Annotated in this window: 50 protein-coding genes and 1 pseudogene (2 of these 51 only partly in view); 34 read left to right on the top strand and 17 right to left on the bottom strand. The window is 34.0% G+C overall.

What is annotated here, in order from left to right:
• The 9 genes from walR to DPQ31_RS26950 all read left to right on the top strand — a co-directional run.
• On the top strand, positions 1-581 hold the 3' portion of the coding sequence (walR, locus tag DPQ31_RS26990; protein WP_000971864.1) for a cell wall metabolism DNA-binding response regulator WalR. It extends 127 nt beyond the left edge of the window; only the last 581 of its 708 coding nucleotides appear in the window; the start codon falls outside the window, past its left edge; its stop codon occupies positions 579-581.
• A gap of 3 nt (positions 582-584) precedes the next feature.
• Positions 585-2,426: a cell wall metabolism sensor histidine kinase WalK gene (walK, locus tag DPQ31_RS26985; RefSeq protein WP_000755358.1), complete on the top strand. Its 1,842-nt coding sequence runs from the start codon at positions 585-587 to the stop codon at positions 2,424-2,426.
• Complete coding sequence (locus tag DPQ31_RS26980) at positions 2,423-3,769, top strand: YycH family regulatory protein (protein WP_000061574.1); 1,347 nt, start codon at positions 2,423-2,425, stop codon at positions 3,767-3,769. The genes walK and DPQ31_RS26980 overlap by 4 nt, the downstream gene beginning before the upstream one ends.
• Positions 3,750-4,586 (top strand): two-component system regulatory protein YycI, encoded by an 837-nt coding sequence (locus tag DPQ31_RS26975; RefSeq protein WP_000383715.1) that lies wholly within the window; start codon positions 3,750-3,752, stop codon positions 4,584-4,586. Before DPQ31_RS26980 ends, DPQ31_RS26975 begins: the two co-directional genes overlap by 20 nt.
• Entirely contained in the window at positions 4,570-5,364 is a 795-nt protein-coding gene (locus DPQ31_RS26970) for an MBL fold metallo-hydrolase (protein ID WP_097958149.1), read from the top strand. The genes DPQ31_RS26975 and DPQ31_RS26970 overlap by 17 nt, the downstream gene beginning before the upstream one ends.
• A 63-nt stretch (positions 5,365-5,427) precedes the next feature.
• Entirely contained in the window at positions 5,428-6,603 is a 1,176-nt protein-coding gene (locus tag DPQ31_RS26965) for a S1C family serine protease (protein WP_000008023.1), read from the top strand.
• Positions 6,604-6,656: 53 nt separating this feature from the next.
• Positions 6,657-6,842 (top strand): CxxH/CxxC protein, encoded by a 186-nt coding sequence (locus DPQ31_RS26960; protein ID WP_001052827.1) that lies wholly within the window; start codon positions 6,657-6,659, stop codon positions 6,840-6,842.
• 59 nt (positions 6,843-6,901) lie between these two features.
• Positions 6,902-7,381, top strand: a complete 480-nt coding sequence (gene rlmH, locus DPQ31_RS26955; protein WP_001027003.1) for a 23S rRNA (pseudouridine(1915)-N(3))-methyltransferase RlmH — start codon at positions 6,902-6,904, stop codon at positions 7,379-7,381.
• A 181-nt stretch (positions 7,382-7,562) separates the two neighbouring features.
• The gene (locus DPQ31_RS26950; RefSeq protein WP_000713626.1) at positions 7,563-8,441 is read left to right on the top strand and encodes a radical SAM/SPASM domain-containing protein; all 879 of its coding nucleotides are present in this window, start codon (positions 7,563-7,565) and stop codon (positions 8,439-8,441) included.
• Positions 8,442-8,632: 191 nt separating this feature from the next.
• Here DPQ31_RS26950 and pepF read toward each other — a convergent pair whose 3' ends face one another.
• Positions 8,633-10,450, bottom strand: a complete 1,818-nt coding sequence (pepF, locus tag DPQ31_RS26945; protein ID WP_208731251.1) for an oligoendopeptidase F — start codon at positions 10,448-10,450, stop codon at positions 8,633-8,635.
• Positions 10,451-10,587: 137 nt separating this feature from the next.
• Positions 10,588-11,571, bottom strand: coding sequence for a GMP reductase (gene guaC, locus DPQ31_RS26940; RefSeq protein ID WP_000432439.1), 984 nt, complete (start codon positions 11,569-11,571; stop codon positions 10,588-10,590).
• A 241-nt stretch (positions 11,572-11,812) separates the two neighbouring features.
• Between guaC and DPQ31_RS26935 the strand changes: the two genes are divergently transcribed.
• Both DPQ31_RS26935 and DPQ31_RS26930 read left to right on the top strand, forming a co-directional pair.
• Positions 11,813-12,844 (top strand): acyltransferase, encoded by a 1,032-nt coding sequence (locus DPQ31_RS26935; RefSeq protein ID WP_000827024.1) that lies wholly within the window; start codon positions 11,813-11,815, stop codon positions 12,842-12,844.
• Positions 12,845-13,032: 188 nt separating this feature from the next.
• Positions 13,033-14,478, top strand: a complete 1,446-nt coding sequence (locus DPQ31_RS26930) for a DEAD/DEAH box helicase (RefSeq protein ID WP_097958152.1) — start codon at positions 13,033-13,035, stop codon at positions 14,476-14,478.
• Positions 14,479-14,520: 42 nt separating this feature from the next.
• Here the strand turns inward: DPQ31_RS26930 and DPQ31_RS26925 are convergent, their stop codons facing one another.
• Positions 14,521-15,081 (bottom strand): DUF1836 domain-containing protein, encoded by a 561-nt coding sequence (locus DPQ31_RS26925; RefSeq protein WP_000427895.1) that lies wholly within the window; start codon positions 15,079-15,081, stop codon positions 14,521-14,523.
• A gap of 164 nt (positions 15,082-15,245) precedes the next feature.
• On the opposite strand from DPQ31_RS26925, the gene DPQ31_RS26920 reads away from it, so the two are divergent.
• The gene (locus DPQ31_RS26920) at positions 15,246-15,893 is read left to right on the top strand and encodes a PAQR family membrane homeostasis protein TrhA (protein ID WP_000995372.1); all 648 of its coding nucleotides are present in this window, start codon (positions 15,246-15,248) and stop codon (positions 15,891-15,893) included.
• Between the two features lie 221 nt (positions 15,894-16,114).
• Positions 16,115-17,131 carry a UDP-glucose 4-epimerase GalE gene (gene galE, locus DPQ31_RS26915; RefSeq protein WP_000996156.1) on the top strand — a complete coding sequence of 339 codons (1,017 nt, stop codon included), beginning with the start codon at positions 16,115-16,117 and terminating at the stop codon, positions 17,129-17,131.
• Between the two features lie 167 nt (positions 17,132-17,298).
• Here galE and DPQ31_RS26910 read toward each other — a convergent pair whose 3' ends face one another.
• Entirely contained in the window at positions 17,299-17,700 is a 402-nt protein-coding gene (locus tag DPQ31_RS26910) for a hypothetical protein (protein ID WP_087969750.1), read from the bottom strand.
• Positions 17,701-18,072: 372 nt separating this feature from the next.
• Here DPQ31_RS26910 and DPQ31_RS26905 point away from each other — a divergent pair, with 372 nt between their 5' ends.
• On the top strand, positions 18,073-18,663 hold the full coding sequence (locus DPQ31_RS26905; protein WP_000542573.1) for an AmiS/UreI family transporter: 591 nt from the start codon (positions 18,073-18,075) through the stop codon (positions 18,661-18,663).
• A 94-nt stretch (positions 18,664-18,757) separates the two neighbouring features.
• Positions 18,758-19,651 (top strand): NAD-dependent epimerase/dehydratase family protein, encoded by an 894-nt coding sequence (locus tag DPQ31_RS26900; RefSeq protein ID WP_106080654.1) that lies wholly within the window; start codon positions 18,758-18,760, stop codon positions 19,649-19,651.
• A gap of 88 nt (positions 19,652-19,739) precedes the next feature.
• Here the strand turns inward: DPQ31_RS26900 and sodA are convergent, their stop codons facing one another.
• A complete protein-coding gene (sodA, locus tag DPQ31_RS26895) occupies positions 19,740-20,366 on the bottom strand; it encodes a superoxide dismutase [Mn] (protein WP_000094052.1) in 627 nt (208 codons plus the stop codon).
• 215 nt (positions 20,367-20,581) lie between these two features.
• Between sodA and DPQ31_RS26890 the strand changes: the two genes are divergently transcribed.
• Both DPQ31_RS26890 and DPQ31_RS26885 read left to right on the top strand, forming a co-directional pair.
• The gene (locus DPQ31_RS26890) at positions 20,582-21,652 is read left to right on the top strand and encodes a nitric oxide synthase oxygenase (protein ID WP_000047638.1); all 1,071 of its coding nucleotides are present in this window, start codon (positions 20,582-20,584) and stop codon (positions 21,650-21,652) included.
• Positions 21,653-22,016: 364 nt separating this feature from the next.
• Positions 22,017-23,585 carry a BCCT family transporter gene (locus DPQ31_RS26885; protein ID WP_001242400.1) on the top strand — a complete coding sequence of 523 codons (1,569 nt, stop codon included), beginning with the start codon at positions 22,017-22,019 and terminating at the stop codon, positions 23,583-23,585.
• 59 nt (positions 23,586-23,644) lie between these two features.
• On the opposite strand, the gene DPQ31_RS26880 is transcribed toward DPQ31_RS26885, so the two are convergent.
• On the bottom strand, positions 23,645-24,940 hold the full coding sequence (locus tag DPQ31_RS26880; RefSeq protein ID WP_208731250.1) for an MFS transporter: 1,296 nt from the start codon (positions 24,938-24,940) through the stop codon (positions 23,645-23,647).
• A 327-nt stretch (positions 24,941-25,267) separates the two neighbouring features.
• Here DPQ31_RS26880 and lytS point away from each other — a divergent pair, with 327 nt between their 5' ends.
• From lytS to msrB, 6 genes are all read left to right on the top strand, one after another.
• Positions 25,268-27,037: a two-component system sensor histidine kinase LytS gene (gene lytS, locus DPQ31_RS26875; RefSeq protein WP_000933602.1), complete on the top strand. Its 1,770-nt coding sequence runs from the start codon at positions 25,268-25,270 to the stop codon at positions 27,035-27,037.
• Positions 27,015-27,755 carry a LytR/AlgR family response regulator transcription factor gene (locus tag DPQ31_RS26870; protein ID WP_000921837.1) on the top strand — a complete coding sequence of 247 codons (741 nt, stop codon included), beginning with the start codon at positions 27,015-27,017 and terminating at the stop codon, positions 27,753-27,755. Before lytS ends, DPQ31_RS26870 begins: the two co-directional genes overlap by 23 nt.
• Before the next feature lie 132 nt (positions 27,756-27,887).
• Entirely contained in the window at positions 27,888-28,319 is a 432-nt protein-coding gene (gene lrgA / locus DPQ31_RS26865) for an antiholin-like murein hydrolase modulator LrgA (RefSeq protein ID WP_087969748.1), read from the top strand.
• 34 nt (positions 28,320-28,353) lie between these two features.
• On the top strand, positions 28,354-29,046 hold the full coding sequence (gene lrgB / locus DPQ31_RS26860) for an antiholin-like protein LrgB (RefSeq protein WP_000168869.1): 693 nt from the start codon (positions 28,354-28,356) through the stop codon (positions 29,044-29,046).
• A 317-nt stretch (positions 29,047-29,363) separates the two neighbouring features.
• Positions 29,364-30,407 carry an AI-2E family transporter gene (locus tag DPQ31_RS26855; protein ID WP_001166005.1) on the top strand — a complete coding sequence of 348 codons (1,044 nt, stop codon included), beginning with the start codon at positions 29,364-29,366 and terminating at the stop codon, positions 30,405-30,407.
• A gap of 91 nt (positions 30,408-30,498) precedes the next feature.
• On the top strand, positions 30,499-31,464 hold the full coding sequence (gene msrB, locus DPQ31_RS26850; protein WP_208731249.1) for a peptide-methionine (R)-S-oxide reductase MsrB: 966 nt from the start codon (positions 30,499-30,501) through the stop codon (positions 31,462-31,464).
• Positions 31,465-31,492: 28 nt separating this feature from the next.
• On the opposite strand, the gene DPQ31_RS26845 is transcribed toward msrB, so the two are convergent.
• The gene (locus tag DPQ31_RS26845) at positions 31,493-34,609 is read right to left on the bottom strand and encodes an efflux RND transporter permease subunit (RefSeq protein WP_001033525.1); all 3,117 of its coding nucleotides are present in this window, start codon (positions 34,607-34,609) and stop codon (positions 31,493-31,495) included.
• A 152-nt stretch (positions 34,610-34,761) separates the two neighbouring features.
• Here DPQ31_RS26845 and DPQ31_RS26840 point away from each other — a divergent pair, with 152 nt between their 5' ends.
• Positions 34,762-35,634 carry a TetR/AcrR family transcriptional regulator gene (locus DPQ31_RS26840; protein ID WP_000659604.1) on the top strand — a complete coding sequence of 291 codons (873 nt, stop codon included), beginning with the start codon at positions 34,762-34,764 and terminating at the stop codon, positions 35,632-35,634.
• Positions 35,635-35,664: 30 nt separating this feature from the next.
• Here DPQ31_RS26840 and DPQ31_RS26835 read toward each other — a convergent pair whose 3' ends face one another.
• On the bottom strand, positions 35,665-36,636 hold the full coding sequence (locus DPQ31_RS26835; RefSeq protein WP_000413116.1) for a glycosyltransferase family 2 protein: 972 nt from the start codon (positions 36,634-36,636) through the stop codon (positions 35,665-35,667).
• 36 nt (positions 36,637-36,672) lie between these two features.
• Positions 36,673-37,056, bottom strand: coding sequence for a GtrA family protein (locus DPQ31_RS26830; protein WP_033663127.1), 384 nt, complete (start codon positions 37,054-37,056; stop codon positions 36,673-36,675).
• 320 nt (positions 37,057-37,376) lie between these two features.
• Here DPQ31_RS26830 and DPQ31_RS26825 point away from each other — a divergent pair, with 320 nt between their 5' ends.
• A complete protein-coding gene (locus DPQ31_RS26825; RefSeq protein WP_001048187.1) occupies positions 37,377-38,837 on the top strand; it encodes a glycosyltransferase family 39 protein in 1,461 nt (486 codons plus the stop codon).
• 74 nt (positions 38,838-38,911) lie between these two features.
• Here the strand turns inward: DPQ31_RS26825 and DPQ31_RS26820 are convergent, their stop codons facing one another.
• Positions 38,912-40,369 carry a glycosyltransferase family 39 protein gene (locus DPQ31_RS26820; RefSeq protein ID WP_087968800.1) on the bottom strand — a complete coding sequence of 486 codons (1,458 nt, stop codon included), beginning with the start codon at positions 40,367-40,369 and terminating at the stop codon, positions 38,912-38,914.
• A 94-nt stretch (positions 40,370-40,463) separates the two neighbouring features.
• Positions 40,464-42,017, bottom strand: a complete 1,554-nt coding sequence (locus DPQ31_RS26815) for an ABC-F family ATP-binding cassette domain-containing protein (protein WP_000055386.1) — start codon at positions 42,015-42,017, stop codon at positions 40,464-40,466.
• Between the two features lie 169 nt (positions 42,018-42,186).
• On the opposite strand from DPQ31_RS26815, the gene DPQ31_RS26810 reads away from it, so the two are divergent.
• Both DPQ31_RS26810 and DPQ31_RS26805 read left to right on the top strand, forming a co-directional pair.
• Positions 42,187-42,759, top strand: a complete 573-nt coding sequence (locus DPQ31_RS26810; RefSeq protein ID WP_016107332.1) for a TetR/AcrR family transcriptional regulator — start codon at positions 42,187-42,189, stop codon at positions 42,757-42,759.
• Between the two features lie 56 nt (positions 42,760-42,815).
• Positions 42,816-43,751, top strand: a complete 936-nt coding sequence (locus DPQ31_RS26805) for an SDR family NAD(P)-dependent oxidoreductase (protein WP_208731248.1) — start codon at positions 42,816-42,818, stop codon at positions 43,749-43,751.
• Positions 43,752-43,798: 47 nt separating this feature from the next.
• Here DPQ31_RS26805 and DPQ31_RS26800 read toward each other — a convergent pair whose 3' ends face one another.
• From DPQ31_RS26800 to DPQ31_RS26790, 3 genes are all read right to left on the bottom strand, one after another.
• Positions 43,799-44,620 (bottom strand): glycosyltransferase family 2 protein, encoded by an 822-nt coding sequence (locus DPQ31_RS26800; RefSeq protein ID WP_098710709.1) that lies wholly within the window; start codon positions 44,618-44,620, stop codon positions 43,799-43,801.
• A 27-nt stretch (positions 44,621-44,647) separates the two neighbouring features.
• Positions 44,648-46,102, bottom strand: a complete 1,455-nt coding sequence (locus DPQ31_RS26795) for an oligosaccharide flippase family protein (protein WP_208731247.1) — start codon at positions 46,100-46,102, stop codon at positions 44,648-44,650.
• Positions 46,103-46,553: 451 nt separating this feature from the next.
• Positions 46,554-47,066 carry an acyl-CoA thioesterase gene (locus tag DPQ31_RS26790; protein ID WP_000412115.1) on the bottom strand — a complete coding sequence of 171 codons (513 nt, stop codon included), beginning with the start codon at positions 47,064-47,066 and terminating at the stop codon, positions 46,554-46,556.
• A gap of 321 nt (positions 47,067-47,387) precedes the next feature.
• On the opposite strand from DPQ31_RS26790, the gene DPQ31_RS26785 reads away from it, so the two are divergent.
• The gene (locus tag DPQ31_RS26785; protein ID WP_098710711.1) at positions 47,388-48,701 is read left to right on the top strand and encodes an ArnT family glycosyltransferase; all 1,314 of its coding nucleotides are present in this window, start codon (positions 47,388-47,390) and stop codon (positions 48,699-48,701) included.
• 69 nt (positions 48,702-48,770) lie between these two features.
• Here DPQ31_RS26785 and DPQ31_RS29885 read toward each other — a convergent pair whose 3' ends face one another.
• The 3 genes and pseudogenes from DPQ31_RS29885 to DPQ31_RS26775 all read right to left on the bottom strand — a co-directional run bounded on the left by DPQ31_RS29885 (position 48,771) and on the right by DPQ31_RS26775 (position 50,834).
• Positions 48,771-49,577, bottom strand: a complete 807-nt coding sequence (locus DPQ31_RS29885) for a methyl-accepting chemotaxis protein (RefSeq protein WP_370512683.1) — start codon at positions 49,575-49,577, stop codon at positions 48,771-48,773.
• Positions 49,575-49,952, bottom strand: a pseudogene (locus tag DPQ31_RS29880) (protoglobin family protein); the annotation flags it as partial. The pseudogene DPQ31_RS29880 and the gene DPQ31_RS29885, both read right to left, overlap by 3 nt.
• 249 nt (positions 49,953-50,201) lie before the next feature.
• Positions 50,202-50,834 carry a trimeric intracellular cation channel family protein gene (locus DPQ31_RS26775; RefSeq protein WP_000924369.1) on the bottom strand — a complete coding sequence of 211 codons (633 nt, stop codon included), beginning with the start codon at positions 50,832-50,834 and terminating at the stop codon, positions 50,202-50,204.
• 271 nt (positions 50,835-51,105) lie between these two features.
• Between DPQ31_RS26775 and DPQ31_RS26770 the strand changes: the two genes are divergently transcribed.
• From DPQ31_RS26770 to cstA, 6 genes are all read left to right on the top strand, one after another.
• On the top strand, positions 51,106-52,524 hold the full coding sequence (locus DPQ31_RS26770) for an O-antigen ligase family protein (protein ID WP_097958167.1): 1,419 nt from the start codon (positions 51,106-51,108) through the stop codon (positions 52,522-52,524).
• 77 nt (positions 52,525-52,601) lie between these two features.
• A complete protein-coding gene (locus DPQ31_RS26765; protein WP_000865928.1) occupies positions 52,602-53,702 on the top strand; it encodes a glycosyltransferase family 4 protein in 1,101 nt (366 codons plus the stop codon).
• Positions 53,703-53,717: 15 nt separating this feature from the next.
• The gene (locus DPQ31_RS26760) at positions 53,718-54,458 is read left to right on the top strand and encodes a WecB/TagA/CpsF family glycosyltransferase (protein WP_000290755.1); all 741 of its coding nucleotides are present in this window, start codon (positions 53,718-53,720) and stop codon (positions 54,456-54,458) included.
• Between the two features lie 151 nt (positions 54,459-54,609).
• Positions 54,610-55,809, top strand: a complete 1,200-nt coding sequence (locus DPQ31_RS26755; protein WP_000521086.1) for an MFS transporter — start codon at positions 54,610-54,612, stop codon at positions 55,807-55,809.
• A gap of 141 nt (positions 55,810-55,950) precedes the next feature.
• On the top strand, positions 55,951-56,667 hold the full coding sequence (locus DPQ31_RS26750) for a LytR/AlgR family response regulator transcription factor (RefSeq protein WP_000698261.1): 717 nt from the start codon (positions 55,951-55,953) through the stop codon (positions 56,665-56,667).
• Positions 56,668-56,789: 122 nt separating this feature from the next.
• Positions 56,790-57,671 carry the 5' end (the start) of a carbon starvation protein CstA gene (gene cstA / locus DPQ31_RS26745; RefSeq protein ID WP_000854304.1) on the top strand. 1,194 nt of this gene lie beyond the right edge of the window, so the window shows 882 of its 2,076 coding nt (coding positions 1-882); its start codon is at positions 56,790-56,792; its stop codon lies off the right edge, out of view.

Genomic DNA, 57,671 nt, shown 5'->3' with positions numbered 1-57,671 from the left:
CTAATGAAGAACAGCCAGATATGGTTTTATTAGATATTATGCTACCAGGAAAAGATGGTTTAGAGGTTTGTCGTGAAATACGTAAAAACTCAGAAATGCCGATTATTATGCTTACAGCGAAGGACTCTGAAATTGATAAGGTATTAGGGCTTGAGCTTGGAGCAGATGATTATGTAACGAAGCCATTTAGTACGAGGGAATTACTTGCTCGTGTGAAGGCGAATTTACGCCGCCATCAACAAGGTGGTGCAGCAGAAAAAGAAGAAAATACTGAAATGGTTATTGGACCAATTATTATTAATCCAAATGCTTATAGTGTAACAAAGCGTGAGGAAAATATTGAGCTTACACATCGTGAATTTGAATTGCTACATTATTTAGCAAAACATTTAGGACAAGTTATGACACGTGAACATTTATTGCAAACAGTTTGGGGTTATGATTATTTTGGAGATGTGCGTACAGTGGATGTAACAGTACGTCGTTTACGTGAAAAAATTGAAGATAATCCAAGTCATCCTACTTTAATTGTAACTAGACGTGGGGTAGGGTATTACTTGCGTGACCCAGAGCAGGAATAATATATGAAAAAGGTTGGTTTTTTTCAATCCATTCATTTAAAGTTTGTGCTCATATATATGCTATTAATATTAATAGCGATGCAAGTAATCGGTGTATATTTTGTAAGAGAATTAGAAAAAAGTCTTGTACAAGGCTTTAAGGATTCTCTGACACAACAAACGAATTTACTATCGTATAATTTAAAGCAAGAATTTACAAAAAGTCGTGAAAAAACAGATCCAGAATCATTAGATGACGCTATAAAAAATTCGATTCAAAAGTTTGCATCGGATCGTAAGAAAGATATTCAAGAAGTAAGTGTATTTGATTCTAATAGAAAATTAATGGCGATTTCAGACACGGCTAAGCAAAATAAGATAGGCAGAACATCGACAGATATAGCTGTTCAACGGGTAATTGTACAAAATAAACTAGAATCAAAAATTGAGAAAGATGGAGGAACTGGCCATCGAGTTCAAGTGATGATTACTCCTATTCAAAGCGATAAAGCTGGGGAGGTACTTGGTGTCATTCGTATTGTTGCATCTATGGAAGATGTATACAAACAAATGAAGGATATAAATCAAATTTTTGCTACCGGAACAGTGATTGCTTTGTTAGTAACGGCTGTACTTGGGATTTTACTAGCTCAAACAATTACAAGACCAATTTCAGATATGCGAAGGCAAGCAATTGAAATGGCAAAAGGAAATTATTCGAGAAAAGTAAAGGTCCATAGTCATGATGAAATTGGCCAATTAGCATTATCTTTCAATAATTTATCAAAAAAGCTACAACAAGCTCGTTCTTCAACAGAAAGCGAAAGACGTAAATTATCATCTGTTTTATCACATATGACAGATGGAGTAATTGCTACTGACCGAAAAGGGGATATTATTTTATTAAATGACCCTGCGGAAAAGATGCTAAATGTTTCGCGTGAAACGGCGCTGGATCAATCGGTTTTAGAAGTATTGGGGATACAGGAAGAATTTACGCTCGATCATTTATACGAAGAGCCTGATTCTGTTTTATTAGATTTTAGTACGAGAAATGAACCATACATTTTACGTGCTAGTTTCTCTGTTATTCAAAAAGAGACGGGGAAGGCAAATGGTTTAATTGCTGTATTATACGATGTAACGGAGCAGGAGCGTATAGAAGGGGAACGCCGCGAGTTTGTGGCGAACGTCTCTCATGAATTAAGAACACCATTAACAACGATGCGTAGTTACTTAGAAGCGCTGACAGATGGTGCATGGCAAGATCCAAATATTGCACCGCAATTTTTAACAGTTACACAAGAGGAAACAGAAAGAATGATAAGGCTTGTAAATGCGCTGTTGCAACTATCTAAGCTTGATAGTACAGAACATCGTTTGATGAAAGAGTGGGTCGACTTTACTGACTTCTTTAATAATGTTATTGATCGCTTTGAAATGTCTAAAGAGCAAAATGTAAGTTTCAAACGATCTTTCTCTAAAAAATCTAGATTTATTGATATGGATACGGACAAAATTACACAAGTGTTGTATAACATTATTTCTAACGCATTAAAGTATTCGCCAGAAGGTGGAACAGTAACATATCGCTTACGTGATCGAGGGGAGTTATTAGAGATTAGTGTAAGTGACCAAGGTATGGGTATTCCGAAAGAAAACGTAGATAAAATCTTCGAACGTTTTTATCGTGTGGATAAAGCCCGTTCAAGACAAATGGGTGGTACGGGTCTTGGATTAGCTATTGCAAAAGAAATGATTGAGGCACATGGTGGTTCTATTTGGGCGAAGAGTGAGGAAGGAAAAGGAACGACGATTTATTTCACACTGCCACTGGCACCAGATGAAGAGGACGATTGGGAATGAGTATGGAAAACTTTAAAACGATAGTTCTAATTAATTTAGTTGTTATTAGTCTATTTTTAACTTTTAATTTATGGACATATGTTCCCGATTCCACTTCTGTGCAAAATACAAAATTTGTTCAAGGTAATGAAGAGATAAATCCGATAAAGATTTCAGGAGTTGTTCGCCCATCCTCTGTTATTGTTCATAAAGAAAAAAATCATTACGTAAGTGAGAATACGAACAACGTGAACTCACTTTATAAAATTCTTGAAAATGGAGAATTACATGATTTTAGGGAAATAACAGGCACAGTTCCTAAAGGGGATTTTCTTTCTTATGTACACGGAGAAGAAAAGATTGAATTTGTTTTTCCTACAAATGTGCCACTTGAGACGATTAAAGACATGTTCAATATTAAAGATAAAAATTTAGAATCTAATAGAAGTTTTAATCGCATTGTAATCGATCCTTCTCGAAGCAAGGACCAAGAAATTAAAGTTAATTTTATTTCTTATGATAATCCTCGTAGAATATATCAAGCGATGTTGAGTGGTGCTTATGTAAAGGATGTTATAAACGACCAAAATCGATTTATTACATTAGCAAAACCATATTTTGAATATCAAGTAAATGATACGAAAAAACTGTTTTTACCAGATGGAATTACGGAATTAAATCAGATAGAGTATTTTGTGTCTGGGTTAGATGTGGATTCATTTAAAAATGTTTTATTTAGTGATCCGCGTTATTTAAGTCCTATTACCGAGAAATCAAAGGAAACATTTACAGATGGTATTCGATCTATGGAAATTGATAAGTTGAATTTAATGTTGAAATATAAAAATTCCGCAGTATATAGTGATAAAGTTACAGATAATGCGATGCTTTTGAAGAAAAGCTTCGACTTTGTAAGTGGGCACAGTGGTAACTTAAATTCTTATCGTCTTGATTATATTAATAAGGGGAAAACCTCATTCCGTTTATACGAGGGCGGTTTACCTGTATTTAATGCAGATGGAATGGCTGAATTAAAACAAGCATGGGGTTCAGGCGAAATCATGCAGTATGAGAGATCTCTTTTTGATTTCAATATTCCTTTACCTAGTACACCCACTTCTCTTGCATCAGGTCGTACAGTGATGACATCATTAGAGAATAATCCGGAAATTGACAAAAATTCAATTCAGGATGTTGGTATTGGTTATAAAATGTCATTGAAATCTTCCGTGAACGGAGGTCCTGTGAACGGAGGAGAGATCAGTATTTTACAGCCGATATGGTATGTAAAATGTGATGAAGAGGGTAAACAAAAAATATATGAGTGGAGTGAGGGAGGACTAAATGGATTGGGATCGAATTAAAACGATATTTATTGTGACCTTTTTTGTTTTAGACCTCTTTCTTATCTTTCAGTTCATTCAAAAGCAAGATAGTAATCAGTTGGAAATTGTGACAGAAACAAAAATTGATCAACAATTAAAAGAATCTAAAATTACTATGGGGAGTTTTCCTAAAGAGCCGAAAAAAGAGTCATTTATTATGGCGAAAAATAAAAACTTTAAAGAAGAAGATGTGCAATCTTTAAAAAATCAAACAGCGCATCTGCAAAATGAATATACGATAGAAGGTAAGTTGAAAGAGCCATTTTTAAATGCAAAATCATTATCTAAGGATAAATATAATGATTTCTTAAAAAACAGTGTCCTTGATGGGCAGAAATACGAATTTGGAGCAATGAAAGACTCTAAAATTTATTTCTTCCAAAAGTATAAGGATAAGCCGATTTTCCACAATAATCATGCAATGATTGTTGTGGATTTAAATGAAAAAAACGAGCTTGTTTCGTATACACAAACAATGTTAACGGATTTGAAGGAAATGGGCGAAAGTGAAAAAACGAAAGAACAAGAAATTATCACTGCTCAAACAGCTTTGGAAAATATATATTTAAAAAATAAAATTGCAGAAAATACGCACGTGAAAGAGGCGCAGATTGGATATGCGGCTCTAGCTGAATCATCTTCTAATATACAAGTGCTAGCTCCAACTTGGAACTTAAAGACAGAGCAGAAAAAGGACTTTTTTGTGAATGCAATTGAAGGACAAGTTATGGAATTAGGGGAAACTCAAGTGCCGGAAGAACATAATGGAGTGAGAAAGAATGAGTATGCATTTTAGTGTGCTTGCAAGTGGAAGTACAGGGAATATGCTATATGTAGGAACGGATGAAAAAAAATTACTCGTCGATGCAGGTTTAAGTGGTAAAGCAACAGAGGCTTTATTTAAACAAGCAGAACTGAATATAAATGATGTATCAGGTATTCTTGTCACACATGAGCATAGTGACCATATTAAAGGATTAGGTGTATTGGCGCGTAAATATGATTTACCAGTTTATGCGAACGAGAAAACATGGAATGCAATGGAACATTTAATAGGAAATATCCCAACTGAGCAAAAGTTCATTTTCTCAGTTGGGGATGTGAAAACATTCGGTGATATTGAGGTCGAGTCATTTGGAGTTTCCCATGATGCGGCAGAGCCGATGTTTTATGCTTTTCATAACAATAATAGAAAATTAGCCCTTATTACAGATACAGGATACGTGAGTGACCGTATGAAAGGTGTTATTAAGGGAGCTAATGCTTTCGTATTTGAAAGTAATCATGATGTGGAAATGCTTCGTATGGGACGTTATCCGTGGAGCATTAAAAGACGTATTTTAAGCGACGTTGGTCACGTTTGTAATGAGGATGCTGCGTTAGCGATGGTAGATGTAATTACAGATGAGACAAAACATATTTATTTAGCACATTTAAGCTTAGATAACAATATGAAAGAACTAGCGCGTATGTCAGTATCGCAAGTGTTAGAGGAAAAAGGATTTGGAGTGGGAGAATCCTTTGAAATTCATGATACAGATCCAAAAATGCCTACGAAAATTCAATACGTATAATTCTTCATTTTAGTAAACAATAAAGGTGAATATAGTTGTTTTCAGGAAGATAGGTGAACAAATATGTCCTTTATTGATGAAGAAAAGTATCGTATAAAACGTGCAGGTAAAAAGAAGCATAAAGGTATTGTCATTTCTAGCATAGCAGGAACAATTGTAGGGGCTTCATTATTTGCATTTGGGGCGCCTTTATTTTCGAATCATGCTGGCGCGCTTCCGCAAGCTGAAGCAAGTGGAAGTAACATGGCTGAAGCTCAAGGGATTAAACAGGTTAGCTTTGTAGACGCTGTTGATCGCGCTTCTGAAGCTGTTGTTGGTATTATTAATATTCAACGAGACAATTTTTCAGAGGCAGATTCAGAAGCCGGTACAGGATCTGGTGTCATTTATAAAAAGACAGATGGACAAGCTTACATTGTAACAAATAACCATGTCGTTGCTGGAGCAAATCGTATTGAAGTAAGTCTAAGTGACGGTAAGAAGGTCCCAGGGAAAGTATTAGGAACCGATGTAGTCACAGATTTAGCTGTACTAGAAATAGATGCGAAGCATGTGAAAAAAATAATTGAGATTGGCGATTCTAATAAAGTTCGTCGAGGAGAACCGGTCATTGCGATTGGAAATCCACTCGGACTGCAATTTTCGGGGACCGTTACACAAGGCATTATTTCAGCTAACGAGCGTATTGTTCCTGTAGACTTAGACCAAGATGGTCATTACGATTGGCAAGTAGAAGTATTACAAACAGATGCAGCGATTAATCCAGGTAATAGTGGTGGTGCACTTGTAAATGCGGCAGGACAATTAGTTGGTATTAACTCAATGAAAATTGCTGCAAAAGAAGTGGAAGGAATCGGATTAGCTATTCCGGTTACTAGAGCCGTTCCGATTATGAATGAACTTGAGAAGTACGGGAAAGTAAGAAGACCTTATGTTGGAATTGAACTTAGATCATTAAATGAGATTCCGAATTATTATTGGTCCAAAACATTACATTTACCAGGCAATGTAGCAGAGGGAGTTTGCATTTTAGATGTGAAAAGTCCTTCACCAGGCGCGGATGCTGGTTTGCGAGAACATGATGTTATTGTAGCGGTAGATGGAAAACCAGTAAACGATATTATTGGGTTCCGTACGGCCTTATATGATAAAAAAATTAATGATAAAATGACTCTTACGTTTTATCGTGGTACAAAAAGAGCAACAACAACGGTGAAATTAGGCATTCAAAAATATTAAAAACAGGAGGGCCTACCTCCTGTTTTCTATTGTAGAAAAGTGAGGTGAAGAATATGAATTTACCTTGTTGTTTAGAACATGTTGAATTAGCGTTAGATATTATTGTTGATGAATGTGAAGTTGCACCGGTTATCAACAATGTGGATAACTCAGAAAAAGAGAAAAAAACATGTGAATTTTGTCAAAATGAGGCGACATATGTTGTATCGAACACAGATTCTCACACAATATGTGGGTAACATTTGTGGATATGTGGATAAGTTATGTGGATAACATGTTTGTAAGGTGGGGAATAAATGTGAATATCTCGATTATTTCAATCGGAAAATTAAAGGAAAAGTATTTAAAACAAGGTATAGCAGAATATTTAAAACGATTATCTGCGTACGCAAAAGTAGAAGTAATTGAATTGCCAGATGAAAAAGCACCAGAAAATTTAAGTGAAGCAGAAATGTTAATTGTAAAAGAAAAAGAAGGTATACGTATACTGGATAAAATTTCTGATGATACGCACGTGATCGCATTAGCGATAGAAGGAAAACAAAAGTCATCAGAAGAATTTGCAGTAAGCCTAGATCGTCTTGCTACATATGGAAAGAGTAAAGTTGCCTTTGTAATTGGTGGATCACTTGGACTAAGTTCAGAAGTAATGAAGCGTTCCAATGAATCTCTTTCTTTTTCAAAAATGACATTACCACACCAATTAATGCGATTAGTATTGCTTGAGCAAGTGTATAGAGCGTTTCGTATTAATCGTGGTGAACCATATCATAAGTAAATTTCCATTTGTATATAAAAAGAGTAAAAAAGACCATTGGATAAAAATCACCGATGGTCTTTTAAACATTAATAGGTGGTATGCAGATTTCCTAAAATAAGTATGTTTCTATTTCTAAAAAAGTATGCTGTAATATGAAGAGGAAAAAATTATAAGTAGTCAGAGAAGTGAGGAATTAAAGGTGAAGAAGTTTAAGAAGTTTTACTTAGAGATTACAAGTGTATGTAATCTTGCGTGCAGCTTTTGTCCGCCGACGGAAAGGCAGAAGCAATTCATTTCTGTGGAGGATTTTGCTAAAAGATTAGACCAAATTAAACCTCACACAGACTACATTTATTTGCACGTGAAGGGTGAGCCGTTGCTCCATCCAAAAATAGATCAACTGCTAGATTTAAGCCATGAAAAAGGATTTAAAGTTAATATTACAACGAACGGAACGTTAATTAATAAGAGAAGGCATAGACTGTTAAATAAGCCTGCTCTAAGACAAATGAACTTTTCCCTGCACAGTTTTGATGGACATCCAGGTTCGCAAGATAAAGAGGGCTATGTAAGAAGTATACTTGCCTTCATTAGGGAAGCAACAAGTCAATCAGATTTAATTGTTTCGCTAAGGTTATGGAATTTAACTCAGGATAATAAGACAAATGCTGAAATCCAGAAAAATAGAGAGCTATTATCCATAATTGAAAATGAGTTTGATCTGCCTTATCAAATTGAAGAGAAGCTTACACCAGGAAAAGGTATAAAAATTGCGGAACGTGTCTTTATTAATCAAGATTATGAATTTCAATGGCCGGCATTGCATGAAGAAGAGGATGATGGAAAAGGATTCTGTCATGGTCTTCGAAATCAAGCGGGTATTTTAGCAAATGGAACGGTTATTCCTTGCTGTTTAGACGGTGAAGGGATTATTAATCTTGGGAATATTAATAATGATTCATTTTCTAACATTATAGAAGGTGAAAGAGCAACAAACATTGTCGATGGATTTTCGAAAAGAGTTGCAGTCGAAGAGTTATGTAGGAAATGTGGATACCGTAAAAGGTTTGGAAAGTAAATATGAAATAAGCCCTCATAAAGAAGCGAGGGCTTATTTTTTTATCCCGCATTAACGGGCAGTAAGATCCCCACCTCAAAATTCAGCGGAAGCAAAGAAGTTAGGTAGGGAATCAACTGCCCGTAAAAGCCCGATTGGTTCAACTAATAATCAGTGGGGGATGGACACCCCCCACTGATTAAAGTTTCACTTTATTCTTGATAAGAACGCTCTAATTCATCAATTAAGGAGCCAACGTAAGAAACAGCTTTACGGATTGCATCTGGTTTTGACATATCTACTCCGGCATGTTTCATTAATTCAAGTGGTTTCATTGTACCACCAGCGCGAAGTACATCTAACCAGCGATCAACGGAGGGCTGCCCTTCTTCTTTAATCATTTGGGCTACTGCGGTAGATGCAGTTAGACCTGCGGAATACGTGTAAGAATATAAGCCCATGTAATAATGAGGTTGGCGCATCCAAGTTAAGCCGGCACCTTCATCGATTTCTACAGAATCCCCCCAGAATGTAGAAAGGACATTTGTTTTTATTTCGGTTAAACTTTTAGCTGTAAGTGCTTGTCCTTCTTCTGCTAGAGTATATACTCTTCGTTGGTATTCGCCCTCAAGTAAGTGAGTAACAAAGTTATGATAATATGTGCCAAGTAGTTGTAGAATGACCCATCTGCGCATTCTCTTATCGTTAGTTGTTGCAAGTAAATGTTGGGCTAGTAATAATTCATTCATTGTTGATGGTGCTTCAACAAAGTACATAGATGGACGTACATTCATAATGCGCTGGTTTTTATTTGCTAAATAAAAATGCCCAGCATGACCAAATTCATGTGCTAATGTGAAGCATCCGCGCATCGTATTTTGCCATGTAATTAAAATATATGGATGAGAACCATATGGACTTGAACAAAATGCTCCTGTTGATTTGCCTACATTATCTGCAAGATCTACCCATCTTTCTTTGAAGCCTTTTTCGATAATGGAACTATATTCATCTCCTAATACTTTTAAAGAATCTTGAATGAGTTTGCCTGCTTCTTCGTAAGTAATTGCTGGATTAAATTCAGGATCTAAAGGTGCATGTAAGTCGCAGAAAAGCATTTGATCGAGTCCTAATACTTTCTTTTTTAAATCTGCAAAACGGCGCATATGAGGCGCTAATTCTTTATAAATAATATCAAGTTGATTGTTATACATTTCAAGTGGAACTTTTTGCGGCTCTAAAAGCATATGAGTAACGGATTCATATTTGCGTAAACGAGAAAGTGTCACTTGTTTTTTTACTTCAGTAGCATATGTTGTGGCAACTGTATTTTTATATCGCTTCAAAGTGGAAACAAACGATTCATATGCTTTTCTACGTATGTATGCGCTTGGAGAGAATTCATAATTGCTTTCAAATAATGCAAATGACAAAGGGAATTCGTTTCCTTGTTCGTCTTGTATAGGATTGAAACCCATATCGGCCAATTTAGTCATGCCGTAAATTTTGTATGGAGAACTATGAACTTCGCCAAGTGCAGCAAGTGCTTCTTCTGTTTCAGGTGAAAGAGTGTGCTGCCTTTTGCTCAGCACTTCTAGTAATGATTTACGAAAAGGGTTGAGTTTTATCTCCTCAATTAAATATTTTTCAATCGTGCCTTCTTCAAATGAGAGAATTTCATTATGAATAAAGGCTAGTGCTGTATGTACTTTCGTTCCTAGAGCAGAAACTTTGGAAGAGTTCGCTTGAATAACTGGATCTGTCCGATCAGCAGATTCTTTTAGGTTTGCATATGAGCTCAGTTTTGTTAATTTCATTAAAAGCTCTTCCTCTATAAGTAAGCAATTTAGTAAAGTAGTGGAGCTAGTATGCAAGCGTCCTTTAAATGCATCAAGTTTCTGTATATCATTTTCTAATACGTTTAATGCAGCGTGCCACTCGGTATCAGATTTATACAAATCAGAAAGATCCCATGTTAGTTCAGTAGGAACTTCTGCGCGAATAAGGCGATTTTCAATTACATTTTTCATTTATTATAGCCCCCTTATTTTAAGTATTTAAAAATATGATACTAGAAAATTCAGTAAAATAAAAATATTTAACGGTTTTATACATAAAAAAGAAGGACAGGCATACACATGCTTGTCCTTCGAGCTGAATATAAGAATTAATATACTTTATCACCGTTGAAAATAGAGTTTTTCACGACAACATAATCTACAGTACGAATAGCATCTAATTTTGTTCCACCAGCGTAAGAGATAGAAGATTGAAGATCTTGTTCCATTTCGATTAAAGTGTCTTCTAAAGAACCTTTATGCTCCACGAACATTTTCTTACCTTCAACGTTTTTCTTCTCACCTTTTTGGAATTCAGAAGCTGAACCGAAGTATTCTTTATAAAGCTTTCCATCTTTTTCGATTGTTTCCCCTGGAGACTCTTCATGACCAGCGAATAGAGAACCGACCATAACCATAGTTGCCCCAAATCGAATAGATTTAGCTACATCACCGTGTGTACGAATACCACCGTCAGCAATAATCGGCTTACTTGCAGCTTTTGCACACCAGCGAAGTGCAGCTAACTGCCAACCACCAGTTCCAAAGCCTGTTTTAATTTTAGTAATACAAACTTTACCGGGTCCAATACCAACTTTTGTTGCGTCAGCGCCAGCGTGTTCTAATTCTCTTACCGCTTCTGGAGTTCCAACGTTTCCAGCGATAACAAAGCTTTCTGGTAAATGTTTTTTAATATGTTGAATCATGTTGATCACAGCATTAGAGTGACCGTGTGCGATATCGATTGTAATGTATTCAGGTGAAAGTTGCTCAGCGGCTAATTGTTGTACGAATTCGTATTCGTCTTCTTTAACACCAACGCTGATTGAAGCAATTAATCCACGTGATTGCATATCTCTAATGAATGAGATTCGTTTCTCTGGCTGGAAACGATGCATGATATAGAAGTAATTATTTTCAGCTAAATAAGTTGCGATTCTTTCATCTATAATCGTTTGCATATTTGCAGGTACGACAGGTAATTTAAATTTATGTTTTCCTAAAGTGACAGTTGTATCACATTCAGATCGACTGTTTACAATACATTTTGCAGGAATTAATTGAATATCTTCATAGTCAAATACGTTTTCCATCGTTTACACCCCCTAAAATACGAATATTTTATTTGTTTCGTTTGAAAATGTTCGTCCAAAGGATAATTTACATTATTTTCACTAATAAGTCAAAGGTTTTAATGTTTATATAAAAAAATTAAGTTGATTTAAGTCTACTGTAGGTTTATATCGTCAAAATTTGTTTTAACATAACATGATTTAATGTAAAATTATGTGTGGTATAGGAAAAATCAAATATGTAAATTTAGGAGAGCTATTAATGAAACGATTAGTGTATATGGACTGGTTGCGTGTGTTAGCGACAATCGCAGTAGTTACAATTCATGTCTCCGCTGGTTATGTTTCCACATTGGATGCAAATAACGTTTCGCGTTGGTTGTCTGGGAATCTTTTTGAGTCACTTTCACGCGCTAGCGTTCCAATCTTTGTGATGATTAGTGGAGCTTTATTATTAAAGGGTACGAAAGATATTTCTATTGGAGAATTTATACAGAAACGTGCAAGTAAGGTAATTATACCTTTTGTAGCTTGGAGTGTTTTATTTTATTTATACGGAGCTTATGCAGGATATTTCCCACGTTCTATAAAACAGGGGATAAAATATTTTCTAACAGATAGTATTGGTGGACATTTATGGTTCATGTACATGATTGTAGGGATATACTTAATTACACCTTTACTGAAAATTTTTGTGAAGAATGCTCAAAAGAAAGAGATAGAGTATTTTTTAATTTTATGGTTATATGCATCTGTTGTCGTTAATTTGGCAAAATATTATTATCCTATCAACTTTAATATTGAATTATTTTACGTTACAAATTATGTAGGCTATTTCCTGCTTGGTTATTATTTATCCAATTATGATATTGTGAAAAAGTGGAGGAATTTTGCTTACATTGGAGGAATTGTAGGATTTATTATTACATTCTTTGTTACATATTATTATACAGTTCAGGCAAACGGACAATTGGATCAGTTTTGGTATGGATACTTTTCTCCAGGTGTTGTACTTATGGCAATTAGCTTATTTGTATTTTTTAAATATTCTTTCGGAAATTCAGAAAAAAAATTACCATTTGTATTACGCGGTATAAATCAAGCGAGCCTTGGTATTTATATCCTTCACTTTTTCTTATTAAATAACTATCTGTACAGAGTATTTCCAAAGGTGAATGAACATGCACATGCAATATTGGCAATACCTATTAATGTAACAATCACAATTGTTCTTAGTATGGTAATTACTTTAGTATTGCAAAGAATACCAGTTGTAAAAAAATTAGTTCCATAAAAGATGAATACAATTTAGAGGGGCAGACTTATAATTAAGGCTGTCCTTTATTATTTAAGAATTATACGTAGATAAATTGAAACTTAAATGAATTGAAAACATTGATTTAATATAGTATCTTGGTATAACTTGACGTTAAATATGGAGAGTATAGTTATTTAAATATAAAATTCAAATGAGGTTAGTATATGAGTAAAAAAGAATTTAGTAATTATGCATTAAGTAAAGAAATAATACGAGCACTTACTGGTTTAGGATATGAACATCCAACAGAAGTGCAAGGAGAGGTTATTCCAGTTGCATTGAAAAAGAAGGATCTTGTTGTAAAATCGCAAACTGGAAGTGGAAAAACAGCTTCATTCGGTATTCCACTTTGTGAAATGGTGGAATGGGAAGAGAATAAGCCACAAGCATTAGTTTTGACGCCGACGAGAGAACTTGCTGTTCAAGTGAAAGAAGATATTACGAATATAGGCCGCTTCAAAAGAATTAAGGCTGCGGCCGTTTATGGTAAGTCTCCATTTGCACGTCAAAAATTAGAGTTAAAACAAAAGACACATATCGTAGTGGGGACTCCTGGCCGTGTGTTAGATCATATTGAAAAAGGTACCCTTTCTTTAGAATGTCTGAAGTATTTAGTCATTGATGAAGCAGATGAAATGCTAAATATGGGCTTTATTGATCAAGTAGAGGCAATTATTGATGAATTACCTACACAGCGAATGACAATGCTATTTTCGGCAACACTTCCAGAAGATGTTGAAAAGTTATCCCGTACGTATATGGATTCGCCAACGCATATTGAAATTAAGGCTGCCGGGATTACCACAGAAAAAATTGAACATACACTTTTTGAGACGAGAGAAGAGGAGAAGCTTTCACTTCTTAAAGATGTAACAACAATTGAGAATCCAGATAGTTGTATTATTTTTTGCCGTACACAAGAAAATGTAGATCACGTATTTAGACAGTTAAACCGTGTTAACTATCCTTGTGACAAAATACATGGTGGTATGGTGCAAGAAGATCGTTTTGAAGTTATGGACGATTTTAGAAAAGGAAAGTTCCGTTATTTAGTAGCAACAGACGTAGCTGCTAGAGGAATTGATATTGATAATATTACACATGTTATTAACTATGATATTCCGTTAGAAAAAGAAAGTTATGTACATCGTACGGGAAGAACGGGACGAGCTGGCAATAAAGGAAAAGCTATTACATTCATAACTCCGTATGAAAATAGATTTTTAGAAGAAATTGAGGCGTACATCGGCTTTGAAATTCCAAAGGCATATGCACCTTCAAAAGAAGAGGTTATGAAAGGGAAGGCAGTATTTGAGGAAAAAATACATGCTAAACCAATTATAAAGAAAGATAAAAGTGCAGACTTAAATAAAGGGATTATGAAGCTGTACTTTAATGGTGGGAAGAAAAAGAAAATTAGAGCGGTAGATTTTGTTGGCACAATTGCTAAAATTAAAGGTGTTACAGCAGAAGATATAGGAATTATTACGATACAGGACAATGTTTCTTACGTTGAAATATTAAATGGAAAAGGACCAATTGTTTTAAAGACCATGAAAACTACAACGATTAAAGGGAAACAATTAAAAGTCCATGAAGCAATTAAGTAAATAAAAAAACTATCCACTGTAACAGGTGGATAGTTTTTTTATTTACGATTCTTTTAAATCGTCCACTAACTTCTCTGCCAATCGTCTGTACATATTACTCATCGTCACGAAGGATGTTAGTAATAAAAACTTTTCTAGCTTTTGATCTTCTAAGGAGGAAATCTCATTTACTTCCCTAATACGGTTATTTACGTCCTGGTTAAAGGTTTCCACATTGGTTTCAGTAAGAGCAAGATAATCTTTATAGAGAGTATTTAATTCGAATGTATCATCGTTTAGTAAAGGTACATTTATATTTTCTAAGGAGCTTTTTATGTCATTAATGGAAAGGGCTCCTTTTAATTGGTAAATTAAGCTAATTAAAATCATATGCTCTTTTGAATACTTTTTATTTTTAATAGGGATGAATAGTTTCCCTTTTGCGTAATTGTTAATCATTGTTTTTGTTAATACTTTTTCATCATCAGTTCTTGTTGTATCCGCATAAGTATTCTCAAATAGTTGAACAACTTGGTCTACATATAAGTCGACATTTGGGATATCCTCAAGTTTAATATTTTTTTCTAAATGTAATGATTCAAGTAATTTATTTATATTTTCCACGTAAAACCCCTCACTTTTATAACTTAGTGGAACTGAATGTTTAGTATATCTTTAAATATGGTATTACGAAACAAGTGAATTGTAAATGTTGACTAGTATAAATAATGCGTATATAATTACATGTAGTTATTAAAACTACATGTAATTATATGAGGGGTGTTTATATGAATGCTTATGTAAGAGAACCGGTTAATGCATTTACTCACTTAGGAGGAGCTGTATTAGCATTTATTGCATTATTAGCTATGCTTGTGAAAGTTTCTGTTAAGATGCCATCTTTTGCTGCAATTACAGCTGTTATTTTATTCGGTATTGGGATGATGGTCCTTTATATGGCATCAGCTGTGTATCATAGTGTTGTAGCCAGTGAACGTGTTATTTATTTCTTTAGGAAGTTAGATCATTCTATGATTTTTATATTAATTGCAGGTACATATGCACCCTTTTGCTTAATTACATTAAGTTCGGCAAATGGTTTACTACTATTTTGTTTGGTTTATGCAACTGCGATTTGTGGTATTGTTTTTAAAATGTTTTGGTTTAATTGCCCAAGATGGTTATCGACAGGAATTTATCTTCTGATGGGTTGGTTAATTGTTCTATTCTTTGTACCGCTAGCTGAGAATTTAAGTACAGGAGGTATCCTTTTCTTAATACTTGGAGGTATTTTTTATACAATTGGTGGGTTTATTTATGGTGCTAAGCCAAAATGGTTGGAGTTTAAATATATGGGACACCATGAAATTTTTCATGTTTTCGTATTATTAGGAAGCCTGGCACACTTTTTAAGTGTATATTGTTACGTAATTTAACAAATCAGAACGTTTGGATAGCTTTTACTAAAATTTTTGGGTAATAAAAAATGATATAGAAAAATATAGATGTTGAAGAGCTACATAACTTAAAGGTTATGTAGCTTTTTATATAAAAGAAAATTTAAAATATTTAGAATTTATATCTTGGAATATGATAGGATAGATGTGTATTGAGATTATAAAATTTTATAATTGATGATAAGTGGGGGACTATATATATGGCGATACTTATAACGGGTGGAGCAGGATATATTGGTAGTCATACGTGTATAGAATTATTAAATAATAATTATAAAATTATAGTCGTAGATAATCTTTCAAATAGTTCAATAGAGTCTTTAAACCGAGTAAAAGAAATAACAGGGAAACAATTTAAATTTTATAATGAAAGTGTTTTAAATCGTGAAAAAATGAATGAGATTTTTTTGGGAAATAACATTGAAGCAGTTATTCATTTTGCTGGCTTCAAAGCAGTTGGGGAATCTACTACAATTCCGCTTACATATTATTATAATAATATTATAAGTACGATTATATTATGTGATGTAATGCAAAAACATAATGTGAAAAAATTTATTTTTAGTTCGTCTGCAACTGTATATGGAATTCCAAAAACATCACCAATTACGGAAGAATTTCCATTAAGCGTGACAAATCCATATGGGCAAACAAAGTTAATGATAGAGCAAATTATGCGTGATGTTGCAAAAGCTGATGGTGAATGGAGTATCGCGTTACTTCGTTATTTCAACCCATTTGGGGCGCATCAAAGTGGTCGTATTGGAGAAGATCCAAATGGGATTCCTAATAATTTAATGCCATATGTAACACAAGTAGCAGTAGGGAAGTTAAAGGAATTAAATATATTTGGAAATGACTATCCAACAAAAGACGGGACAGGTGTTCGTGATTATATTCACGTTGTTGACCTTGCAAAAGGACATGTAAAGGCACTTGAGAAAGTGCTTGAAACTACAGGAATAGATGCATATAACCTTGGTACAGGGAAAGGGTATAGTGTATTGGAGATGGTTAATGCTTTTGAGAAGGTTTCGGGCAAAAAAATACCTTATAAAATTATCGGGCGTCGTCCTGGGGACGTAGCGATATGTTTTGCTGATGTATCTAAAGCGAAGCGAGAATTAGGATGGGAAGCGGAATATGGATTAGAAGAAATGTGTTTAGATTCTTGGAGATGGCAGGTAAATAATAAAAATGGCTATCAAATGATTTAAGGAGGATACTTTATTTTTATTGTATTTATGTATAATAAAGGAACCAAAGGTCAGTAATAGTTTTCGTTGAGGAAAAGAAAATGAAAGAGAGTATTACTGACCATAGCACTTCAATAGGAATTTAATCTATTGAATGCTTTTATAAATTGGTGATTTGGAAAGAGAACTTAATGAATTCGAACAAGTTGTTTATGATATACGGTATTACCTTCTTGGCTTGCGTATGGCGGTATGCTTCGTCCAAAACAATTTGCGATAATATGGGAGTGGCTAGGATAAGAAATACGAATTTCATACAAGTCAACAGCGTCACCTAAATTAGCATAAAAAACTGCTAAGTTGTTCCCTTGTAAAATATATGGAAATACTACTTCCGCATTTTCACCAATTAGTACAGGTAATTTTACAGGATTAGAATAGTTAGACCAATCCCAAACCTCTATACTTACATAGTGTGCGTAAAATGCATCTAAATTTACAATGTTTACTACTGCTGAAACAGTTGCAGGCTCTCTTGTTAATACACCTGTGGAGTGAAAAACAGGTTGATTTGGATAATGAAGAGGCATAAATATCAAACCTTCCTTAAAATGATATGATTGTACTATATTTTATGCTAGGCATTAGTAGAATGAGATAGGGAAAATGTATCATTCTATTCATTTTTTATAGAAATTAAAAACGTATGATTGAAAAGTATTCCAACACTTGTATCCTTGTTAGAGTCCGTTTATAATCAAGGAATCCTATTGCATATTTTGATAGGTTTATTTATTATTGAAAGCGTTTTAAGTTTGCTCTTTTTTAAGGTAGGAAGTCTGACTTATTCAGATGAAAAACTATGTATGTAGTTTTAAATGGGAAGAAAAATAATATAGGTATCACTTTAAAGTGTGGGGAGGTTAAAAGTGTGAAAAGATAAGATTTTCACACGAATATATATGGGTTATGTAGGATTATTACTTTCAGGTGCAGCTTTATTTTTAAATAGTCTTGTTATATTAGGAAAAGCAGAGATGAAAAGCGCAGGTGTTTTTAATTTATTTGTGGGGGCATTACAAATTATCATTCCGTTCTATTTGATTATGATTTCTGATCAAAGTAATTGGACGGTATATTCATATGCAGCTACCTTTTTATTTGGATTAACTTATTTATATGTAGGTGTTACTTTTATAAAGGGAATGGATAGTAGTGGTCTAGGATGGTTCTGTATTTGGGTAGCGATTATTGCTTTATTCTATATGGTCGTTTCATTTGTTCAATTCAACGATGTTGTTAATGCGTTAACATGGTTTATGTGGGCATTACTTTGGTATTTATTCTTTGTATTAAATACACAAAAAAAGAATATCAATCAATATCTTGGAAGAATTGCTTTCGTACAATCATGGGTAACATTGACACTGCCTTCACTCTTTTATTTTATGGGAGTTTGGGGAGAGGGATTTGTATATGAACTATGGGTTTATGTATCAGTAATTTCTATTTTATATTTCTGTTATTGTATTTTTAAATATCGAGTACGTTAATGCGTCATATGTAGAAAAAACATGGAATCGTTAAACTGATTCCATGTTTTTTTATTTTAGCATTTATAATAAGGGAGGTAGTATTTTACAATTTATGAAAACGGGGATGATGAAGGTGAAAAAAGTATTGGTACTAGGGGGAACAAGATTTTTTGGTAAACATTTAGTAGAAGTACTGTTGCAAGTTGGACATGATGTAACGATTGCGACGAGGGGAGTTACTAAAGATTCCTTTGGAAGTGCAGTAAAAAGAATCATCGTAGATAGAGAAGACGAAAAAGAACTAGCAAAGCGTTTAGAAGGTAAAAGTTATGATATTGTATACGATAATTTATGCTATAGCTCAAATGCAGCGAAGAGAGCATGTGAAGTGTTAAAAGGAAAAACTAAGAAGTATATTATGACATCTTCAATGGCTGTCTATGAGCCTGCGCTAGGTCTGTTAGAAGAGGACTTTAATCCATATGAGTATGCAATCACGTATGGAGATAGGAATGATTTTAATTATAGTGAAGGTAAGAGATTAGCTGAGGCAGTTGTATTTCAACATGCAGCATTCCCAGTTGTTGCAGTGCGTTTTCCAGTTGTTATTGGAGAAAATGATTATACGAAAAGATTACAATTTTACGTTGAACATGTTGTGAAACAAGAGCCTATCGTTGTGGATCATGTAGATGGAGATTTGGCATTTATACATGAGAAAGAAGCAGGAGAGTTTTTAGCTTGGTGTGGGATGAAAAACATAGAAGGGCCGATTAATGCTTGTAGCAACGGGGTAGTTTCTACCAGAGAAGTTATTCGTTTCATAGAAGAAAATACGGGGATAAAAGCTCTCATTCAAGAAGTAGGAGATAATAAAGCGCCTTATAATGAAGTAATTAATTGTACGTTACATAATGAAAAGGCTCGTGAATTGGGATTTCCATTCCGAGAGTTGAAACTAGAAATGAAAAATATTTTACGCCATTACATAAATACAATGAAGTAATCATAAATCCCCCGGTGGCAATCCGGGGGATTCTGGAGGATTTCGACAATACTGATTTTACATTACCAAATTTACCTTATACGCACGACTAATGTTTTTGTGATTGAATTGCTTGTAAATATTTCTCGTTTACCCGGTCCCAGTTCACTGTATGCCACCAGTTGGTAACAAACTCTGGGCGCCGATTTTGATACTTTAAATAATAGGCATGTTCCCATACATCAATGACGAGTAACGGGATCTTCCCTTCTTGCAAAGGTGTATCTTGATTCGGTGTACTCATAACAGAAAGTTCTTCACCGTCAAGAACAAGCCATCCATATCCACTTCCAAAACGACTAATGGCCGCTTTGGACAGTTGGTCTTTTAAGTTGTCAAAGGTATTGAAATAATAATCAATTCCTTTTGCAACGTCTCCATTAGGCTCGCCGCCACCTCGAGGGCTCATCACTTCCCAAAAAAGACTATGACAATAATGACCACCACCGTTATTTCTAACTGCTGTAATAATTTCCATTGGTAAATCATCCAAATTACATAGTAACTCTTCTAAAGATTTATTATGTAATTCAGTATAGTTTTCTAAAGCAGCATTTAAATTGTTTACATATGTCGCATGGTGCTTTCCGTGATGAATAGAAAGTGTATTGCTATCAATATATGGCTCTAATTCATCATAGTCATATGAAAGCTTTGGCAATTGAAATGAAGACATAATATTACCTCCTTTCTAGTTTAAAAGTTGGTCTAGGTAAAAATATTTTACCTGAGTCAAAAATACACTTATTTTTCATAGAAGTCAAGAGAGATTTCTATAATTTTCTGAAAATATTACAATAAAAGTAACACTTTCACTTTCGTTTGTGACTATTATCCTTTTTGCTTATACTGTAAATTAGTAGCGTTTGTTGAAATAGAAGGAGATTGTTTATGAGTAAAACGAAACAATTAATAGAGGAAGCGAGTAATTTTATTACTACTTGCTATAAAGAGCTTAATAAAGAGCAATTCATAGAAGAGCGTATAAAAGAAATTCACATGGAAATAGAGAGAACGGGAACGTATGAGCATACATTTGAAGAACTTGTTCATGGTTCGCGAATGGCATGGCGTAATAGTAATAGATGTATTGGAAGGTTATTCTGGAGTAAGATGCACATATTAGATGCACGTGAAGTGAATGATGAAGAAGGTGTATATAATGCGTTAATTCATCACATTAAATATGCAACGAACGACGGGAAAGTTAAACCGACAATTACAATTTTTAAGCAATATGAAAGTGAAGAAAATAATATACGAATTTATAATCATCAATTAATTCGATATGCAGGATATAAAACAGAAATGGGAGTAATCGGTGATTCTCATTCCGCTACATTTACGGATTTTTGTCAGGAACTTGGCTGGCAAGGAGAAGGTACGAATTTTGATGTATTACCGCTTGTATTTTCTGTTGATGGAAAAGAGCCTATATATAAAGAAATTCCAAAAGAAGAAGTAAAAGAAGTACCAATTGAGCATCCAGATTACCCAATCTCATCTTTAGAAGTGAAATGGTATGGAGTGCCGATGATTTCAGATATGCGTTTAGAGATTGGTGGTATTTCTTATACGGCAGCTCCGTTTAATGGATGGTATATGGGGACGGAAATTGGAGCTCGGAACTTAGCTGATCAGGATCGTTATAATTTACTTCCAGCAGTTGCAGAAATGATGAATTTAGATACATCAAGAAATAGCACGTTATGGAAAGACAAGGCATTAATTGAGTTGAACATTGCTGTATTATATTCATTTAAAAAACAAGGAATTAGTATTGTTGACCACCATACTGCTGCACAACAATTTCAGCAATTTGAGAAGCAAGAAGCTGCCTGTGGTCGCGTTGTAACAGGAAATTGGGTATGGTTAATACCGCCATTATCGCCAGCTGCCACTCATATTTATCATAAACCGTATCCGAATGATATTTTGAAGCCAAATTTCTTTCATAAATAATATTTAGTATAGGGGGATTTCCTGTAAAATATAAAATTTTTTTAATTACTGTTATGTAGCAAATGGAAGCCTTTACTCTCGGTTATTTTTGGCAGGAGCTTTTTGAACCAGGGAGTTCCTTATGTTATAATCAAATTTCTGTTTCGAAGACCTTATAGACATATAAGGTCTTTTGTTTTGCTTTTTTATGTAAGAGGAATAGAATGTTTCTTTTAAATAAGGGATTTAGCATATTTTTAGGGACAACATAAGTATGTGGAAAATTGATGAATTATTATATTTATATAGTAATTGTGTTTTGGGTTTAAACAAGAAAACATAATAAAGTTGTTTTTTTAGATTGCTGAGGAAGGAGGATGTGTAAATGAGGATGAAGAATCAAAAAACAGATTGGCCTGTATTTCTTATTAGTGGTGGTTCGCTTTTATTATTTGTAATCGCAGTTTTCTTAAATAAAGGTTATGTAGAGGGAGCTATTAATCGCAGTTTTGCATTTTCAATTAAGTACTTCGGGGCTTTTTGGCAGATTTTATTGTTAGGTACATTTATTGTTGCGATGTGTATGGCATTCTCGAAATATGGGAAGGTCAAACTAGGTAATTTAGAAAAACCTGAGATTAGTACGGCGAAGTGGCTTGCTATTATTATGTCTACACTACTTGCCGGAGGTGGCGTTTTTTGGGCAGCGGCAGAGCCAATGTACCATTTGATGACGGTGCCACCGATACATGAAGGTATATCTGCTGGAACGAAAGAAGCAGTCATGCCTGCTTTAGCACAAAGTTATATGCATTGGGGATTTTTAGCTTGGACGATTTTAGGTACAATTAGTGCGGTAGTTATGATGTATGGACATTATCATAAAGGTATGCCGTTAAAACCTCGTACGCTTTTATATCCTATTTTTGGAGAGAAATTGCGAAAGAGTTTGCTTGGAACGATGATTGATGCATTTGCAATTATTGCAGTAGCTGCAGGAACAATTGGTCCGATCGGATTTTTAGGCTTACAAGCAAGTTATGGCTTACAAGCATTATTCGGAATTTCCGACGTGTTTACTACTCAATTAGCAATTATTATTTGTGTGGTAGCTGTTTCTACTATATCTGCGGTAACGGGTATTGATAAAGGGATTCAAATAATAAGTGATTTAAATGTTAAACTAGCGATTTTATTGATGGTGTTTGTGTTATTCTTTGGACCAGGTGGATTTATTATTGATTCATTTGTTTCTTCGTTTGGGTTTTATATAAATGAGTTTATACCAATGAGCACATACCGCGGGGATACAGGTTGGTTAGGATCTTGGACAATCTTTTTCTGGGGATGGTTTATTGGATATGGACCAATGATGGCAATTTTAGTGAGTCGAATTTCAAGAGGAAGAACGATTCGCGAAATCATCGTTGCAATTGGAATTATTGCACCTATTATTACAACGTTCTGGTTCACTATATTGGGGGGATCGGGTGTATTTTATGAATTAATGAAGCCTGGATCTATATCGAACGCTTTAAGTGAATCTGGTATGCCAGCAGCTATGATTGCAATTACAGAGCAACTGCCACTATCTAATATTATTGGACCGGCATTTCTTTTATTAACAATTTTATTTGTAGTAACAACAGGAGATTCAATGGCTTATTCCATTTCAATGGCAGTGACTGGAGATGGAGATCCTAGAATTAGCTTGCGAATTTTTTGGTCGCTTATTATGGGAGCAGTTGCAGCAATTCTTTTATATATGGGAGAAGGAAGCATTAATGCATTACAATCTTTCATTGTAGTGACAGCTGTTCCGGTATCAATTTTGTTATTCCCGATGCTGTGGCTGGCACCTAAAGTTGCAGGAGAATTAGCATTGAAGCAAGGCATTGTACAAGAAAAAGATAAAACTGCTTTCTTATTCCAGAAAGCTAGTAAATCAAAATAAATGATAAATAAACACTGAAAAGAGGAAGCATTTTAAATGAGATGCTTCCTCTTTTTCGTTTAGTCTAATACTTTTCCCTTTGTTTCGGGCACACATAATAACATTGTAATTAATCCGATTGGATAGATGATGAAAATTAAGGATAATGCTCCAAGTAAATTTCCGCCTGTAGCGAGTAAACCGATAATAACAGGGCCAAATCCAGCTAAACCACGTCCTGTACTGAAAATAAAGTTTTCCGCTGTAGAGCGAGCTTCGGCGGGATAGTTTTCAGCTAAAATGGCTCCGAATCCGCCCATCATTCCATTTGCAAAGAATCCGAGCAATGCACTTCCCCATAATAATAATGTTGAATCTGTGAATAGGAAGAAGTAAATAAGACAGTATATAGTACCACCGATATAATAGATTGCAAAAGTTTTACGACGACCAATTTTATCAGCCAGAATACCAAAGGTTGCAATTCCAATGAGCATGCCAATCGTAGAGATGAACATCCAACCGCTCGCCTTTGCTAATGTATAGTTATATTTATTTGCTAAAATAGTTGGCATCCATGTGAAAATCCCATAATATCCGAAGTTCTGGATAAACGACATAATAATAAGACCAATTGTTGTTATTGTTACTTTTTTATTTGCAAATAACTTTTTAAGTGGGAATTTTTTTATTTGTTTTAGATGTTCTGCTTCAGTAGTTGTTAAAATACCATCAGCTTCTTTTTGTAACAATTCCTTTTTGTATCGTTGTTTTTGCTCCCATATTTTCGGTTCACTTAAACTTTTACGTACATAAACAGCTAGTAAAGCTGGAATTAGTCCGAATAAGAAAACAGCTCTCCATCCAAAATGCGGGACAATAAATGCTGGAAGAAGTGAAGCTACTAAAACACCAAATTGCCATCCAAGTGCAACGACCGATGTTGCCTTAGCACGCATTTCTTTTGACCATGTTTCAGTTACGATGGCCATTCCAATTCCGAATTCACCACCAACTCCCATTCCAACTAAAAAGCGAAGAATTAATAATTGCCAGTAATCTGTTGCGAAATAAATGAGTGCTGTTGCTAGTGAAAATAGTAAGATGGTGAAGGCCATTGTACGGATACGACCAAATAAATCAGCGATAAACCCAAATAAATAAGAACCAATTAGCATACCAATTGTCGTAGCTAATGTTAAGTTCCCACCTTCAACAGAGCTTAAATGAAACTCTTTTAAAATATAGACGAGTACGAAAGATAAGAGCAGCATATCTAAACCTTCTGCGGCGTATCCTAGTGCAGAACCAAACAGTGTTTTATATCTTTTCTCTTTCGTCTCCTCTGTTGTTTGTACATCAGTGGTGATGTTCATTATTATTCCTCCTTATTTTCTTCTACAGTCGCTATGGAAGAATAACAAAAGGCCTTCTCACCTGATATGATGAGAAGGCCCAAAAAGCATACGTATCTCTAAAAAAGAACATACGTATATAGTATTCCGACTTCCTTCTCAACCTCACGGGGTTGGGTTAAAGGACTGTATGATATTACTTTATTTTTAGCACTCTTCTATTACATTGTCAAATAAAGAGGAGATTTCCATGTGTAAAATATTTCAAAAAACATTTCATTCTTCTTGACGCCTACTTCGTTATTTTCCCATAATAAAACTAACTAAATAAAAAGGAATGAATCAAAGATGTTAAATTTAGTACTCATGATGATTGAACGCGTCGGACTTATCGTTATTTTAGGATTTTTACTCTCTCATATTAAAACGTTTAGGCGCCTTCTCCATAGGCAGGACGGATATGTAGATAAGCTTAAGCTTATTTGTATTTTTTCTGTGTTTACAATTGTAAGCAATTACACCGGTATTGAAATAGCAGGAAATACGATTATGAATGAAAATTGGCTACAAGGTGTTTCTTCATCAAGTACCATTGCGAATACACGTATTATGGGTGTGGGTATTAGTGGTTTACTTGGTGGACCAATCGTAGGAGTTGGGGTAGGAGTTATCGCTGGTATTCATCGTTATATGCTCGGTGGTACGACAGCGCTAAGTTGTGCAATTTCTTCTATTTTAGCAGGGATTATAACAGGGTATATCGGATACATTTTCAAAAAATATAACCGTACAATTACACCTAAGTTTTCAGCAATTTTAAGTGTTGTTATCGTTTCTTTAGAAATGATTATGATCCTATTAATTGTAGAGGATGGAATTAGTATTGTGAAAACAATTGCGATACCAATGATCCTTGTAAATAGTTTTGGAAGTTTTATTTTACTTTCTATGATACAAGCTATTTTGCGTCAGGAAGAGAACGCAAAGGCACTTCAGACCCATAAGGTATTACGTATTGCTGATAAAACGTTACCGTATTTTCGCCAAGGCTTAACAGAAGAATCGTGTAAGCATGTGGCACAAATTATTCACCGCTTTACAGGAACAGATGCGGTATCCTTAACAGATACAGAGAAAATATTAGCTCATGTTGGATTAGCATCAGATCACCATATTCCTTCACATAGTTTAATAACTGGTTTATCGAAAGAAGTGTTAAACACAGGGAAAATAATGAAAGCAAAATCACGTGAGGTTATTAATTGTCAACATGAAGGTTGTCCCTTGCAAGCGGCGATCGTTATTCCACTCACTTCACATGGAAATACGATAGGGACATTAAAACTGTATTTCAAAAATCCTAACCAATTAAGTCGTGTGGAAGAGGAATTAGCAGAAGGGTTGGCAAAAATATTCTCTACACAACTTGAATTAGGTGAAGCTGAATTGCAAAGCAAATTATTGCAAGATGCGGAGATAAAAGCATTACAAGCACAAATTAACCCGCACTTTTTATTTAATGCGATTAATACAGTATCAGCTTTATGCCGAACCGATGTAGAAAAAGCAAGGAAGTTATTATTACAGCTTAGTGTGTATTTCCGCTGTAATTTGCAAGGGGCACGTCAGTTATTGATTCCACTAGAACAAGAATTAAACCATGTACAGGCATACTTATCACTAGAACAAGCAAGGTTCCCAAATAAGTATGGAGTAAAGCTGTATATTGAGGAAGAGCTAAAGACAACTCTAGTACCACCATTTGTTCTTCAATTATTGGTTGAAAATGCATTGCGGCACGCTTTTCCAAAGAAACAACCAGTATGCGAAGTAGAAGTGCATGTGTTTGAAAGAGAAGGTATGGTTCACTTTGAAGTGAAGGATAATGGGCAGGGAATTGAGATAGAACGTTTAGAACAATTAGGGAAAATGGTAGTTTCATCAAAGAAAGGGACTGGAACAGCTTTATATAATATTAATGAACGTCTAGTCGGTTTATTTGGGAAAGACACGATGCTTCATATTCAAAGTGAATTAAATAAGGGGACGGAGGTTACCTTTATAATTCCAAAAAAAGTAGGGGAGGAAGAACGGGTTGTTAAAAGTATTAGTAGTTGATGATGAGATGTTAGCACGTGATGAGCTAAAATATTTATTAGAAAGAACGAAAGAAGTTGAGATAATTGGTGAGGCTGATTGTGTGGAAGACGCATTAGAGGAACTAATGAACCATAAACCAGATATTGTATTTCTGGATATTCAATTATCCGATGATAATGGATTTGAAATCGCAAATATATTAAAAAAGATGAAAAATCCTCCTGCGATTGTATTTGCAACGGCCTATGATCAATACGCATTACAAGCATTTGAAGTAGATGCGTTAGATTATATTTTAAAACCATTCGATGAAGAACGCATTGTACAGACATTGAAGAAATATAAAAAGCAAAAACAAGCGAAAATAGAAACGAAGCAAGAAATAAAGGGGACAGATGTAACAGCAGAGATGCATAAATTAGCACTGCCAATTGAGGAATCAATCGTACTTGTAAATATTGAAGATATTATATATGTAGGACTCGTAGATGGAAAAGTAACAGTAAAAACAATGAGAGAAACATATGTAACACACGATACACTTGTAATTTTGGAAAAGAAGTTACCACAAACAAGTTTTATGCGTGTTCATCGTAGTTTTATTGCAAATATTAATCATATTACAGAAGTGCAGCCGTGGTTCAATTCTACTTATAATTTAATTATGAAAGAAGGATCAAAAGTACCTGTTAGCCGTACATATGCAAAAGAACTTAAAAAGCTGCTTCGTATTTAAGAAGCAGCTTTTGTATTTCATCCTCTTATTTTTGTAACTGATTCTGTATATGTGACGCTCTGTTTTGTAAACGCTTACTAAAACGTGTACATCTTATACAATAAAGGTACCAAATCGAAAGAGGTGGCCAAAATGAGTAAGAAAAAAGTATATAGTTTTTTATCACAAGCATTCATATTCTCAGCTATTATGTTAATTTCTAATATTATTGCAACACATTTACCAATTCCGATGCCTTCATCGGTAATCGGGTTAGTCATTTTATTTAGTCTATTATGCTTAAAAGTTATTAAATTAGAGCAGGTTGAATCACTCGGAACAGCTTTAACAGGTATTATCGGATTCCTTTTCGTCCCATCAGGTATTTCAGTTATTAATTCTCTTGGTGTAATGGGACAATATTTTGTACAAATACTAACTGTAATTGTTGTCGCAACAATTATTTTACTCGCTGTAACAGGGTTATTTGCACAATTTATTTTAGGAAAAGATGACAAAGAAACAAAAGATACAAAAGAATTGAAAGTAGTCAATAAAGGACGCAAGCACGGAAAAGTTGCGTAACCATTTTAGTATATATTGTTAGGGGGGAATGAACATGGCAAGTACAATGACTCCATATTTCGGAATCGTCGTTTCATTAATCGCATACGGAATCGGCACATTATTATTTAAGCACTCAAAAGGATTCTTCTTATTTACACCGTTATTCGTGGCAATGGTATTAGGGATTGTCTTTCTAAAGGTAGGTAATTTTACTTTTGAAGAATATAATACTGGCGGAAAAATGATTAGTTTCTTCTTAGAGCCAGCAACAATCGCATTTGCCATTCCATTATATAAACAAGTTGATAAGTTAAAAAAATATTGGTGGCAAATTTTATCGGCTATCGTGGTTGGATCTATTTGTTCAGTAATTGTCGTATTCATTGTAGCAAAGGCAATTGGTTTAGATACAGCAGTAATGAATTCAATGTTACCACAGGCAGCAACAACAGCGATTGCATTACCAATCTCTGAAAGTATTGGTGGTATTCCAGCCATAACATCGTTTGCAGTTATTTTTAACGCAGTTATCGTATACGCATTAGGAGCATTATTTTTAAAAACATTTAGAGTGAAACATCCAATTGCGAAAGGTCTAGCACTTGGAACAGCAGGTCATGCATTAGGTGTTGCGGTAGGAATTGAAATGGGTGAAGTAGAGGCAGCTATGGCAAGTATTGCTGTAACAGTAGTTGGGGTTGTAACAGTTGTCGTCATACCGATGTTCATGCCATTCATTGGATAGTAAAACTTACTTAAAAAATGAGAAAAGCAAGCTATTTGTAGGACACATTCCTACTGATGGCTTGCTTTTTATGTTACAGTAGTGGTAAGACCTATTGTTAGCAAAATGCAAGTTTCCTTAAATCTTCATTAATACTGTGTAGAATACGTTTTGAATTAGGTCATTGTATTGTAAAATAAGAAGTAAGCTACTGTATGGTTTTAGGAATTATATGATAGCTCATCTTCATATGAATGAATAAATTATAGGTAGAAAATAGAGAGAAATCTACTTATTAACGTTTTACTTTATAGGACAGGAGAGAGTACTCGTCGATTATGCAAATAAAAAACCTGTTTCAAAGCAAAGGATTTCAGAGGTTACTCGTATTAGTAATACTTGCTCTCGTGTTATATGGGTTGCAAAGTATGTTGAATTTAATATTAATTACGTTTATTCTTACGTATTTAATGGATCGATTCCAAAAGTTTATTTCTCACAAATTAGATAATTTTATGCCCATTAATCGAAAACTCATTATAGCATTTCTATACGTAATGTTAATTGGTGGAATTGCTATTACACTATTTAAATATTTACCAGTATTAACGATACAAATTTCACAATTGATTTATCAATTTAACGTATTTTTAAGAAATCCACCGGATAGTGAATTGATTAAGTATGCGGTTAATGCTGTCAATCATATGGAACTTTCGAAATATGTAGGACAAGGCGTAGACATTTTGTATAAATCTATTACGAATGTTGGGAAGTTCGGTCTTCAAGTTTTACTTTCTTTAATTTTAAGTTTATTTTTCTTGTTGGAAAAGGCCCGTATCGTTGCTTTTACTGCAAAGTTTAAAGAAAGCAGGCTTGCAATTTTCTATCATGAAATTGAGTACTTCGGAAAGAAATTTGCACGTTCATTTGGAAAAGTAATTGAAGCACAATTTTTAATTGCGGTTGTTAACTGTGTTTTATCTGTTATTGCATTATGGATATTAGGATTTCCACAATTATTAGGTTTAGCGTTAATGATCTTCTTACTTGGTTTAATTCCAGTAGCTGGGGTTATTATTTCGTTATTCCCGCTTTGTATGATTGCTTACAATATCGGCGGTATTATGTACGTTGTTTATATTTTAGTTATCGTAACAGTTATTCATGCACTTGAAAGTTACGTATTGAATCCGAAGTTTATGTCCCAAAAAACAAATTTACCGATTTTTTATACGTTTATGGTATTAATTTTCTCAGAGCACTTTTTAGGTGTGTGGGGACTTATTATCGGTATTCCGATCTTCATTTTCTTATTAGATGTTTTAGATGTAACGAGTGATGAAATGGAGAGGGATATTGAAAAAAATAGAGTGAAGTAAAGAAAAAGTATCGATATTCGATGCTTTTTCTTTTATAACATTATGTTTCTTATGCCATACTGTAAGAAGAATATAGAATAGGGGTGAAATAATGGCTGTAAATGAAAAGATAGAATTGGCTACATTTGCTGGCGGGTGCTTCTGGTGCATGGTTTCGCCATTTGAAGAGATGGAAGGTATTATAAAGGTCGTTTCTGGCTATACAGGTGGTCATAAAGAAGATCCAACCTATAAAGAAGTTTGTTCAGAAACGACGGGACATTATGAAGCGGTACAAATTACATTTGATGCAAATAAAATGCCGTATGAAGAGTTGCTTCAAATATATTGGAGACAGATTGATCCAACTGACGTCGGCGGACAATTCCACGACCGTGGACAGTCTTATGAAACGGTGATTTTTTATCATAATGAAGAACAACAGAAAAAGGCAGAGGCTTCAAAAGAAGAACTTGCGAAGAGTGAGCGATTTTCAAAGCCAATTGCGACAAAAATATTGCCAGCTGCTACATTTTATCCAGCTGAAGAATATCATCAAGGATATCATAAGAAAAATACATTCCGCTATGAGTTATATCGTAAAGGATCGGGACGAGATGCTTTTATTAAGCAACATTGGCCAAAGGATAAAACTCATTTAAAAGAAAAACTCAATGAGATGCAGTTTCATGTAACACAGGAAAACGGTACAGAACCACCATTCCGAAATGAGTATTGGAACCATAAAGAAGAAGGTCTTTATGTAGATATCGTTTCAGGCGAGCCATTGTTTACTTCTATAGATAAATTTGATAGTAGATGTGGCTGGCCGAGCTTTACGAAACCGGTGATGTCAGCTAGTGTGAAAGAAAAAATGGATGTTAGTCATAATATGACGCGCACGGAAGTGAGAAGTAAGGAAGGAGATTCACATCTTGGGCATGTATTTCCAGACGGCCCAGGACCAAATGGCCTTCGTTATTGTATAAATTCAGCAGCTCTTCGATTTATCCCAAAAGGGGAGTTAGAGAAAGAGGGATATGGAGATTGCCTAATCTTGTTTGGAGATAAAAAATAACCTCGCTAATTGCGAGGTTATTTTTTTATTATTTTACTTTTTTCTTTTTAAACTTGCTTAATACTTCATAAACGATTGGAACGATAAGAAGTGTTAATAACGTTGAACTCGTTAATCCACCAATTACAGTTACACCAAGTCCTTTAGAAATTAAGCCGCTGCCTTCAAATCCTAATGCAAGCGGGATAAGAGCCCCGATTGTTGCAATTGCAGTCATTAAAATTGGACGAAGGCGTGTAGCACCAGCTTCTAGTAATGCTTCACGTGTGGATAAACCTTCATTTTCTTTATGAATAACACGGTCAATAAGCACGATTGCGTTTGTTACAACGATACCGATTAACATAAGCGCACCAATCATTGCAGATACACTTAACGTTTCACCAGAGATTAGTAAGGCAACGAGTGCACCAATGATTGTGAATGGTAGCGAGAATAAGATCGCAAATGGTGCAAGGGCACCACCAAATGTAACGACAAGAACGAAGTATACAATGGCAATCGCAGCTAACATCGCTAAGCCAAGTTGTTTGAATGATTCTTGAATATCCTTTGTAACGCCTCCCATAGAAACGTCTACACCAGAAGGAAGATCCATTTTATCTACTTCTTTTTGAACTGCAGCAGATGCTTTTGAAACGTCATCCGATGTTAATTTCGCACTAACTTCTGCATAAACGCGACCATCGCGATGTTTTACTGTGTTAGAAGTTTCACCTTCTTTTACAGTCATCACATCTTTAACAGCAATTTCATTGCCAAGTGGTGTTGTAATTTTTCGATTTGTTAAATCATCGATTGTATCATAATTTTGTTTTTCAGCTTCTACATATACATTTACATCTTTACCGTCTTTTTTAATTGTTGTTAAAATAGGGCGATCATGTTGATTAGAAAGACCCATTCCAATTTGAGCGGCCGTTAGACCCATTTTACTTAGCTTTTCTTGATCTGCTACTAAAGTGTACTCTGCATATGTTTTTGCAATACTAGAGTCTATGTCTTTTAAATCTTTGTTTTTCTTCATGATATTTTGAAGATCTTTTACGACAGGCTTAATGTCTTCCGAGCTATCTCCGTAAACGTATAGTTTAATTTCATTACTACCGCCACTTGCTCCGAAATCTTGGTTTTTCCATTCGCCTTTTCCAGACATCTTTTGTAAATCTTTCACGACTTGTTCTTTTTCTTTTTCAAAGTTTTTCGTATCGTTATCATATTGAACGAAGAACATTGCTTGATTTGATTGACCAGGACTCATTGGGTTTTCGCCACCTAATGAGAATTGAATTGTTTTGACGTCTTTATTATTTTGGAAGTGCTTCTCAGCTTTCGTTGCAATTTTTTCAACGTCTTCTAATGTTTGACCTGGCTCTGGATTGTATGTTGTAATAATCATTTTTTCTTCTTCAGAAGGTAAGAAGCTTACACCGATAATCGGCACAAGTGCGAGACTACCAACTAATAGAAGGACAGCGATACTTGATGTAATGATTTTATGATTTAAAGCCCATGCAAGTATGCGTTTATAACCGTTTGCTAATTTACTTGGTTTCTCTTCATGATGTACTTCTTTTTCTCTCATGCTCTCTTTTTTAAATAAAGAATGAGCTAGCATTGGTACGATTGTAACTGCTACTAGTAACGATGCTAATAAAGCGAAGACGATAGTTAAGGCGAATGGTAAGAACATTTCACCAATCATACCTTTTACAAGTCCAAGAGGTAAGAATACAGCAATGGTTACAATAGTAGAAGACATAATTGGGACAAACATTTCCTTCGTAGCTTCACGAATTAAATCTTTTCCGCGTAGTTTCTCTTCTGATAACGACATACGTCGATAAATATTTTCAATAACAACAATTGAGTCATCGACAACGCGTCCGATAGCGACTGTCATTGCTCCAAGCGTCATAATGTTAAGCGTAATATCCATTTGCTTTATAACTAAAACAGCAATTAATAAAGAAAGTGGTATAGAAACAACAGAGATTAATGTTGTTCGGATATTTCGTAGGAACAACATAATAATAACAATCGCAAAGATAGCCCCGAAAATTGCTTTGCTAAGCATTGTTTCAACTGATTTCTCAATCGGTGCACCTTGGTCGAAGGTTGAGATGATTTCTAAGTCTTTATATTTTTTCTCAAGGTCTTTTACTTTATCTTTCACAGCATTTACAACATCAACCGTATTTGCATCAGCAGCCTTCACAATTTGAATTCCAATGGCTTCTTTTCCATTCGTTCGAGAAATAGATTCTGCTTTCCCAACTTCTTTAATGTCAGCAATTTCGTCTAATGTAACTGTTGGAATTCCATTCATAGCGGCTGGATTCATTTGCGGCGTTTGTGCACCGGCTCCAGCATTTTGATTACCTTGAGCGCTAGGTGCTGAAGGTACAGCTGGGATTTTTAGCTCTTTTAATGCTTTGATTGTTGTAATATTTCCATCTACAATAACTGATTTTTCCGTGTCTTTAAATGTATATAAGCCAAGTGGTAAAGATACATCCGATCCTTTAATCACATTTTTTACAGTATCTTCACTTAAACCTAATTCTTTCATCTTATCTTTCTTGAAAACAAGTTGTACTTCATCTACTTGTTGACCTGAAATTTGAACAGATGCAACACCATCAAGTCCTTTTAATCCTGGAACAACATTTTTTTCTACATTTTCTGTTAACGTAGCTAAAGATTCATTTTTACTTGCTACACTTAACGAAATAACAGGAAAGGCATTAAAGTTTACTCGTGAAACTTTCGGATCTTTTACGCCTTCAGGAAGTTTCACATTCGCGAGAGCTTCTTTAATTTCTGTTTCGGCCTTTTCCATATTTTTATCAAAATCATACTCTACTTGAATAGAAGATGCGTTTTGAAAAGATGATGAACTCACAACGTTTACACCGCTTAAATTTTGCAATTGCTCTTCCATCGGTTTTGAAACTTTGTCAGCTACTTCTTCTGGTGTAGCACCAGGATAAACCGTAGTTACTGTTACAACAGGTGTTGTAATATCAGGAATTGTTTCCAGTTTCATATTAAGCCCAGAATATATCCCTGCAATGGTAACAATAATGGTTAGTAGCCAAACTGCGAACTTATTTTTTAATGAGAAATTGATGATTTTGTTCATGTTTGCGCTCCCTTTATATCGTATTGACCAACTGGTCAGTCTAATACATAATATAACTGACTGATTGGTCAGTAGTCAATGAAAAGAGATGGTATAATAAAATCAAATTCGAGTTTATAATATGATGCGAGATTAAACGTAGGAGAGAAGATATGAAAGAAAAAGAGCGCTTAATTATAGAGATGGCTATGAAGTTATTTGCGACTAAGGGTGTAAATGCGACATCAGTGCAGGAAATTGTGACAGCCTGTGGTATATCTAAGGGAGCTTTTTATTTATACTTTAAATCGAAAGATGAGCTTTTATTAGCAACACTTCGATATTATTATGACAAGATTCAAAATAAAATGATGGATATTGAAAAAGAATCACTATTACCGCGTGAAAAATTTGAAAAACAATTGTGCTGCCAGTTTAATGATATACAAAAGCATAAGGAATTTATTATTATGCATGCGAGGGAAAATGCTATTCCATTTAATAAAGAAGTAGAAGAATTTATGATGCGGATGAAATTGGAATCTCATGCATTTTATCGAAATAGTTTGTTGTCTATTTATGGTGACAAGGTTATGCCGTATTTATTAGATTTAGTAATTATGGTAGAAGGGATCTGCCGTGGATATTTAGAATTAATTATTTTACAAGCGCCAGAAATTGATTTGTCCTATGTATCGGCTTTTATTTTAAAAAGGGTGGATCATTTAGTAGATGGACTTATAGAATCTTCGGAAGAACCTGTTTTACATGAAGAAAGGCTTGGAGAGTTTCTTTGTAAATCAGAGCTTATTAAAGAACAAGTTAAGGAGCATTTTTTAAAAGAAATAATTGTTTTTAAGCGTACATTAGCTGATCAATTAGAAGATGATGAATTACTTATTACGCTAGATGTTTTAGAGGCAGAAATGAGATTGCCAAATCCAAGGGTCCCAGTCATTCAAGGGATGTTGTCTAATTTAGATGTATACCCAAATTTAAAAGAGTTCCGTTTGAGACTTATGGGGTATTACAATATAAAAAGGTAACAATGATAGTTTTCATTGTTACCTTTTTTATTATGCATTCACTTTTTCTTTTTTCTGTGCAGCCTCTTCTTGTTCAATATTGATTGTCTCTTTCACGATATAAATCGGACGGTTTTTACTTTCGTCATAAATACGAGCAATATACTGACCGACGATTCCAAGACCAAGTAACTGAATACCGCTAAAGAATGTAATAGCAACCATAATGGATGCCCAACCTGTTTGAGTACCATCACCGATGATTTTCACAGTAATTGTATACAGCAAGACAATTATAGAAATGAGAACTGATAATAAGCCTAAAGACATAACAATTCGTAACGGTTTTGTCGAAAAGGCAATGATACCATCTGATGCAAATTTAATCATTTTCTTTAATGGATATTTTGTTTCACCAGCAAAACGCTCGTCACGTTCATATTCAACATACGTTTGGCGGAAGCCAACCCAAGACATCATACCGCGAATAAAGCGATTTCGTTCTGTCATTTGATTGAACACATCAGCAACTTTGCGATCGATGATTCGGAAATCACCTGTATCTTTTGGGATATCGATATCAGACATATAGTTTAAGAATTTATAGAAATATTTAGCAGTTAAAAGTTTAAACCAAGTTTCACCTTTACGTTGTTTACGTTTTGCATAAACAACTTCATATCCTTCTTCCCATTTGGCAATAAGCTCAGGAATAACTTCTGGTGGATCTTGTAAATCTGCATCTATAATTACAATAGCGTCACCTTTTGCAGCAGCAATACCCGCTGTAACAGCTACTTGGTGTCCGAAGTTACGTGCAAAATTAACAATTTTTGTACGGTAATCATTTGCTGCAATCTCAGATAAAATGTCCATTGTACGATCTGTACTGCCATCGTTTACAAAGACAAATTCATAATTAATATTATTTTGAAGCATAACGGACTTTAAACGATTATAACATTCCTGTGCTACTTCTTCCTCGAAGTACATAGGAACTACAACCGAAATTAATTTTTCCATGTTGTATCCTCCGTAGTTTTAATAAGTTGCTTAAGTTTAATTGGTAGCCTGTTCAGTTTGGTTGAATGTCCAAATTTTATTAAGGATAAAATTTATAACCATTCCAACACCAATTGCGAAGATTTGTGCAATAAATGCATTAAAGGTAAGTTTATCTACTAATATAAACAAACATAATGTATTAAAAGCCAATACAATTAAATTTACAGTTAGAAACTTAAAGAACATTGACGTGCTTTTATTATTAGGTTTAAACACCCAATTTTTATTCCAATAATAGCTATTGGCAACACCAATTAAATAGGCAATGGTATTCGCAACAAGATAGTTCATCCCGAATTTTAAGAATATCCCAAAACTAATAATTGTAATGAGTGTATTAAAGATTCCTACTAAACCAAACTTTAAGAGTTTTTCCATCATAGTATCCTCATTTTTATAAAATAGAAAATATAGAAAGATTATTCATACATAACAAATACATATTATAACATATTTTATGCTGAAACGTTATTTGTTTTAATTAGGGAAAATATGAAAAGAACGAGCGATATATGTAAAGTCTAGTTATATATATGGTATGATTGATTTAAAATCGACAATTAGAAAAGGTATAGTGTGAGCAAAAAAAATGGGTATTTTAGGTTTTTGGGTAGAAATGAAGGGCCCTACATATTCATTACGTTTTTGTAAAGGAGATACCACTATTCTTATAGTAATGTATAAAGGAGTAAATTGTATTGAACTTATTTTTAAAAGGAATGTCTACTTTCTCTACACGAGCGGTATATATCATATACGGATTTTTTGCTTCGGTATTATTTATTAATTATTTTTCAGATACACAAAAATATAATTACGTAATATTATTAACGGGTGTTTTATTATTATCTATAGTAGGAAGTTTTATCCTTAGAAAAGGCTCGCTGTATCTAGAAAAATTAAATGAAAAAAAATGCTTTTTCGTTTTAGTAATCGTTTGTTTAGCAGTTAAATTAACATGGGTGCTCAGCTATCAAATTCAGCCGTTAGTTGATTATGCTACGTTTTATTATACTGCAGAAGAATTAAGTGAAAGCTTCGTTATTAATAAGAGATACATAGCATTATTTCCACATATTTTTGGTTATGCGTCAGTCTTAAGTATTTTCTTGAAGATATTTGGCTCTAGTTATATGATACCACCTATTTTGAATGTTATCCTAACTACAATATCAATGGGATTAATATATGCTATATCTAGAAAAATTGGTGGGGTAAAAACTGCAATAACAGCAAGTGTTTTATGGATCGCGTTACCTTCGCAAACCATGTATAATATGTTTGCATTGTCAGAGCCGCTCTATTGTACAGTACTGTTGTTGATTTGGATGATTATGATAATCGTTCATGAGAAAATCGCCAATATAAATATAAAAAGATTACTTGTTTATTCCATTTTAATAGCAGCGTTACTTGCATTTATGAATATGGTACGACCAATTGCAGCAGTTCCAATTATAGCTCTAGTGATATGGTTCTTTATTATAGATATAAAGCAAATTGGGAATAAAAAAATATGGTTAAATAAGATAACATATGTAGGGGTTATCGTTGTCGGATACCTTATTTTTTCCTCGGCGATAAATCAGTATATAACATTACGTTTAGGTGAAGAAATAGCATCAACCCCAGGTTATAATATTTATGTAGGATTTAATGAGGAAAGTTCGGGGAAATGGAATAAGCCAGATGCTGAACTATTGTTTTATTATAGTGATAAACCAGGATGGACTGCTGATGATGCTCAACAGAAAATGCTAGAAGAAGCAAAAGAAAGGGTGCAAAGTGGTAATATCGACTTTGTGAAACTATTCTCCGATAAATTCTTTTCGTTTTTAGGTGATGATAGTTCAGCAGTGGACTATGCTGGGCCTGTATTAGATAATATAGTACGATATACTGTAGCATCGAATATGTTTTATTACTTCTTAATTGCTACCTCAATACTAGGTGTATTAGTGGCTATAAAAAATAAAAATAAATCTTCTCTATTTATTATTTGCTTATTTGCAATAGGGCTAACAATGGCACAGTTGTTAGTAGAAGTGGCATCAAGATATCATTATTCAGCTACAATATCAATGGTAATCTTGGCTGCTTTTGGTATAAATCATGCTTTCAATAAAAAAGAGAATATAGATATAAACGAAAAGGCATGAGTTCGGTATTGTACCGGGCTCATGCCTTTTTATTCGGTTTTAATTTGTTTTGATGATTAAAACCTTACTGTATTTTATACTTTTGAGGTTTTTCTATTTGATATAAATCGATAGCATAAATATAGCCCATAGCTTTGAATGATTATAAAGCTAGGCATGATGAAGTATCGATATCTTGTTTGGTATTCGATTAAGAAATGAACAGTTACGTAACCAATTATTAATAATAAAAATAGTGTGTAATGCGTGTTGTTTTGCTTAGTCAATATGAGATAAAGAAGTGCTAATGTACTGAATAGCATAGATGTAGTATATATATACTTTTCATATTTCGTAAGGTCGTCTTTTAAAGTAATCATATCATTATCTGTGTTCCCAAGTGTTAGTAGACTCCATACTGGGGCGGAGTCGTACTCTGCCCACATGAGTATGAACTTATCACCAAATAACGATAAAACCTTTTGTGGATCAGCTAATCGTTCTTGAATCAGTTTCTTTTCAGCAGCTTTTCGTTCTTCGCCAATCTCAAGGGACATAATATATTCCGCATCTGCTGCAGAATAGCCACCTTTTGTTTCGTGATTAAATCCTACTGTAAACTTCCAGAGAGGATCACGGTTAGATAGTGGATATTGTGTAATTCCCGCAGATATAAACGAATAACTTATAATGTAATGAACAAGGTAAAATACAACGAAAATCCCACAAAGTTTTTTTATAGAAGTGAAAATATCTTGCTTTGATTTCCCTAACATACCGTGTAAAAAGACATAAATAGTTACTGCAATCAAGATTATACCACCAAGCGGACGCATGATGTCCCCTAAGGAAAGTGAAACTCCTATAAAAATCCACATATATTTATGGCTTAATCCTTTTGTAATTAATAAATAAAATCCAAGGTAAAATAGGAACGTGGCAAGATGTTGATTTGTTAGGACTGAGCTCAGCACAATACTTGGGATATATACTGCATATAGTAATCCAGCCACGCGTCCGGACCACTCATTAAATATGTGAGAAGTTATTTTGTAAACGAGAAATGTTGTTCCAGTGCAATAGAATACATTTAAGAGCTTTAGAAGGAAGGTTCCTTCACCAAATAAATTAACAATAAAAGCTTCGTACATTGTAAATCCAAGTTGATAAACCCACGAAGTATAATATATGCTTTGAGCAAAACTAAAATCTCCTTTAGTCGCTTGCAAAGCACCATTGTACATCATACCAAAATCTGATTCGACAGGAGTTTGGATATTAAGAATCCAGATTAATCGAATAGAGAAAGCTAAAATGATAAGTGAAATGGCAAACATTAATTTTGACATATATTTATTGGAAATATAGCCAATTAGTAAAAATAAAATCCCTATTAGAATAATACTTGGGATTATAATAAGTAAACGAGTGTTGGCTTGTTCTCTAACTACATATACTGAGTGCCATGTAATAGCTCCAGAAATAATGAGACATAGCACTAACAATGATTTCACAAAAAATGTATTGAGTTTTAGAAAAAATGAACTTTGCATTATAATTAAAAACTCCTTATTGAATTTTATGGCTATTTCAAGGAAAAATCCCTTTACACACTAAGTGGTGGTGTAAAGGGATGATTTCAGGTGATTAAGAATTTTCTTGGGCCCATTTTTCTACATCCCAAGTTTTTGTTATCCAATCTTCATAAAAATCGGGTTCGTGGCATACAAGAAGAATTGTTCCTTTATATGCTTTCATCGCCTTTTTTAGTTCCTCTTTTGCTGTAACATCAAGGTGGTTCGTCGGCTCGTCAAATAGTAACCAGTTGCTGTCTTCTCCCATTAGCTTACATAAACGAACCTTTGCTTGTTCACCACCGCTTAATTGGTTCAGTGGACGAGAAATATGTTCATTTTTCAAACCGCATTTTGCTAGCATTGCACGTACTTGGTGTTGGTCCATGCTAGGGAATGTATTCCAAACATCATCAATTGGTGTTATATTATCAGCTTTTACTTCTTGTTCGAAGTATGATGGATTTAAGAAGTCACCAAGACTTGTTTTTCCGCTTAATGGTTTGATCTTACCTAAAATTGTCTTTAATAGTGTTGACTTACCGACCCCATTACATCCAACGATTGCAATTTTTTCACCACGTTCGATTGTCATCGTTAATTTTGGTAATAACGGATGTGTATATCCAATCTCTACATTTTCTCCTTCAAAGACGAATCGGCTACTTGCACGACTCTCTTTAAATGAGAATTCAGGTTTAATTGCTGTTTCAGGACGATCGATACGTTCCATACGATCGAGTTGTTTTTGACGACTCTTTGCACGACCTGTCGTTGAGTAGCGAGCCTTATTTTTCGCAATAAAATCTTCTTGTTTTTTAATAAATTCTTTTTGTTTTTCGTAAGCATTAATATGTTGGTTTTTATTAATTTCCGCAAGTTCTAGGAATTTTTCATATGTCGCTGTATAACGCGTCATTTTTGTAAACTCTAGATGGAAAATAATATCGACACATTTATTCATAAATTCCGTATCATGGGAAATTAATAGGAATGCATGTGGATATTCTTTTAAATAATTTGTTAACCAATGAATATGTTCAACGTCTAGATAGTTGGTAGGTTCATCTAATAGTAATACTTCTGGTTGTTCAAGTAGTAATTTTGCAAGTAACACTTTTGTACGTTGTCCACCACTTAATGCGGCAACATCACGATCTAAACCAATTGCGTCAATTCCAAGACCACGCGCTGCTTCCTCAATTTTCATATCTAATAAATAGAAACCCCCTGCTTCAAGAGCATCTTGTATTTCTGCCATTTGCTCAAGAAGCTCTTCTAATTCTTCAGGTGTAGCAGTTCCCATTTTTTCTGTAACTTCATTTAAAGCTTTTTCTTGTTCAAATAAAGGTAAAAACGCATCTGCTAATATGTCACGAATTGTGCGGCCAGGTGTTAAAATTGTATGTTGGTCTAAGTAACCATAATTTGTACCAGGTGTCCATTCAACTCGGCCTTCATCATGGATAAGTTGACCAGTAATTATATTCATAAATGTTGATTTACCAACACCGTTTGCTCCAACTAATCCAACGTGTTCTCCTGCGAGTAAGCGCATGGATACATCTTTAAATAATGTACGATCACCAAATGTATGGCCTAATTTTTCAACAGTTAATAAGCTCATAATGTCCTCCGTTCAATTCTAAATAGTGTCTTGAATCATGATACTAAATTCTTCGATATAATGCTATCATTTCAAAAATGTATAATTTTTCAAATAAGTAGTTGCATTATTTTGGAAAAAATATATAATATAATTGAACAGTGGTTAATTAAATCGTGAGGTATAAAAAATGTCGCCAAGAAGAGCAGTCAAACAAGAGTTAACAAGAGAAATGATTATGAACGTAGCAAGAAATTTATTTGTACAACAGGGATATCAGCACACTTCAATGCGTAAAATTGCGACGGAACTAGGGTATAGCCATGGTTCAATTTATTACCATTTTAAAAATAAAGCTGAACTTTTTTATGCGATGGTAGAACAAGACTTTCAATTGTTAAATGAAAAGTTAGATGAAATTAGTAAAAGAAACTTATCTCGAGAAGAGCAGTTAAAAGCAGTTTTATTTGGTTTTATAGAGTTTGGTTTGAAAAATCAAAGTCATTATGAAATTATGTTTTTAATTAAAAACGATGAGTTAAAGGAATGTTTGGCAGACGGCCCAAATGTTAGTTATGAAAAATTTGCAAAGGTTGTTTTTTCTTTATGTAATAAAAAAATAGATACAATGACGATATGGTCTGTCTTTTTATCATTACATGGGTTTGTCGCACATTATTGCGGAAGTGGGCAAACATTTGAAGAATTAAAGGGGCTTGCTCAAGTGCATGTAGAGTTTATTTCAAAATCGCTTCTAATGTAGGTGATTTTCTTTTTGTTATTAATTGAACAGTGGTTAATTAATTAGAGGGGGAACTTATGATGAGAAAAGCGTTAGTACTGGGAGCATCAGGAGCAATGGGATATGCGATTACAAAGGAGTTATGTAATAGAGGGATTGATGTAGTTGCCTTTGCAAGAAATAAGGAGAAGTTGGAGAATTTATTTCAAGGAGAGGAACATATACAAACAGTAGCAGGAGATGTATTTGTAAAAGAGGATATAATAGATGCGGCGAAAGGTGTAGATGTTATATTCCATGCTGTAAATATCCCATATTCAGATTGGGAAAAGAAGCAACATAAACTATTAAGAAACATATTGGAAGTAGCAAAAGAGAGTGATAGTAAGTTAGGGATCGTTGATAATATTTATGCATATGGAAGGCAAAATCAAAGGCTGGTTAAAGAAGATGCTGAAAAGAATCCTCATACGAAGAAGGGGAAAATACGATTACAACTTGAAGCGATGGCAAAGCAGAGTAGCGTCAAAATGTTTATTGCTCATTTTCCTGATTTTTACGGTCCAAATGCGGAAAGCACACTTGTTCATCATACTTTACATGGCGTACTTGCAAATAAAGTGTCTAGCTTTGTTGGAGATAAGAGAATTGCACGCGAGTATATTTTTACGCCAGATGGTGCAAAAGCGATGGTTGAATTAGCGTTATGTGAGGAGGCTTATGGACAACAGTGGAACATACCAGGTTGCGGTGTCATTACCGGAGAAGAGATGATGCAATATATACGCGAATTGACGGGATATACAAAACAAGTTATGACCGTAAAAAGAGGAATAATAAAGTTAATGGGTTTATTTGATAAGAAGATGAAAGAATATGTAGAAATGCTCTATTTGACAGAAAAACCGGTTGTATTAAGTGGAGAAAAATATGAAATGCTCATTGGGAAAGTACCTAAAACATCTTATCGCGAAGGATTAGAGGAAACAATCTTATCTATGCAAAAGAAATAAAAGGTGTAACCATTTCATAGAAATGGTTACACCTTTTTCATATGAGTTTATTTTAAATATCCACGAATAATCCCGCGTAAACGATTTGCATGGAATTTACGTTTATCATTAGAAATATTTTGTGTCATACGGAATGTGGCAGCAGCAATAGCACGTAAGAAATAAGGGAATCCATAATGTAAGCGAATCACTCTGCCAAAACCGCCAGCATAAGAAATGGCACGTTTTAATGATTGTTCATTTATAACTTCTTCTTTTACAGGATGGTATACGAACAGATCTTTTCTAAATAAACCAGTGTGGTCTTTTTTCATACCGCGTAGAACAAAGTCGGTTTCTTCACCAGCTCCATAAATCGTTCCAGAGCCAACACCTAAATCCTCGTCGAATGTACCTACATCTTGTACAAATTGTTTTGTAAAGAATAGTGTAAAAGATGGACCTAAAAATCCATATTTGTTATTAAGAATAATGTCTGTATTAGGTGCAAGTATTAAAGAACCAGTTCCTTCAACATTAGTAGTGTTTGTTGATATAAACTGAACATCGTTATTAGAGTTGAAAGTTTCTAATATACTTTCTAAAACATTTGTTTCATAAATACAATCGTCATCTGGAAAAGCGATGATATCGCCATCCGCTACTTTTAATCCAGTATTTCGAGCTCTAGATAACCCTTTAATAGGTGTATAAATGTAGTTAATAGAAAATTTTTCTTTATATTCATCAAAGAGATCCGAGATTGGAGTATCATTTTGATCTACTACGATGAGTTCAAAGTTTTGGTAAGTTTGTTTTTCAAGTGATTTTAGTAAGTCAAGAATATCATCACGTCTGCCACAAGTAGCCATGATTAAAGAGAATTTCAATTTTAACAGCTCCTTTAAGAATTACGTTTAAGCTTTTTTAAATCGTGCTTGTATTTTTTCTATTAGAGTAAAGAGAATTTCATCCTTTGTTAAGAAAAGGATAAGAGCATATGTTAATCCGCATGCTACCATGACTAGGAGAACTTGTAGTATTTGTCCAGATACGAACATACGAATAACGAATGCTATTGGTACAAATGTTAGTGAATAAAATAGATATTTAAGTTTTTGCATATCAAATAATGTATAATTCACTTTTAATTTCTTTTTAACATAAATATATTCAAGTACAATTAATAAACTGTTAGCAATTGTAGTTGTGAAAATTGCTGTCGCTGGTGTAAGCACATGGAAGAATATTAGTGCAATATTAGATGCTAGGTTAATAAACCCGCAAATGAATAAGAAGCGTACTAAAATACCTTCCTTCTTTTTAACATAAATAATTTGATTCGATAAAATCGATTCAATACCAACTGTAATCATATAGAAAGCGAACACAATTAATGTATTACCAGCCCCAGCAAATTCTGATCCACCATAAATGACAACAGCTCCGTGAGCAATGAGCATTAAACCAATTGCGGCGGGAAATAGGGTAATAAAATACACTTTTGAAATTTTGTTTAACAAAGATTCATACTCACTTTCAGATGCATTTCCTGATAAGTAAGAAAGCCGTGGAATCGTTACTTGTACAACGCTTAACATAAGTGTATTAATAATGGTCATAATTTGAAAAGCCATAACGTAGTAAGCGACCTCTGCTTTTCCGGCGTATTCACCTAACACAAGACGATCTAATTGTGTATATAAAATATTAGCATTTGAAAAAATGACGACTAATAGCAATGGTTTTAAATGCGGGATAATGGTTAAGTTAGAAAAATCAAACTTAACTTGGCGTTTCACATATACAAAGCTAATAGAATGATTTAAAAATGTTGATAGTGCTAATAAACCTGCGAATGTTTTATAATCATCCACTCCATGAACTAGGCAGAAAAGCAGTACAACATAAATTAGTCGAACAATAACTGTTTTTTTAGTGATGAAGTCATAATTTTCATACGCTTCATTGAACCATTCCACATAAAATAGATTGGAAATAAAATTGAAGCCAAAAATAAGAAGAACAGGAAATAAGCTTTCATTTCCATATCCAATATAACTAAAGGCTAAAAAAGCACATAAAGCTAAAAGGCTAGTTGTAACATTAATTACATAGAGACTTGTGAATAATTGAGAAACTTTCTTTTTATCATTTTTAATTAAGCTAACTTCACGTAAGCCATATTGATATACACCAAAAACCGCGAATATGAAAAAGTAATTAAAAATAGTTTCAGCAAAGTTAACAGTTCCCATTGAATTGGCTCCTAGCATGCGGTATGCGTATGGACCAACTAAGATGGGAAGTATAATGTTAAACGTATTGAGTAGTATTTTATAAAAAACATTTGAAACAATAGACTTTTGCATAGTTTCACCTTTCCATTAAAGTAATACAATTTAATTAAAATGCGTTTTATATTAAAGTTTTTAAGTAGGGATAATTACTTCAACTAAAATGAAATTGTTTTTCGCTGGTAAAGAATAATGATCGTTTTTTATTGTATTTTGATATAGTAAAAAACAAGGCGTTTTCTACACAACTTGCAAATTTTTAAATTAGTTTGCTGACCGCCCGTATAAGTGTACCTTACATAAACTTTGTAAAGCAACTATTCCTCGATTAGAAGCGAGTTATAAATAGAACTTTATACACTAGAAAAAGTTAATATTGAAATAGCCTAGCCAAGATATGTATAAAAATATTACATAGTATTTGTGAAAAGACGTAGAGATTGTATGAGAGACTTGAACTGTTTATAAAGAAATGAGCGAATACAATTTAGTTATCCGCTCAGAAGGTATTTTCGATATTGAAATTTTATACACTCCAAGGCTTATTTAAAGTTAATACCTCAGCCATTTCTTTGCTTTTTAAACGTCCTTTTTTTCGGGTCTCAGCACGTTCGGAACCAGTTTTATGCAACCAATGTTCTTCCTCAGTTTCTGGTAATACTTGAGGTACAGAAGAAGGTTTTCCATCTTGTAATGCTACGAATGTAATAAAGCAAGTAGCAGCGATACGGCGTTCTCCCTCTAATAAATTTTCTGCAATTATTTTTACGAAGACTTCCATAGATGATTTCCCAGTATAGCAAACAAATGCCTCATAACAAACAGAGTCAGCTTGATGAATAGGTGTTAAAAAATCAACAGAATCAATGGATGCTGTCACACAATGCTTGCGACTATGCCTTGCTGCTGCAATAGAAGCAATACTATCAATTTCAGCCAATAATTTGCCACCAAATAATGTTTGATGGTTGTTTAAATCATTTGGAAAAACACGTGTTGTTTTAATTGCTTTTGATTCTCTCATAAATTTCTTTTCCATATATTCAGCCCCTAGTGTACATTTTCAATCAGAGTGACATGTTCTTTATGACATAAAAGGAAGGTTAGTTCCTATTTGATTTTACCGGGTATTTAAACAAGTAAAATGTATGAGTAGAGGAGTAATAATACTTTTGAAAGTATATTCATGTAACTGAAAGAAAATTTATTTTGTCTAAAGTGTAGTGTAAAAGAGGATTCGCTTACATTGCAAGTGAAAAAGTAATGACTATATATTTGTCATAGAAATTCCCTATCAGCCGTGTACCTATTCATGATAGAATCGTTTTGTTATGAATGGAGATAGAGGTGCAATGGACATATGAATCATATACAAACAAATTTTTCGTCTTTTTTCAGTAAAATAATGATTGGTGCGATGCTCGCATTTTTTGTTTATAGTTGTTGGTCAGCGTTTGAAACAAGTAAGCAATTTTTTGGAGGAAGTACAACGAGTGTAACAATCGTATTGGCAATTTTCGTCATCCTCATATTGTTAGTGGCATCAATTTTACAATATCGTTTTACAGATAAACAATTTTTTATTTTTCTTATGAGCGTATCTATAGTTGTGAGAGTTAGTATGGTTTTATTTGTAGATGTTCCGATCATCGGTGATATGAAAGCGATGTATGAGTCTGCAAAGCAGATTGCAATTGGCAATAATATAGAGAATGTAACACAGTTACCCTTTATCATTTATGAATCGATAGTTATTCGTATATTTGGTGATACGGTATTTGTTTTACAGTTATTTAATATTTTGTTCTGTACAGGAACTGCATTTTTAATTTATCGTATTGCCGCTATGGTTTTTGGGGAAGAATGTGGTCGCATTGCGTCCGTATTTTACGCTTTATATATTCCAAATATATTTATGAGTTCCTTATTAGCGCCTGAGTCGCTCGCAATATGCTTATTTTATTTTGCTTGTTACATACTTTTATATAAAGGATTAGATCATCCTTATATGTGGGTGCTTTCAGCGACATTATTTGCATTTAGCAATATGCTGTTCCCAATGGGGTTATTTCTTCCTATTTTTATTGCGGTATATGTGTTGTTAATTGAATTGTTTCAATCCGCAACGAAACAAAAAATACTATTAAAGATGATAGGGATGCTTATTCTATTTTATAGTGTTCATTTTGGCGTGAGTTACGGAATTAAGACGATGGGAATGTCACAATATACGATTTCGAATGAGACGTATGTTCAATCGGTTTTAATCGGTAAAAATCAAAAAGAGGAAAAAATACCGGGAAATCAAACTGTAATAGAACATATTGATCAAAAGTTAAAAGAGATTGAGAGTGAAAGATTTAAACTGCTAAAACCAGTAATGAATCAGTTTTCAGATGAGGGGATAAATTCTATCCTATTCAAATGTGAAAAGCTGATATATATAGCAATAACATTATTCATGGCTATAGCTTTATTACATTTCCTTATTAAGAAACAAAAGAATGAAGGATACATGTTGTTCTTATTGTTGATTAGCGGATATGTATTGCTAAAAATCTTTCAAGTAGATATGGCATACTATAATATTATTATGCCAGCATTGTTTATTTTACAAAGCTTTGGTGTCTATATGAGTTATGTATATTGTCAAAAAATATTTTTTAGAAAATAAAAAGAATCCAAAATGGATTCTTTTTTTATTGTTAGATGATGAAAAATCGTTATTAATATAAGCTTGGCCTTATCGGTTTAGTTCTAGTTGTAGACTATCAGCTGTTAGAGCCATTTTTGAAGAATCGTCTTGAATGCCCTTCATTACTTGCGAAATAGCTTCTAATTCATTTTCAATTTTTTTATTCTGTTCTTTCGAATTAGACATATCTTTTACGATTTCATGGAAGTATTGATCTGTCGCGTACATACTATCAGTTCCTTCAGATACGAGAGAACTAATTTGTTTTACAGAAGAAGAAACATGAATAATCTGTTCATTTGTTTTTTCAACGAGTTTTGTAACGTTGGAGATCGATTCTTTCGTTTGCTCTGATAATTTTCGGATTTCTCCAGCTACAACAGAAAAACCTTTGCCAAACTCTCCAGCACGTGCAGATTCAATAGCAGCGTTTAGTGCTAGTAAATTTGTTTGCTCTGCAATTGATTTAACGATATCTATGATTTCGTTAATTTTGTTAGAAATATTGAGAAGTTCATGAGTATCTGTAATGATAGTTTCCATATTTGTTTGAATATATCCCATTCGTTTGTTTTGCTGATTTAATTGTTCTTTACCTTTATTAGCTTTTTCTTCTGATGTTGTTGCTAATGATGTACCGGTTTTGGCAATCTCTACAATAGTTTCGGATTTAGCAGTTAATTTTTGAATAGAAGAGCTTGTTTTTTCAGATACAGCTGCTAGTTCATTTGCAATATGTGTAATTGTCATAGCCGTTATTTCTTTTTCTTTTTCATGTTCTTTTTGAATTTGTTCATACTCAGATTCATAAGCTGCAAGAACAAGCTCTTGTTCAAGTGTGAATAATTTGTTTATTACATTTATAGAATATGAAAAATCATCGATTATTGTAATCTTTGTTTGTAAAATCTTTATGATGGAACGGAATAATTCTTGATAGGCAGCCGTATACCATTTTCTATGTAAGCCAATTTGAACATGTCTTTTGGCAATTCTGACACGTTGTTCAATAAAATCTTCGTGCATATCTCCACTGAATAATTCTTTAATATGTGTTTTTAAAGTTTGTTTTAGTTTTGGAATAGAGCTGTAACGTTCAATAATAGTAATTAAATTAGGTTGTTTTGTAATATTGGCATAGAATTTTTCTGTAATCCAATCTATTTCCTCATAAATAAAGGGCTGTAGTACTTTTACAATTTGTAAATCTTCCTTTGAAATATGTAGCATATCCATTTGAATCCTTAATTCGGAATTAGCAGGTACGTTAAAGGTTATTTGTTGTGCCTTACTTAATTCGATTATACTGGTGTTTGTTTTATGATTATGTTTTTTAAAAACCCCAAGCATCGTTCTTCCCCCTGTTTGTGAAGCGTTTTCATTTTTGTTTCTAATATAATTATATATTTTTATATTCAATTACTCTATATTTGTGTATAGAATAGTATATAAATTAAGAGAATTCTATGTAGAATTCTCTTAATGACCTTTATTAATTTTAGCATGTGTTTTAAAGAAAACAGGGAAATGTACATTATATATTACAGTGACGACACGAATAATGAATGTTACTAATAAACAAACATAGAAAGCTAATACGTGCGCCCCCATTGCATGTGTGATTAAGAAGCTAATTGCTCCTAATATAGAAGCGATTGCGTAAATTTCTTTTCGGAATACGTAAGGGATATCTTGGGCGCATATATCACGCAAAATACCGCCTCCAATCCCCGTAATGACTCCCATTGAAACAACTAAAAATGAGGCATCAACATGATGTGACATTGCCGCATTTGCACCAATGGCTGTAAAAACACCTAAGCCAACAGCATCAGAAAGCATAATAACGACTTGAAGTTTATTGATACGCTCAAAAAACATACAAGTAAATAGTGCTGATAATACGCTTACGAAAAAGTAAATAGGTTTTACAAATGCGACAGGAGGCAGGTTACCGATCATAATATCACGAATAATACCGCCGCCGAGCGCAGTAGCTACAGCTAAACAAAGGACACCGAATAAATCTAAATCTTTTTTTAAACCAACTAATGTACCAGAAATAGCAGCGGCGATAATGCCAAGAAACGTAAATATGTCGATTAATAACATGGCTGTAATCCCTTCCTCCTAAAGATGTTCCAGAGAAAAAATATACACTAAAGTTATGTAAATAACAATGCATTTTCGTTACATGTAGAAAAAAAGAAAAAATAAGGAAGGAAAGCGTTTGAAAATGCAAATTTACTTTTTTTATGAGGTAAGGTTGGATAGAAATGTGAGACGTTTAATTAAAAAATATATGTTATAATACATATTTGAGATGAGAAAAATAATAATAATTGTATAGAGTGAATTTAGGTATAAGTTATGGAGGTTCTAGATGTTAAGGGAAAATAGTACAAGTAATAAATTTGAAAATTTTCTATTAATCTTTATTTTGTTGCAACCCATTTTAGATTTGCTTACAGCATTCTGTATAATGGTTTTAAAAATTGATACGACTATTGGAGTTATTACACGTTTATTCGTTATGCTTCTAGGTGGAATATATATTTTAATTCAAACAAAGAAGAGAGAGAGTATAAAATATATATCGTATATAATTCTAGTTGGAATTATTTTCACTATTGGGTTAATAAATAATAAATTTACAAAGAACCCTATGGTGTTTACAGAAGAAGTTAAGTTTATAGCAAAAGCTTTATATCCGTTTGTTATGCTTACTTGTTATGTGTTTGTTTTTAAATCTTTAAAAGAAAAAAGACATTCAAAAATGCTTGAATATATTACGTATGCATCGTTAATCATAGGAATAGTAATGGTAGTTTCGATTGCAACGGGAACAGATTACAATAGTTATACGTGGTTGAAATTGGGGTCTCGTGGTTGGTTTTATGCAGGTAACGAGCTAGGATCTATTTTAGCCATCATGTGCCCAATTGTTATTTTATATTCAATTGAAAAAACAAAAAGTATAGGTAAAGTATATTATTGGATTCCTTCAGTTTTAGTTGTCTATTCACTATTTGCAATTGGAACGAAGGTTGGTGTAGGAGCCATCTTTGTGGCAATGGCTATTGCAGTTGTTATGTGCTTTATCCAGGCATATACACAGCGTAAAGATGGAAAGAAAAATGTCTATTTATTAAATGGTTTTATTGCAATGACTGTTTTTGTAGGCATAATGGCATATACACCTTTTTCGCCATTCATGAAAAACATGGGATTCCATTTCCAATTTATTGAACAGCAACAGAGTGCGAAAAATGAAGAGAGAAAGAAAGAGGAAGCGAAAGAGCATAAACCTCCAGTGACAGAGAAAGAAAAGGAACAAGAAAAAGAAAGAGAGAAAGAAAAAGAGAAAGAAAAAGTAGCTGAGAAAAAGGAAGAAACTCAAGCTATTATTTTTAGTGGACGTCAAATATTCGAGCAAATGTATAAAGATTTTTATAAGGAAGCCCCAATGTCTCAAAAATTATTAGGTATGGGTTATGCTGGTAACTATAAAGCAGATCCGAAATTAATTGAACGTGATTTTCATGATTGGTTCTATTCATTCGGAATTATAGGATTTATTTTACTGGTAGTTCCGTTCGTATACTTTGGTATTAAATTCATCGCATGTGTATTTACTAAGTTTAAACAAATATTTACAGTAAGGTACGCAATGGTAATTGCAGCAATCCTGTTAGGATTAGGTATCTCATTTATCGCGGGGCATATTTTAATGGCACCTGGAGTAAGTTTTTACTTAGTATTACTCATGGCATATTTAATAGTTGACTTGGAAATTGAATGATAGAAAAATAAAAGCTAGCATATGTTAGCTTTTATTTTTGTTATAGTAAATAAAAATAAAAATGGAGGATGTAAGAAATGAAAGTGTTGCATATTAATGCTGGTGCAGAAGAAGGTGGGGGGAAAACACATATTATTTCACTCTTATCTCAGTTTCCACAGAAAGAAGTGGAATTAATGGTATTTGAAGAAGGGGCGATTGCTAGAGAAGCGAGGAACCTTGGTATTCAAGTACATGTTTTTACTCAGTCATCTCGGTACGACCTATCAATTCTTTCAAAAATAAAATCATTTATTAATGAAAATCAATTTGACATTGTGCATACACATGGCGCACGAGCGAATTTCTACCTCTCCCTCTTGAAAAAAGGTATAAAAGCGAAATGGATAATGACCGTTCATAGTGATCCAACCTTAGATTTTATGAAGGGGGGATTAAAAGGATGGGTATTTACGAAATTAAATTTACGTTCTTTCAAGAAGGTAGATTTGTTTTTTGCAATTACGGAAAACTTTAAGGAAAATATAATAAAGCTTGGGGTATCAGAAGAGAAAATTTGTACAATTTATAATGGAATTGAGTATGATAATATTCCAGCAAAGGCTTATGATAAGAGTGAATTTGGTATCGATGAAGGAGTATTTACAGCGATCCAAGTAGCTCGTCTTCATCCTGTTAAAGGACATAGTATTTTATTTGAAGCGTTACAAAAAATTAAAATCCAAAATATAAAGATACTTTTGCTTGGTGATGGACCTATAGAAGCAGAATTAAAAGCGATGGTGAAACAAAAAAACTTAGAGGATAAGGTGATTTTTCTAGGTTTTCGTACAGATTCAAAAGAATTATATGCATCTGCACACATTAATTTGTTAACTTCTTATAGTGAAAGTTTCCCTCTTGTTTTATTAGAAGCAGCTAATCAACGCTTAACATCTATTGCAACAAATGTGGGGGATATGAGAAAGCTAATAGTTGATGATACATATGGATGGATTGTACCGATTGGTGATGCAGATTCGTTAGCAAAATCATTAGAAAATGCTTATGAAAAGTGGTTGAATGGGGAATTAGAAGAGATGGGAAATCGTTTATATGATTACGCATCTACTCATTTCTCGCTAAAGAATTTGTATGAAGATACTCGTAGTGCATATAAAAAACTTTTATTGAAATAGAGAGGATATTTAATTATGGCAGTACAAACAGTTGATATTCTAGGCGTTCCTTTCTCTACAATGACAATGGATGAAACAGTCCAATATTTAAAGGAACAACTAGAATCGGAGCAAAATGATACCTTTCAGGTAGTAACAGCGAATCCTGAAATTGTTATGTGTGCAAAAAAGGATGAAAAGTTCCATAAAACATTATTAAATACAGATTTAATTACACCTGATGGTATTGGGGTTGTAAAAGCAAGTGGTATGCTTGGTACACCTGTAAAAGAGCGTGTAGCAGGTTTTGATTTAATGTGTAATTTGTTTGCGAAGTTATCAGAAGAGAATAAACCAGTATCCGTTTTCTTATTAGGAGCAAAACCACATGTTGTACAAGCTGCAGCGGATCATTTAAAGAAGACATATTCAGCTGTATCTATTGTTGGTACGCAAGATGGGTATTTTAAGCAAGAAGAAGAAGAGAATATCGTTTCTCGTATTCAAGAAGCAAAACCAGATCTACTACTTGTTGCACTTGGTTTCCCAAGACAAGAGAACTTTATCCAAAACAATAAGCATCGTTTAGAAACGAAAATGGCTGTTGGAGTAGGTGGAAGTTTAGACGTATGGGCGGGAGAGGTAAAACGCGCACCAAAGTGGATTCAAGCGATTCATTTAGAGTGGTTTTACAGGTTATGTAGTAATCCAACACGCTGGCGTCGTCAGTTAGTATTAGCGGAATTTTTAAAAGAAGTAATGCGTTCAAAAAAGTAGCGAAATCTCGCTACTTTTTTTTGTTGATTTTTGATAAATATTTTAAATTTTGGGAATGATGAAGGAGAATTTTTTACACGAAAGTATTTTACTTATGTAATTCACACATGTAAAATGATGTGTAAAGACACCTGTGTGAGGAGGACTTCTTGTGGGCAAGGTAAAAGAAATTTCGAAGCGAAAGCTACTTGGCATAGCGGGGCTTGGATGGCTATTTGATGCAATGGATGTTGGAATGCTTTCATTTGTAATGGTGGCACTCCAAAAAGATTGGGGATTAAGTACGCAAGAAATGGGATGGATAGGTAGTATTAATTCAATTGGTATGGCAGTAGGAGCGCTCCTTTTTGGGATACTATCGGATAAAATAGGCCGAAAATCAGTCTTTATTATTACATTATTACTATTTTCTATCGGTAGTGGTTTAACTGCTTTAACGACGACACTCGCGATGTTCCTCGTTTTAAGATTTTTAATTGGTATGGGGCTTGGCGGTGAGCTTCCGGTTGCCTCCACACTAGTATCAGAGAGTGTTGAAGCACATGAACGAGGTAAAATAGTTGTGCTATTAGAAAGTTTTTGGGCAGGTGGCTGGCTAATTGCAGCTCTTATCTCATATTTCGTTATTCCGAAATATGGTTGGGAAGTTGCGATGGTGTTGAGTGCGGTTCCGGCACTATATGCTTTATATTTAAGATGGAATTTACCAGATTCTCCGAGATTTGAAAAGGTCGAAAAAAGACCGTCTGTTATCGAAAATATAAAGTCAGTTTGGTCTGGAGAATATCGTAAAGCTACAATTATGTTATGGATTTTATGGTTTTGTGTTGTCTTTTCCTATTATGGAATGTTCCTTTGGTTACCTAGTGTAATGGTATTAAAAGGATTTAGTTTAATAAAAAGTTTCCAGTACGTACTTATTATGACATTAGCTCAACTTCCAGGGTATTTCACAGCCGCTTGGTTTATTGAACGTCTTGGGCGAAAGTTTGTTTTAGTTACGTATTTAATCGGTACAGCGTGCAGTGCCTACTTGTTTGGAGTTGCAGATTCATTAACAGTTTTAATCGTGGCAGGCATGTTACTATCCTTCTTTAATTTAGGTGCTTGGGGGGCATTATACGCTTATACACCTGAACAGTATCCGACAGCTATTCGTGGTACAGGTGCAGGAATGGCGGCCGCATTTGGCCGTATTGGTGGTATTATTGGCCCGTTATTAGTAGGCTATTTAGTTGCTGCACAAGCTTCACTTTCGCTAATATTTACGATCTTCTGTGGATCAATTTTAATTGGAGCACTTGCTGTAGTTATACTTGGGCAAGAAACGAAGCAACGAGAATTAGTGTAAAAGGAGAGGGGGAACCGAGGTGGTTTCCTTTTTTCTGTTTTTTTAGATAAATAATGGTATAGTAAGAAAAAGGGATTGTTTCTTATTAAAGAGAATGTATACAACAGGACATACGGACAAAGGAATTAGGTGGTTGGATAAATGAAAATTTTACTTATCATGGAAGAGGCAGAAGAGCGAAGGAAATTAGTTGAGAACTTTACTGAGAATATTCGAAATATAGAATGTTTTGAAGCAAATACAGGAACAGAATCTTTGTTAATAATGAAAAAACATACACCAGATTTTGTTTTTTTAAGTTCGCAATTAATAGATGGTACTGGTTTTGAATATGCGAGTTTATTACGAGAAGTAAATTGCTATACGAAATTTATTTTTATGGGTGAGGATATAGAAGAATCCATTACAGCATTTCGTTTTCAAGCATTTTATTATTTATTACGACCATTTCGTGAAGAAGATTTACAATTTCTTTTATATAGAATGGGTAAAGAGCAAGGAGAGAGAGCAAAGAGTTATTTGCGAAAACTACCGATAGAAGGTCAAGAGGGAATTAGATATGTTTTCCCAGAAGATATTGTATATGTGAGTAAAAATAAGGAGAATAAGACGGTTTCAATTTATACAACAAATAATCAGTATATTTCAACATATACACTTCAGGAATTGGAAAATAAACTAAATGTATATGATTTTTTACGTGTGCATAAAAGCTATTTAATTAATATGTCATATGTACAAGAACTGAAACCATATTATAACGGCACGTATAATTTATATTTAGACAGGTATGATGAGCAACCGATTCCAGTCAGCCGTAATTATGTAAAGCGCCTTCGAAATAAAATTGAATTATAGTAGGTAATGAGAGTATTTTAACATGATAAACTAAAAATCCTTCATGATAAGGAGGATTCAACTTAAATATTCAGAAAATTTAGTACAATCTCCACTAAGAAGTAGTATTGGGGGGATTGTATGTGAAGACGTTGAAGTCGATTTTACTTTGGGGGGTTATTACGGCAGTAGGAGCAGGTGCTTTTGGTGTAATAGCTTTATCACAAGGTGAAACTATTAATGCTGTGTGGCTCTTAGTAGCTGCAGTATGTGTGTATGCAGTTGCTTATCGATTTTATAGTAGATTTATAGCGAGAAAGGTTTTTGATTTAGATAATAATCGGCAAACGCCAGCCCATACATTGAATGATGGAAAAGATTATGTTCCGACAAATAAGTGGGTATTATTCGGGCATCACTTTGCAGCAATTGCTGGGGCAGGGCCTTTAGTAGGACCTATTTTGGCAGCACAGATGGGATATTTACCAGGGACAATTTGGATTATTGTCGGGGTAGTAGTCGCTGGAGCTGTACAAGATTTTGTAATTTTATTTGCTTCGATGAGACGTAATGGTAAATCGTTAGGTGAAATGATTAAAGATGAGATAGGCCCTGTGACTGGGCTCATTGCCATGATAGGTATTTTAGGCATTATGATTATTTTATTAGCAGTATTAGCATTAGTTGTAGTAAAGGCACTTATCGGAAGCCCTTGGGGAATGTTTACGATAGCGGCAACGATTCCTATCGCTATTTTAATGGGAGTATACATGCGCTACATTAGACCTGGCCGGGTTGGTGAAGGATCGGTAATTGGTATTATTCTACTTATTCTATCTCTTATTGGAGGTCAGTATGTAGCTGAAAACCCAACGCTTGCAAGTATGTTTACGTTTAGTGGTGAAACAATTGCTATTATGCTTATCGTATATGGATTTATTGCATCGGCATTACCAGTTTGGATGCTTTTGGCACCGCGTGATTATTTAAGTACATTTTTAAAAGTAGGGACAATTGTTGGATTG

It is taken from the genome of Bacillus sp. COPE52 (genome assembly GCF_003355115.1).
Classification (GTDB): Bacteria; Bacillota; Bacilli; order Bacillales; family Bacillaceae_G; genus Bacillus_A; species Bacillus_A toyonensis.
Note: the sequence above shows the minus strand (reverse complement) of the source record. Positions and strands in the feature narration are given on the sequence as shown.

Bases quoted from the DNA above. Each gene is read 5' to 3' on its own strand.
- DPQ31_RS26805 (WP_208731248.1), top strand. From the start codon at position 42,816: ATGATGAGAAAAGCGTTAGTACTGGGAGCATCAGGAGCAATGGGATAT.
- DPQ31_RS26835 (WP_000413116.1), bottom strand. From the start codon at position 36,636: ATGGAAAAATTAATTTCGGTTGTAGTTCCTATGTACTTCGAGGAAGAA.
- DPQ31_RS26920 (WP_000995372.1), top strand. From the start codon at position 15,246: ATGAATGCTTATGTAAGAGAACCGGTTAATGCATTTACTCACTTAGGA.
- DPQ31_RS26880 (WP_208731250.1), bottom strand. From the start codon at position 24,940: ATGAACATCACCACTGATGTACAAACAACAGAGGAGACGAAAGAGAAA.
- lytS (WP_000933602.1), top strand. From the start codon at position 25,268: ATGTTAAATTTAGTACTCATGATGATTGAACGCGTCGGACTTATCGTT.
- DPQ31_RS26935 (WP_000827024.1), top strand. From the start codon at position 11,813: ATGAAACGATTAGTGTATATGGACTGGTTGCGTGTGTTAGCGACAATC.
- walK (WP_000755358.1), top strand. From the start codon at position 585: ATGAAAAAGGTTGGTTTTTTTCAATCCATTCATTTAAAGTTTGTGCTC.
- DPQ31_RS26765 (WP_000865928.1), top strand. From the start codon at position 52,602: ATGAAAGTGTTGCATATTAATGCTGGTGCAGAAGAAGGTGGGGGGAAA.
- DPQ31_RS26785 (WP_098710711.1), top strand. From the start codon at position 47,388: ATGAATCATATACAAACAAATTTTTCGTCTTTTTTCAGTAAAATAATG.
- DPQ31_RS26815 (WP_000055386.1), bottom strand. From the start codon at position 42,017: ATGAGCTTATTAACTGTTGAAAAATTAGGCCATACATTTGGTGATCGT.
- DPQ31_RS26975 (WP_000383715.1), top strand. From the start codon at position 3,750: ATGGATTGGGATCGAATTAAAACGATATTTATTGTGACCTTTTTTGTT.
- DPQ31_RS26960 (WP_001052827.1), top strand. From the start codon at position 6,657: ATGAATTTACCTTGTTGTTTAGAACATGTTGAATTAGCGTTAGATATT.
- DPQ31_RS26750 (WP_000698261.1), top strand. From the start codon at position 55,951: ATGAAAATTTTACTTATCATGGAAGAGGCAGAAGAGCGAAGGAAATTA.
- DPQ31_RS26980 (WP_000061574.1), top strand. From the start codon at position 2,423: ATGAGTATGGAAAACTTTAAAACGATAGTTCTAATTAATTTAGTTGTT.
- DPQ31_RS26965 (WP_000008023.1), top strand. From the start codon at position 5,428: ATGTCCTTTATTGATGAAGAAAAGTATCGTATAAAACGTGCAGGTAAA.
- DPQ31_RS26840 (WP_000659604.1), top strand. From the start codon at position 34,762: ATGAAAGAAAAAGAGCGCTTAATTATAGAGATGGCTATGAAGTTATTT.
- DPQ31_RS26900 (WP_106080654.1), top strand. From the start codon at position 18,758: ATGAAAACGGGGATGATGAAGGTGAAAAAAGTATTGGTACTAGGGGGA.
- sodA (WP_000094052.1), bottom strand. From the start codon at position 20,366: ATGTCTTCATTTCAATTGCCAAAGCTTTCATATGACTATGATGAATTA.
- DPQ31_RS26890 (WP_000047638.1), top strand. From the start codon at position 20,582: ATGAGTAAAACGAAACAATTAATAGAGGAAGCGAGTAATTTTATTACT.
- DPQ31_RS26830 (WP_033663127.1), bottom strand. From the start codon at position 37,056: ATGGAAAAACTCTTAAAGTTTGGTTTAGTAGGAATCTTTAATACACTC.
- DPQ31_RS26770 (WP_097958167.1), top strand. From the start codon at position 51,106: ATGTTAAGGGAAAATAGTACAAGTAATAAATTTGAAAATTTTCTATTA.
- lrgA (WP_087969748.1), top strand. From the start codon at position 27,888: ATGAGTAAGAAAAAAGTATATAGTTTTTTATCACAAGCATTCATATTC.
- DPQ31_RS26845 (WP_001033525.1), bottom strand. From the start codon at position 34,609: ATGAACAAAATCATCAATTTCTCATTAAAAAATAAGTTCGCAGTTTGG.
- DPQ31_RS26855 (WP_001166005.1), top strand. From the start codon at position 29,364: ATGCAAATAAAAAACCTGTTTCAAAGCAAAGGATTTCAGAGGTTACTC.
- DPQ31_RS26885 (WP_001242400.1), top strand. From the start codon at position 22,017: ATGAGGATGAAGAATCAAAAAACAGATTGGCCTGTATTTCTTATTAGT.
- DPQ31_RS26820 (WP_087968800.1), bottom strand. From the start codon at position 40,369: ATGCAAAGTTCATTTTTTCTAAAACTCAATACATTTTTTGTGAAATCA.
- DPQ31_RS26930 (WP_097958152.1), top strand. From the start codon at position 13,033: ATGAGTAAAAAAGAATTTAGTAATTATGCATTAAGTAAAGAAATAATA.
- msrB (WP_208731249.1), top strand. From the start codon at position 30,499: ATGGCTGTAAATGAAAAGATAGAATTGGCTACATTTGCTGGCGGGTGC.
- DPQ31_RS26795 (WP_208731247.1), bottom strand. From the start codon at position 46,102: ATGCAAAAGTCTATTGTTTCAAATGTTTTTTATAAAATACTACTCAAT.
- pepF (WP_208731251.1), bottom strand. From the start codon at position 10,450: ATGAAAAATGTAATTGAAAATCGCCTTATTCGCGCAGAAGTTCCTACT.
- lrgB (WP_000168869.1), top strand. From the start codon at position 28,354: ATGGCAAGTACAATGACTCCATATTTCGGAATCGTCGTTTCATTAATC.
- DPQ31_RS26760 (WP_000290755.1), top strand. From the start codon at position 53,718: ATGGCAGTACAAACAGTTGATATTCTAGGCGTTCCTTTCTCTACAATG.
- DPQ31_RS26910 (WP_087969750.1), bottom strand. From the start codon at position 17,700: ATGCCTCTTCATTATCCAAATCAACCTGTTTTTCACTCCACAGGTGTA.
- DPQ31_RS26905 (WP_000542573.1), top strand. From the start codon at position 18,073: ATGGGTTATGTAGGATTATTACTTTCAGGTGCAGCTTTATTTTTAAAT.
- DPQ31_RS26810 (WP_016107332.1), top strand. From the start codon at position 42,187: ATGTCGCCAAGAAGAGCAGTCAAACAAGAGTTAACAAGAGAAATGATT.
- DPQ31_RS26775 (WP_000924369.1), bottom strand. From the start codon at position 50,834: ATGTTATTAATCGACATATTTACGTTTCTTGGCATTATCGCCGCTGCT.
- DPQ31_RS26790 (WP_000412115.1), bottom strand. From the start codon at position 47,066: ATGGAAAAGAAATTTATGAGAGAATCAAAAGCAATTAAAACAACACGT.
- galE (WP_000996156.1), top strand. From the start codon at position 16,115: ATGGCGATACTTATAACGGGTGGAGCAGGATATATTGGTAGTCATACG.
- guaC (WP_000432439.1), bottom strand. From the start codon at position 11,571: ATGGAAAACGTATTTGACTATGAAGATATTCAATTAATTCCTGCAAAA.
- DPQ31_RS26970 (WP_097958149.1), top strand. From the start codon at position 4,570: ATGAGTATGCATTTTAGTGTGCTTGCAAGTGGAAGTACAGGGAATATG.